At 73.3% G+C, this 55,603-nt stretch carries 52 protein-coding genes, 1 other RNA gene and 1 pseudogene (1 of these 54 running past the window's edge); 29 read left to right on the forward strand and 25 right to left on the reverse strand.

Annotated elements, in window-relative coordinates; all coding sequences use genetic code 11:
- Positions 1-194: 194 nt before the first annotated feature.
- The 7 genes from ACZ7DL_RS11545 to ACZ7DL_RS11575 form a co-directional block, all read right to left on the reverse strand.
- Positions 195-608, reverse strand: a complete 414-nt coding sequence (locus tag ACZ7DL_RS11545; RefSeq protein WP_470773434.1) for an aggregation-promoting factor C-terminal-like domain-containing protein — start codon at positions 606-608, stop codon at positions 195-197.
- A gap of 333 nt (positions 609-941) precedes the next feature.
- Positions 942-1,766, reverse strand: coding sequence for an ECF transporter S component (locus ACZ7DL_RS11550; RefSeq protein ID WP_470773436.1), 825 nt, complete (start codon positions 1,764-1,766; stop codon positions 942-944).
- Positions 1,763-3,487, reverse strand: a complete 1,725-nt coding sequence (locus ACZ7DL_RS11555) for an ABC transporter ATP-binding protein (protein WP_470773437.1) — start codon at positions 3,485-3,487, stop codon at positions 1,763-1,765. The genes ACZ7DL_RS11550 and ACZ7DL_RS11555 overlap by 4 nt, the downstream gene beginning before the upstream one ends.
- Entirely contained in the window at positions 3,484-4,674 is a 1,191-nt protein-coding gene (locus ACZ7DL_RS11560) for an energy-coupling factor transporter transmembrane component T (RefSeq protein ID WP_470773439.1), read from the reverse strand. Before ACZ7DL_RS11560 ends, ACZ7DL_RS11555 begins: the two co-directional genes overlap by 4 nt.
- On the reverse strand, positions 4,661-5,302 hold the full coding sequence (locus ACZ7DL_RS11565; RefSeq protein WP_470773441.1) for an SCO2322 family protein: 642 nt from the start codon (positions 5,300-5,302) through the stop codon (positions 4,661-4,663). The genes ACZ7DL_RS11560 and ACZ7DL_RS11565 overlap by 14 nt, the downstream gene beginning before the upstream one ends.
- Complete coding sequence (locus ACZ7DL_RS11570; RefSeq protein ID WP_470773442.1) at positions 5,299-6,525, reverse strand: prenyltransferase/squalene oxidase repeat-containing protein; 1,227 nt, start codon at positions 6,523-6,525, stop codon at positions 5,299-5,301. The genes ACZ7DL_RS11565 and ACZ7DL_RS11570 overlap by 4 nt, the downstream gene beginning before the upstream one ends.
- Positions 6,526-6,873: 348 nt before the next feature.
- Entirely contained in the window at positions 6,874-7,920 is a 1,047-nt protein-coding gene (locus tag ACZ7DL_RS11575) for a hypothetical protein (RefSeq protein ID WP_470773444.1), read from the reverse strand.
- 252 nt (positions 7,921-8,172) lie between these two features.
- Here ACZ7DL_RS11575 and ACZ7DL_RS11580 point away from each other — a divergent pair, with 252 nt between their 5' ends.
- The 4 genes from ACZ7DL_RS11580 to ACZ7DL_RS11595 are packed head-to-tail and all read left to right on the forward strand — an operon-like array spanning position 8,173 to position 11,947.
- Positions 8,173-8,766 (forward strand): helix-turn-helix domain-containing protein, encoded by a 594-nt coding sequence (locus ACZ7DL_RS11580; protein ID WP_470773446.1) that lies wholly within the window; start codon positions 8,173-8,175, stop codon positions 8,764-8,766.
- A complete protein-coding gene (locus tag ACZ7DL_RS11585) occupies positions 8,759-9,337 on the forward strand; it encodes a hypothetical protein (protein ID WP_470773448.1) in 579 nt (192 codons plus the stop codon). The genes ACZ7DL_RS11580 and ACZ7DL_RS11585 overlap by 8 nt, the downstream gene beginning before the upstream one ends.
- On the forward strand, positions 9,337-10,542 hold the full coding sequence (locus tag ACZ7DL_RS11590; protein ID WP_470773449.1) for an MAB_1171c family putative transporter: 1,206 nt from the start codon (positions 9,337-9,339) through the stop codon (positions 10,540-10,542). The genes ACZ7DL_RS11585 and ACZ7DL_RS11590 overlap by 1 nt, the downstream gene beginning before the upstream one ends.
- A complete protein-coding gene (locus ACZ7DL_RS11595; protein WP_470773451.1) occupies positions 10,535-11,947 on the forward strand; it encodes an FAD-dependent monooxygenase in 1,413 nt (470 codons plus the stop codon). Before ACZ7DL_RS11590 ends, ACZ7DL_RS11595 begins: the two co-directional genes overlap by 8 nt.
- Before the next feature lie 86 nt (positions 11,948-12,033).
- Here ACZ7DL_RS11595 and ACZ7DL_RS11600 read toward each other — a convergent pair whose 3' ends face one another.
- Positions 12,034-13,095, reverse strand: a complete 1,062-nt coding sequence (locus tag ACZ7DL_RS11600; RefSeq protein ID WP_470773453.1) for an MBL fold metallo-hydrolase — start codon at positions 13,093-13,095, stop codon at positions 12,034-12,036.
- Positions 13,096-13,207: 112 nt separating this feature from the next.
- On the opposite strand from ACZ7DL_RS11600, the gene ACZ7DL_RS11605 reads away from it, so the two are divergent.
- The gene (locus tag ACZ7DL_RS11605) at positions 13,208-14,659 is read left to right on the forward strand and encodes an aldehyde dehydrogenase (RefSeq protein WP_470773454.1); all 1,452 of its coding nucleotides are present in this window, start codon (positions 13,208-13,210) and stop codon (positions 14,657-14,659) included.
- Positions 14,660-14,663: 4 nt separating this feature from the next.
- A complete protein-coding gene (locus ACZ7DL_RS11610; protein ID WP_470773457.1) occupies positions 14,664-14,897 on the forward strand; it encodes a ferredoxin in 234 nt (77 codons plus the stop codon).
- 455 nt (positions 14,898-15,352) lie between these two features.
- Here ACZ7DL_RS11610 and ACZ7DL_RS11615 read toward each other — a convergent pair whose 3' ends face one another.
- On the reverse strand, positions 15,353-16,006 hold the full coding sequence (locus tag ACZ7DL_RS11615) for a TetR family transcriptional regulator (RefSeq protein ID WP_470773458.1): 654 nt from the start codon (positions 16,004-16,006) through the stop codon (positions 15,353-15,355).
- A 220-nt stretch (positions 16,007-16,226) separates the two neighbouring features.
- On the opposite strand from ACZ7DL_RS11615, the gene ACZ7DL_RS11620 reads away from it, so the two are divergent.
- From ACZ7DL_RS11620 to ACZ7DL_RS11630, 3 genes are read left to right on the forward strand one after another with little or no spacing between them, the layout of a single operon-like run.
- A complete protein-coding gene (locus ACZ7DL_RS11620) occupies positions 16,227-17,642 on the forward strand; it encodes a glycosyltransferase family 4 protein (RefSeq protein WP_470773460.1) in 1,416 nt (471 codons plus the stop codon).
- Complete coding sequence (locus tag ACZ7DL_RS11625; protein ID WP_470773462.1) at positions 17,636-18,388, forward strand: class I SAM-dependent methyltransferase; 753 nt, start codon at positions 17,636-17,638, stop codon at positions 18,386-18,388. Before ACZ7DL_RS11620 ends, ACZ7DL_RS11625 begins: the two co-directional genes overlap by 7 nt.
- A complete protein-coding gene (locus ACZ7DL_RS11630; protein WP_470773464.1) occupies positions 18,385-19,455 on the forward strand; it encodes a prenyltransferase/squalene oxidase repeat-containing protein in 1,071 nt (356 codons plus the stop codon). Before ACZ7DL_RS11625 ends, ACZ7DL_RS11630 begins: the two co-directional genes overlap by 4 nt.
- Positions 19,456-19,459: 4 nt before the next feature.
- Here the strand turns inward: ACZ7DL_RS11630 and ACZ7DL_RS11635 are convergent, their stop codons facing one another.
- The gene (locus ACZ7DL_RS11635; protein ID WP_470773466.1) at positions 19,460-19,753 is read right to left on the reverse strand and encodes a hypothetical protein; all 294 of its coding nucleotides are present in this window, start codon (positions 19,751-19,753) and stop codon (positions 19,460-19,462) included.
- A 127-nt stretch (positions 19,754-19,880) separates the two neighbouring features.
- Here ACZ7DL_RS11635 and ACZ7DL_RS11640 point away from each other — a divergent pair, with 127 nt between their 5' ends.
- A complete protein-coding gene (locus tag ACZ7DL_RS11640) occupies positions 19,881-20,450 on the forward strand; it encodes a hypothetical protein (RefSeq protein ID WP_470773468.1) in 570 nt (189 codons plus the stop codon).
- A gap of 52 nt (positions 20,451-20,502) precedes the next feature.
- Here the strand turns inward: ACZ7DL_RS11640 and ACZ7DL_RS11645 are convergent, their stop codons facing one another.
- The 5 genes from ACZ7DL_RS11645 to ACZ7DL_RS11665 form a co-directional block, all read right to left on the reverse strand.
- Positions 20,503-21,513 (reverse strand): LLM class F420-dependent oxidoreductase, encoded by a 1,011-nt coding sequence (locus ACZ7DL_RS11645; RefSeq protein WP_470773470.1) that lies wholly within the window; start codon positions 21,511-21,513, stop codon positions 20,503-20,505.
- A 106-nt stretch (positions 21,514-21,619) separates the two neighbouring features.
- Positions 21,620-22,465 (reverse strand): hypothetical protein, encoded by an 846-nt coding sequence (locus tag ACZ7DL_RS11650; protein WP_470773472.1) that lies wholly within the window; start codon positions 22,463-22,465, stop codon positions 21,620-21,622.
- Between the two features lie 83 nt (positions 22,466-22,548).
- On the reverse strand, positions 22,549-23,517 hold the full coding sequence (locus ACZ7DL_RS11655; RefSeq protein WP_470773474.1) for an N-acetylmuramoyl-L-alanine amidase: 969 nt from the start codon (positions 23,515-23,517) through the stop codon (positions 22,549-22,551).
- A 22-nt stretch (positions 23,518-23,539) separates the two neighbouring features.
- Entirely contained in the window at positions 23,540-24,193 is a 654-nt protein-coding gene (locus ACZ7DL_RS11660) for a class I SAM-dependent methyltransferase (protein WP_470773476.1), read from the reverse strand.
- Between the two features lie 155 nt (positions 24,194-24,348).
- Positions 24,349-26,094, reverse strand: a complete 1,746-nt coding sequence (locus tag ACZ7DL_RS11665; protein WP_470773478.1) for an MFS transporter — start codon at positions 26,092-26,094, stop codon at positions 24,349-24,351.
- A 524-nt stretch (positions 26,095-26,618) separates the two neighbouring features.
- On the opposite strand from ACZ7DL_RS11665, the gene ACZ7DL_RS11670 reads away from it, so the two are divergent.
- Entirely contained in the window at positions 26,619-27,158 is a 540-nt protein-coding gene (locus ACZ7DL_RS11670; protein ID WP_470773480.1) for a SigE family RNA polymerase sigma factor, read from the forward strand.
- Positions 27,158-27,934 carry a hypothetical protein gene (locus ACZ7DL_RS11675; protein WP_470773482.1) on the forward strand — a complete coding sequence of 259 codons (777 nt, stop codon included), beginning with the start codon at positions 27,158-27,160 and terminating at the stop codon, positions 27,932-27,934. Before ACZ7DL_RS11670 ends, ACZ7DL_RS11675 begins: the two co-directional genes overlap by 1 nt.
- Before the next feature lie 22 nt (positions 27,935-27,956).
- On the opposite strand, the gene ACZ7DL_RS11680 is transcribed toward ACZ7DL_RS11675, so the two are convergent.
- Complete coding sequence (locus tag ACZ7DL_RS11680; protein WP_470773483.1) at positions 27,957-28,598, reverse strand: response regulator; 642 nt, start codon at positions 28,596-28,598, stop codon at positions 27,957-27,959.
- 236 nt (positions 28,599-28,834) lie between these two features.
- On the opposite strand from ACZ7DL_RS11680, the gene ACZ7DL_RS11685 reads away from it, so the two are divergent.
- Entirely contained in the window at positions 28,835-30,403 is a 1,569-nt protein-coding gene (locus ACZ7DL_RS11685; RefSeq protein ID WP_470773485.1) for an alpha-L-arabinofuranosidase B, read from the forward strand.
- On the opposite strand, the gene ACZ7DL_RS11690 is transcribed toward ACZ7DL_RS11685, so the two are convergent.
- A complete protein-coding gene (locus ACZ7DL_RS11690; protein WP_470773487.1) occupies positions 30,369-31,655 on the reverse strand; it encodes a sensor histidine kinase in 1,287 nt (428 codons plus the stop codon). The genes ACZ7DL_RS11685 and ACZ7DL_RS11690 overlap by 35 nt on opposite strands.
- Positions 31,656-31,959: 304 nt before the next feature.
- On the opposite strand from ACZ7DL_RS11690, the gene ACZ7DL_RS11695 reads away from it, so the two are divergent.
- Genes ACZ7DL_RS11695 through ACZ7DL_RS11705 form a run of 3 tightly spaced genes read left to right on the forward strand, consistent with a single transcriptional unit; the run spans position 31,960 to position 34,873 of the window.
- Complete coding sequence (locus tag ACZ7DL_RS11695) at positions 31,960-32,817, forward strand: MaoC/PaaZ C-terminal domain-containing protein (protein WP_470773489.1); 858 nt, start codon at positions 31,960-31,962, stop codon at positions 32,815-32,817.
- A 26-nt stretch (positions 32,818-32,843) separates the two neighbouring features.
- Complete coding sequence (locus ACZ7DL_RS11700) at positions 32,844-33,920, forward strand: Zn-dependent alcohol dehydrogenase (protein WP_470773491.1); 1,077 nt, start codon at positions 32,844-32,846, stop codon at positions 33,918-33,920.
- 14 nt (positions 33,921-33,934) lie between these two features.
- On the forward strand, positions 33,935-34,873 hold the full coding sequence (locus ACZ7DL_RS11705; RefSeq protein ID WP_470773493.1) for a 3-oxoacyl-ACP reductase: 939 nt from the start codon (positions 33,935-33,937) through the stop codon (positions 34,871-34,873).
- Between the two features lie 52 nt (positions 34,874-34,925).
- Here the strand turns inward: ACZ7DL_RS11705 and ACZ7DL_RS11710 are convergent, their stop codons facing one another.
- Positions 34,926-35,090, reverse strand: coding sequence for a hypothetical protein (locus ACZ7DL_RS11710; protein WP_470773494.1), 165 nt, complete (start codon positions 35,088-35,090; stop codon positions 34,926-34,928).
- Positions 35,091-35,186: 96 nt separating this feature from the next.
- The gene (locus ACZ7DL_RS11715) at positions 35,187-36,569 is read right to left on the reverse strand and encodes a hypothetical protein (protein ID WP_470773496.1); all 1,383 of its coding nucleotides are present in this window, start codon (positions 36,567-36,569) and stop codon (positions 35,187-35,189) included.
- A gap of 187 nt (positions 36,570-36,756) precedes the next feature.
- Here ACZ7DL_RS11715 and ACZ7DL_RS11720 point away from each other — a divergent pair, with 187 nt between their 5' ends.
- Genes ACZ7DL_RS11720 through ACZ7DL_RS11730 form a run of 3 tightly spaced genes read left to right on the forward strand, consistent with a single transcriptional unit; the run spans position 36,757 to position 39,944 of the window.
- On the forward strand, positions 36,757-37,659 hold the full coding sequence (locus ACZ7DL_RS11720) for a Nif3-like dinuclear metal center hexameric protein (RefSeq protein ID WP_470773497.1): 903 nt from the start codon (positions 36,757-36,759) through the stop codon (positions 37,657-37,659).
- A complete protein-coding gene (locus ACZ7DL_RS11725; protein WP_470773593.1) occupies positions 37,656-38,399 on the forward strand; it encodes a zinc ribbon domain-containing protein in 744 nt (247 codons plus the stop codon). Before ACZ7DL_RS11720 ends, ACZ7DL_RS11725 begins: the two co-directional genes overlap by 4 nt.
- Positions 38,400-38,411: 12 nt before the next feature.
- Positions 38,412-39,944 carry a bifunctional RNase H/acid phosphatase gene (locus tag ACZ7DL_RS11730; RefSeq protein WP_470773499.1) on the forward strand — a complete coding sequence of 511 codons (1,533 nt, stop codon included), beginning with the start codon at positions 38,412-38,414 and terminating at the stop codon, positions 39,942-39,944.
- Here the strand turns inward: ACZ7DL_RS11730 and eda are convergent.
- On the reverse strand, positions 39,916-40,578 hold the full coding sequence (eda, locus tag ACZ7DL_RS11735) for a bifunctional 4-hydroxy-2-oxoglutarate aldolase/2-dehydro-3-deoxy-phosphogluconate aldolase (protein WP_470773501.1): 663 nt from the start codon (positions 40,576-40,578) through the stop codon (positions 39,916-39,918). The genes ACZ7DL_RS11730 and eda overlap by 29 nt on opposite strands.
- 76 nt (positions 40,579-40,654) lie before the next feature.
- Positions 40,655-41,437: a peroxide stress protein YaaA gene (gene yaaA / locus ACZ7DL_RS11740; RefSeq protein WP_470773503.1), complete on the reverse strand. Its 783-nt coding sequence runs from the start codon at positions 41,435-41,437 to the stop codon at positions 40,655-40,657.
- Between the two features lie 296 nt (positions 41,438-41,733).
- Here yaaA and rnpB point away from each other — a divergent pair.
- Positions 41,734-42,136, forward strand: an RNA gene (rnpB, locus tag ACZ7DL_RS11745) — RNase P RNA component class A.
- A 321-nt stretch (positions 42,137-42,457) separates the two neighbouring features.
- Here the strand turns inward: rnpB and ACZ7DL_RS11750 are convergent.
- The gene (locus ACZ7DL_RS11750; protein WP_470773505.1) at positions 42,458-43,141 is read right to left on the reverse strand and encodes a carbonic anhydrase; all 684 of its coding nucleotides are present in this window, start codon (positions 43,139-43,141) and stop codon (positions 42,458-42,460) included.
- A gap of 414 nt (positions 43,142-43,555) precedes the next feature.
- Here ACZ7DL_RS11750 and ACZ7DL_RS11755 point away from each other — a divergent pair, with 414 nt between their 5' ends.
- From ACZ7DL_RS11755 to ACZ7DL_RS11765, 3 genes are read left to right on the forward strand one after another with little or no spacing between them, the layout of a single operon-like run.
- Positions 43,556-46,054: a DUF4132 domain-containing protein gene (locus ACZ7DL_RS11755; protein WP_470773507.1), complete on the forward strand. Its 2,499-nt coding sequence runs from the start codon at positions 43,556-43,558 to the stop codon at positions 46,052-46,054.
- Positions 46,054-46,446, forward strand: a complete 393-nt coding sequence (locus ACZ7DL_RS11760) for a hypothetical protein (RefSeq protein WP_470773509.1) — start codon at positions 46,054-46,056, stop codon at positions 46,444-46,446. Before ACZ7DL_RS11755 ends, ACZ7DL_RS11760 begins: the two co-directional genes overlap by 1 nt.
- A 43-nt stretch (positions 46,447-46,489) precedes the next feature.
- Positions 46,490-47,068 carry an NADPH-dependent FMN reductase gene (locus tag ACZ7DL_RS11765; protein ID WP_470773511.1) on the forward strand — a complete coding sequence of 193 codons (579 nt, stop codon included), beginning with the start codon at positions 46,490-46,492 and terminating at the stop codon, positions 47,066-47,068.
- Between the two features lie 102 nt (positions 47,069-47,170).
- On the opposite strand, the gene ACZ7DL_RS11770 is transcribed toward ACZ7DL_RS11765, so the two are convergent.
- Entirely contained in the window at positions 47,171-47,716 is a 546-nt protein-coding gene (locus ACZ7DL_RS11770; protein WP_470773512.1) for a DoxX family membrane protein, read from the reverse strand.
- 140 nt (positions 47,717-47,856) lie between these two features.
- Here ACZ7DL_RS11770 and ACZ7DL_RS11775 point away from each other — a divergent pair, with 140 nt between their 5' ends.
- From ACZ7DL_RS11775 to ACZ7DL_RS11785, 3 genes and pseudogenes are all read left to right on the forward strand, one after another.
- A complete protein-coding gene (locus ACZ7DL_RS11775; protein ID WP_470773513.1) occupies positions 47,857-48,183 on the forward strand; it encodes a nuclear transport factor 2-like protein in 327 nt (108 codons plus the stop codon).
- Positions 48,184-48,288: 105 nt separating this feature from the next.
- Positions 48,289-48,480, forward strand: a pseudogene (locus tag ACZ7DL_RS11780) (hypothetical protein); the annotation flags it as partial.
- Positions 48,481-48,749: 269 nt separating this feature from the next.
- A complete protein-coding gene (locus ACZ7DL_RS11785) occupies positions 48,750-49,970 on the forward strand; it encodes a D-alanyl-D-alanine carboxypeptidase family protein (protein ID WP_470773515.1) in 1,221 nt (406 codons plus the stop codon).
- Positions 49,971-50,321: 351 nt separating this feature from the next.
- On the opposite strand, the gene ACZ7DL_RS11790 is transcribed toward ACZ7DL_RS11785, so the two are convergent.
- Entirely contained in the window at positions 50,322-51,080 is a 759-nt protein-coding gene (locus tag ACZ7DL_RS11790; protein WP_470773516.1) for an SDR family oxidoreductase, read from the reverse strand.
- A 56-nt stretch (positions 51,081-51,136) separates the two neighbouring features.
- A complete protein-coding gene (locus tag ACZ7DL_RS11795; RefSeq protein ID WP_470773517.1) occupies positions 51,137-52,153 on the reverse strand; it encodes a Gfo/Idh/MocA family protein in 1,017 nt (338 codons plus the stop codon).
- An 89-nt stretch (positions 52,154-52,242) separates the two neighbouring features.
- Between ACZ7DL_RS11795 and ACZ7DL_RS11800 the strand changes: the two genes are divergently transcribed.
- The 3 genes in view from ACZ7DL_RS11800 to ACZ7DL_RS11810 are tightly spaced (at most 23 nt apart) and all read left to right on the forward strand, a layout consistent with a single transcriptional unit that may run on beyond the window.
- A complete protein-coding gene (locus ACZ7DL_RS11800; RefSeq protein WP_470773519.1) occupies positions 52,243-53,547 on the forward strand; it encodes a multidrug effflux MFS transporter in 1,305 nt (434 codons plus the stop codon).
- Positions 53,487-54,668 carry a serine hydrolase domain-containing protein gene (locus ACZ7DL_RS11805; RefSeq protein WP_470773520.1) on the forward strand — a complete coding sequence of 394 codons (1,182 nt, stop codon included), beginning with the start codon at positions 53,487-53,489 and terminating at the stop codon, positions 54,666-54,668. Before ACZ7DL_RS11800 ends, ACZ7DL_RS11805 begins: the two co-directional genes overlap by 61 nt.
- 23 nt (positions 54,669-54,691) lie before the next feature.
- On the forward strand, positions 54,692-55,603 hold the 5' portion of the coding sequence (locus ACZ7DL_RS11810; RefSeq protein ID WP_470773521.1) for a small ribosomal subunit Rsm22 family protein. 84 nt of this gene lie beyond the right edge of the window; the window shows 912 of its 996 coding nt (coding positions 1-912); the start codon lies at positions 54,692-54,694; its stop codon lies beyond the right edge, outside the window.

Below are 55,603 nucleotides of genomic sequence, written 5' to 3' on the forward strand. Positions count from 1 at the left end.
GCCTGCGTCCGTCGGGTTCGGTACGTGGCGCAGGACACGCGGGCGGCGGGGAAAGCAGCCCGGTCGGTCCATCGGCAGGCCGGCACCGCACGCCCGGACATACGCGCGCACCCTCGCCGAGGGGAGGCGAGGGTGCGGGTATGGGGGCGGTGCCGCCGCTGGGTCAGCGGTGGCGCCGCTCAGTCACGGGTGGCTCAGTACCAGCCGTTGGCCTGCCAGAAGCTCCAGGCCTTCACCGGGCTGCCGTAGCGGGAGTTCATGTAGTCCAGGCCCCACTTGATCTGGGTGGCCGGGTTGGTCTTCCAGTCGGCGCCGGCGGAGGACATCTTCGAACCCGGCAGGGCCTGGACCAGGCCGTAGGCGCCGGAGGAGCTGTTGGTGGCGGCGGGGTTCCAGCCGCTCTCGTGCTCGACGATCTTGCTGAAGGCGTTGAACTGCGCGGCGTCCGGGATCATCTTGTGCGCGATCGCCTGGGCGGAGGAGGCCGAGGTGGTGGCGGCCTGGGCGGGCGCCGCGGTCAGAGCCATACCGGCGGTGGTGGCGGCCACGGCGGCGGCGGTGAGGGCCTTCTTCGGGGAAGCGATGCGGCGGATGAAGGAGACGGACACGGAGAACCTCTTGCGTCGGGGACAGTGGATCGCCCGCATGGGGAGGACCACGTGCTGTGGCCGCATGCGTCGGCGCCGCGGCCCGGGTGGGCTCGTGGCGCCTGGCGACGTCGTCCAGACAACCAGGCCCGGAAGCCGTCCGCAATGACCCCTTTTACTAGTTGTGGCCGGATGGGCGGAGAACGTCTGCTCTGTGACGTGGGTCGCAAACCGCAGGTCAGAAGGGGTGCAGCAGAGGGCGTATCGGACAAATTGGACTACGGCCCCGCGTCGTAGGTGACGTGCGTCATGTGGGGTGCTTCACCGCCTCGCTCACAGCGCGGATGCGGATCGTCACCCAGGGGGACCGTCGAATGTGACCGCGGTCTCGAAAGCGGCCCGCCGGGTGGCCCGGCGCAGCGCCCGCAGCACCGCCGGCCCGAGAACGAGCGTCAGCGCGACCGTGGACAGGGCCCGGCCCAGGTCCCAGCCGAGCGAGGTGGCCAGGCAGTACGCGCCGAAGCGGGCCAGGTTCGCGGCGACCGGGGCGTCGGCGTCGAAGGAGATGTTCGAGGCCGCCGTACCCAGGAAGGGCCAGCCGGCCAGGTTCATGAGCGTGCCGTAGGCGAAGGCCGCCAGGAAGCCGTACACGGCGAGCATCAGCAGTTCCGCACGGCCGCGCCACCGGACGGGGCCCGGCAGCAGGCCCGCGCCCATCGTGAACCAGCTCATCGCCAGCATCTGGAACGGCAGCCACGGCCCCACCCCGCCCGTGAGCAGCGCGGACGCGAACATGGTGACGGAGCCCAACGCGAAGCCGAAGCCGGGCCCGAGCACCCGCCCGCTGAGCACCATCAGGAAGAACATCGGCTCGATCCCGGCCGTGCCCGCGCCGATCGGCCGCAGCGCCGCCCCGGTCGCGGCCAGCACGCCCAGCATGGCCACCGCCTTCGGCCCGAGATCCGACTCCGAGATCGTCGCCGCCACCACCGCCACCACCAGCACCAGCAGCCCCGCGAACAGCCAGGGCGCGTCCTGGGCGTGGGCGCTCAGCCGGGAGGTGGGCGGAGCGAGGAAGGGCCAGCAGAAGGCGACCACCCCGACCGCGCCGGCCAGTGCCAGCGCGGCGAGGGAGCGGGGGCCGAGGCGGACGGCGTCAACCCGTGGGGCGCGGCTCATGCCAGCGCCTCCCGTACCTCGGCCACCGTCAGCCAGCGCTGCGGGGCCAGGATCTTCGTCACCTGCGGCGCGAAGGAGGGGGACGACACCACGATCTCGGCCGTCGGGCCGTCGGCGATCACCTCGCCCTCGGCGAGCAGCACCACCCGGTGGGCGATCTCGGCGGCCAGCTCCACATCGTGCGTGGCCATCACGATCGCGTGCCCCTCCGCCGCCAGGCCGCGCAGGACGGCGACCAGGCGGGCCTTGGCCGCGTAGTCCAGGCCGCGCGTCGGCTCGTCGAGGAGGAGCAGGGGCGGCCGGGCGGTCAGCACGACGGCCAGCGCGAGCGCGAGGCACTGGCCCTCGGAGAGGTCACGCGGGTGCGTGTCGTCCGGGATGCCGGGCAGCAGCTCCGACACCAGCGACCGGCAGGTGCCGGGTGTGGCGCCCGCGTCCTGGTCGGCCGCGCTGCATTCGGCGGCGACCGTGTCCGCGTACAGGAGGTCGCGGGGGTCCTGGGGGACCAGGCCGACGCGGCGGACGAGGTCCTTCGGTGCGGTGTGGTGGGGTACGGCACCGTCGACGTGGACCGTGCCGGTGGTGGGCGCGACCAGGCCGACGAGGGAGTTCAGGAGGGTGGACTTGCCGGCGCCGTTGCGGCCCATGAGTGCGATGGTCTCGCCTGCGGTGACGGTGAGGTCCACGTGGCGCAGGGCCTGGATGCGGTCGCGGCGGATGGAGAGGGAGCGGAGTTCGGCGATGTGGGTATGCGGGGGGTTCGGGATGGAGGCTGGGCGGCGCCGGAAAAGCCGCCGCCCATCCGGCAGCGGGCGGGACTGCGGCTCCCCGAGGGGCGCGGGGAACTGCGCGACCGGCCCCCGCGCACCCGCAGTCGACGTCGCACGGGTGTCCGCGGTTGCGCGTGCGGTCAGACGGTCTCGCAGTCCGGGGGCGCGGCGGCGGGCGTCTCGTACGGTCAGGGGGAGGGGGGACCAGCCGGCCAGCCGGCCGAGGGCGACCACCGGGGGGTACACCGGGGAGACGGCCATCACCTCGGCCGGGGTGCCGACGACCGGGGGTGTGCCGGGGGCGGGCAGGAGGACGACCCGGTCGGCGTACTGGATCACCCGCTCCAGACGGTGCTCGGCCAGCAGAACCGTCGTACCCAGGTCGTGCACCAGCCGCTGCAGCACGGCCAGCACCTCCTCCGCCGCGGCCGGATCCAGCGCCGAGGTCGGCTCGTCCAGGACCAGCACCTCGGGGTGCGGAGTGAGAACCGAGCCGATCGCGACCCGCTGCCGCTGCCCGCCGGAGAGGGTGGCGATCGGGCGGTCCCGCAGTCCGGCCAGGCCCAGCAGGTCGAGGGTCTCCTCCACCCGGCGCCGCATCACCTCCGGAGCGAGCCCCAACGACTCCATGCCGTAGGCGAGTTCGTCCTCCACGGTGTCCGTCACGAAGTGCGCGAGCGGATCCTGGCCCACCGTGCCCACGACGTCGGCGAGTTCCCGCGGCCGGTGGGTACGGGTGTCCCGGCCGGCCACCGTCACGCGTCCGCGCAGGGTGCCGCCGGTGAAGTGCGGGACCAGCCCGCTGACCGCGCCCAGCACGGTCGACTTGCCGACCCCGGACGGACCGGCGAGCAGCACCAGTTCACCCTCGGGCACCTCGAAGTCCACACCGGCGACGGTGGGTTCGGCCGCACCGTCGTACGTCACTCTGACATCCTCGAAGCGGATCACGGCTGCTCCCGGGGGACGGCGAAGGCGGGCAGGAGGGCGAGCAGGACGGCCGCGGCGGGCCAGAGCGGGAGGGTGGGGGCGACGAGGGGGACGACCCCGGGGTGCAGTGCCTGCGGGTCGCGGACGGAGGCGAGCGTGAGCAGCGCGGCCACCGCGGCACCCGAGCCCGCGACCAGCCAGGCGCGCAGGCTCCACGGGTCCGGCCGGTACCGGGTGCGCGGGGAACGCCGGCCGCCCAGCCGCAGCCCCGCGAGCGCGGCACCGACACCGGCGAGCAGCACGGGCACTCCGTACGTACCCCCTTCGGCCGTCAGCAGCCCGTACGTGCCCGCGCACACGCCGAGCAGGCCGCCGACGGTGAGGGCGGCCGTCGTACGGCGGACGGGGGCGGGGACCTCGGCGGTACGGCCGTAACCGCGGGACTCCATCGCGGCGGCGAGCGCGACCGAGCGCTCCAACGCGCCCTCCAGGACCGGCAGTCCGACCTGGAGCAGTCCGCGCAGGCCGCGGTCCGGCCGGCCGCGCAGTCGGCGCGCGGCGCGCAGCCGCTGCACGTCGGCGACGAGATGCGGGGCGAAGGTGAGCGCGACCACGACGGCCACGCCGGTCTCGTACAGCGCGCCGGGCAGGGACTTGAGCAGGCGGGTGGGGCTGGCGAGCGCGTTCGCCGCGCCGACGCAGATGAGGAGGGTGGCGAGCTTCAGGCCGTCGTAGGCGGCGAAGAGAACCGCCTCGGCGGTGACCCTGCCGCCCAGCCGGATGCCCTGCGCCCAGTGCGGGAGAGGGACTTCCGGGAGGGTGAGGAGTGTGTGCGTGCCGGGGATGGGGGAGCCGAGCGCCACCGCGAACAGGACGCGGATCAGGAGGACGGCGAGGGCGAGCCTGGCGAAGGCGGTGTAGGAGCGGGACCAGGGGGCGGGGGAGCGGTGGGTGGCCACGACGTAGGCGGAGGCGGCGATGAGGAGGGCGAGGAGGAGGGGGTTGGTGGTACGGGTGGCCGCCGTACCGAGACCGAGCGCCCACAGCCACCAGGCGCCGGGGTGCACGGTGGCCCGGTACCGGGCGGGGACAGGTGCGCTCACCCACGCCGGCGGGGTGCCCGAGCGACCCGAAGGGGCGCGGGGAACTGCGCGATCAGCCACGACGCACCCGCACGCGCACGACTGCCCGCCCTCACCCGGACGCATCGCGCCGTCGCCTGGCCTGCCACACCGCCGCGCCCGCCAGGAGGGCGACCACACCCGCGCCGATCGGCAGGCCCAGCGAAGGGCCACCGGAGTGCGACCCGCTCTTCTCCTTCGCGGCACCCCCGGCCGACACCTGCTCACCGCAGCCCTGCCCCGGATAGCCGGCGATCGCGCACAGCAGGGCGTTGGTGTCGTAGCGGAGCGGCTTGGCGACGGCGGCCAGCGCGTCCGCGCCGGTCGCCTCGGGGGACACCCGCGCGCACGCCGTACGGCGGGCCGGCGGCACCTCGCCGGACGGCGCGTCCGCGCGCGTACCGAAGTCGAGGACCAGAGCCACCCGCTTCGTCCCGGACTTGGCGGGCGTACCCGCACAGATGGTGTCGAAGTCCGCCGTACCGCGCGGCCGGTTCGCGTCCGCGGAGTCCGCGCTCACCGCGAACCGGAAGCCCTGGACCGCGCCGTCGTCGGGGCGGACGGACGACGGGCCCTGGGTGGCGTACGTCCAGTGGCCGCCGTCGCGCTCCCAGAAGGACCAGTAGCGGTAGCCGGTGGCGCCGGCCCGCCCGGCGGAGCCGAGGAGCAGCAGCGCGGCGACGAGCGCCGGTACGGCACGGCGGACGGCGGTCACGGCCGGCGCTTCTTCCGGCCGCTGAGCAGGAAGCCGATGCCGATGCCGGCGACGAGACCGACGCCGACGATCCACCAGACGCCGGTGCCGGAGTCCTCGGAGTCCTCCTCGTCCGACGCCGGCTTGTGCGCGGCGGAGTCCATCTGCGGTGCCGGGCCCAGGGCGTTGAGGGAGCGGACCAGGCTGGTGCCGTTGAAGTCGCCCGGCTGCTCACCGAGCGCGTGCGCGGCGAGGATCAGCTGGGCGTAGGCGGCCGGGCCGCTCTGTGTCGCCCACGGCCCGGCGTTCTTCTCCAGCCAGGCGTACGCCTTCTTCGCCGGCTCGGTCCGGCCGTTCGCGGCGAGTGCGACGACGGCGTCGGCGGTGTTGCCGAAGTCGGGCTGGTCCTTGGCGCCGGGCAGGGCGGACCGGAGGTGGCCGGTCTTCGCGACGGCCGCCGCCAGGTACGCGCCGGCGTTGTCGGCGACCTGCTCCCGGGTGAGGTGGTCGGCCTGGGCGCAGGCGTCCTGTGCCGGTGCCTTGCCGGTCTCCGCCACGAAGCCCTTGCCGAGCGTGCCGAGCAGGCCGGCCGCCGTCGCGTCGGCGTTGGCGAGCAGCTTGCCCTTCTTGTCGGGCTGGTAGGCGAGGGCGCCGCCGCCGTCCTGGTCGCAGGGGATGGACCGCGAGGCGAGCAGGTCGTAGGGGGTCTTGCTGCCGGTGTGCACCTGCGCGGGGTCCTGGCCGACCGCGGCGAACGCGCCGATGACGACGCCGGTGGAGTTGGTGTCGCTCGGTCCGCCCGGCGCGTACGCCCAGCCGCCGTCCTTGTTCTGTGCGTTCGTCAGCCAGACCAGGGCCTTGCGGACCTCCTTGCCGTGCCCGCCGACCGCCTGCAGCGCCTGGACGGCGGCGGCCGTGCTGTTGGTGTCCGGCATGACCTTGCTGTCGCAGTCCTTGGCCGGGGTGGCGCGGAACGCGGCGAATCCGCCGTTGTCACACTGCTGTCCGACCAGCCAGTCGACCGCCGAGGCGGCCGGCCGGTAGCCGAGCGTCCGCTGGGCGAGCAGGGTCAGCGACTGCCGCCACACACCGTCGTACTTCGGGTCCCCCTTGCCGTAGAGCCCGGACGGGGCCGTCACCTTCGGAGCCGGTGCGGACGGGGACGGGTCGGCGGCCGTGGCGGGCGCGGCGGCGGCCAGCACGCCTATGGCGGCGAGAGCCGCGGCACTGCGGCGGACGTTCATGGTCGGCGACTGCCTCTCCTGCGGGGAACCGGCAGCGCACGGGACCACCCCGGGCGGCTCGGCTCCGTAAACCTCGACGGTGCCGTGCGCGGCGAGCCGCCGACGCACGCGAGCCGGTCAACCTCCCGCCCGGGGCGGTCCGGCTCACCGCGTCTGGGCGGCTCACGGATCGGGGTATCCCCTGTTCGAACGAAGTCGAGAACTCAGGAAAGCACCAGCGCCCACATTGCACCGGCTTCCCCCCGTACGGGTGTGATGACGACCCCGCCACTTTACCGGCCGCCCTCCACGAGCCGAGGGGTGGCTGTGGGCACAGGGGTGCGGTGACCGGGGTCACGGCCTTGTGGCTCAGGCCGCGTACGTCCCCGCCGTCGGTGTCACCCTCGCGCTCAGGTGGTCGGCCATGCGGCGCAGGGTCTCGCGGCAGTCCGTGGAGTTCTCGCCCGTCACCACCCAGTGGGCGAGGCGGTCGGAGGTGTCCGCGTGGGGGGCCGCCGTCACCGGGTCGCCGGTGCGGCGGGTGAGGACCATGCGTTCGGCGGCCGGTTCGTGTTCGGCGGCGGGGTCCAGGTACAGGTGGGTCAGGCGGCCGGTCATGGCCGGGTAGGCGAACTGGACGGCGGCGGCCTGCTGTCGGGTGGGGGTCAGCTCCGGTTGCCGGCCGGTGGCCAGGGCGGCGGCGGCCCGGGCGAGGTCGACGCCGGTGGCCCGCTCCACCAGCATCGGGATCAGATCGCCGGGCAGATGCGGGGCGACGCCCAGGACGCGGGGGCCGCGGGGGGTCAGCCGGAGGGTGAGATGCACGACCGTGTGGGTCAGACCGAGGGCGCGTACGGCCCGCTCGACGCACTGGCGCAGGAAGCGGTTGTGCAGGAGCCCGTCGTGGGCGTGGACGCAGTGCCGCAGCGGGCGGCGGGCGGGCGCCGGCCCCGGGGCCGTCCGGGTGAGCGCCACGATGCGGACCTCGTCGTCCAGGACGACGGTCTCGGCGGACACCAGCGTCCCCTCGGTGTCCTCGGGCCCGGCCGTCGGCACCCGGTGCCGCAGCAGCAGCGCCCGTGACTCGGCGGGCTCGGCGCACACCGCGGCCGTCTCGTACGGCAGGCCCGGTAACCCCAGCCGGCCGGTGATCCGCGCGGCGGTGACCAGATGTTCCCGGCACCAGGTCAGCACGCCCCCGACCGGGCACCCGGCCGCGAACCGGACCACCGCCTCCGCCGTCTGCGCCTCCCGGGCCGGGTCGACGGCGAGGTGCCCGGACAGATGCGGGCGCGCCCAGGCGGGCGGTTCCGGGGCGACCAGGACCACCGGGCGGACCGCGGCGATCCGCGCCAGCGGGAACTCCCCGCAGGTCTCCAGGCGGCCGGCCCCCAGGACGACGACGGGCTGTGCCATGGGTGCCTGCACCTCCCTCGGGGGGCACGGCGGACGAGATACACCCCGGGTGCCGCTCCCCCATCGGCGGCACCCGGGGCGGGTCGGATCTTGCTCTCCGTGCCGTGATCCTCACCCACCGCGCCCCCAACTGTCAACGATTGCTGCGTAATTCGGCAGGGAGCGTTGTCACGTCTGGTCGCCGAACGGGCGAACGGGTAGCCTCGCGTCAGCCCAGCCACCGAACGGACGACAGGCCCAGGGGGGACCTCGGTGAGTGACGCCTACGTCTCGCTGGCCGATGTCCTGGACCGGCTCGGCGAGTTGACCGGCCGGCCCGGCCGGCTGCCGGAGACCCTCGACGTGGCCGGTCTCTCCTACCGCACCGGCGTCCCCGTCGGCATCGTCGTCGAACTCCTCTCCGGTGGCCGGGCACCCGAGACCTGCCTGGCCCAACGCGTGCGCCAGCGCCTGGACTTCATCCGGGAGACCCGGCGCCGGCCGGACGGCAAGCGGTACTCGCTGGACGAGCTGGCCAGGATCGCCGGCACCAGCCGGCAGTGGCTGAGCGAGTGGCGCAAGAGCGGCATGCCGAGCCTGGAACACACCGACCGGCTGCGCCGGTTCTTCGGCCTGCCCGCGGGCTTCTTCACCGCGGACGAGCCGGAGGCCCTGCACGAGGCGCTCCAGCCGGTGCTCCAGAGCCTGGAGGCAGAGGCGGACCCGCTGCTGCGGCTGCGCGAGAGCGGGCTGGTACGGCTGGCCGCCCGCGCCCCGCAGATGAACGCCCGGCAGCTGGCCACCCTGGCCGACCTGGCCGAGATGATCATCGCCTCGGAGCGGGCGGGGGACACCGGGCGTGCCTGAACGGAAGCACGCGAGGTCGCCCAAGCGCTTCCTCGACCGGCTGGTGCGCGACACCGCCCGGACCCTCACCCCGCCGACCACGCCGACCGCGTTCCTGCACGCGCTGTGCGCCACGCTCAGCCCGCAGCTGGACCGCCCGGTCCGGCTGAAGTTCGTCGCCTTCCCGGCGGGCCTGGACGTCTCCGGGATCACCCTCGCCCGGGACGAGGACTACATCGTCGTGGTCGAGGAACGGGCCCCGGACGCGCACAAGTTCGTCATCGCCGGACACGAGATCGGCCACATCCACTACGGCACGCTGGACGTGCACTACCCGGACGGCCTGCCCGCCGCCGCCCGCCGGTTGCTGACCCGCACCGACGACGACATCCCCTGGGACCGGGTGGTCGCCATGGCCACCCGCTCGCCCGCCGCGACGGCGGCCGAGGCCGAGTGGGAGGCCGAGGAGTGCGGGCTGCGCCTCGCGGCGAAGTTCCCCAAGGTCGTCGGGCCGGGCGCGGCCGGCCGGATGACCCAGGACACCCTCACCGACCGGCTCTCGTCCTCGCTCGGCAACATCGGCGGGCCCTGATGCGCTGGGACATCGCCGGCTCCTTCGCCGCCTACACCGTTCCGGCCGCTCTGCTGGCCGTGGCCTTCGTGATCAAAGTGCCGCTGCTGCGGCGCGCCTGGCAGGACCCGATCCTGCGGGCCACCGCCCTGCTGCTCGGCATCGGCGCGGTCACCTTCGCCTCGCTGCCGCCGGCCAACCTGCACCGCATCAACGTGCTCTCCGGCATCCCCAACTTCGCCGGGCTCTGGGTGTACTCGCTGCTGACCGCCTACTGCGGCGCGTGCCTGTGGCTCATCATCACCTGGCGGGAGCCGCCGTCCGCGGCCCGCCGCAGGCGCACCCGCCTGGTCTGGATGGCGTACGCCGTCATCATCGTCGGCCTGTGGACGACGTTCCTGCTCGGCGACCACCGCGAGGAGCGGCTGCGCGACCTCGACACCTACTACGCCGGCACGCCCTGGATGCGCGAGTTCGTGCTGCTCTACCTCGTCGCCCACCTGGTGTCCGCGCTGGTCGCGGCCGGCATGCTGTGGGCCTGGTACCGGGATGTCGAGGACACCTGGCTGCGCCGCGCGGTGATCTTCCTTCAGGAGGCGTACGCCCTCGGGCTCCTCTTCGACGTCGCCAAACTCGCGGCGATCGGCGCCCGCTGGAGCGGCCGGAACTGGGACTGGCTGTCCACGTACGTCGCCCCGCCGTTCGCCATCGCCGAGGCGGGCCTGGTGGCCGTGGCCTTTATCGCCGGACAGGCCGGCCCGCTGGTCGCGGAGCGCCGGCGGCTGGTGCGCACCCACCGGCGCCTGAAGCCGCTGTGGCAGATCATGCTGACCGTCACCCCGCCGGCGGCGCCCGCGACCGGCCGGGTCAGCGGCGCCGCCCTCCGCCTCGAACTGCGCCGGGCCGCCATCAACGACGGCCTGCTCAAGCTGGGCCCGCACCTGTGCGCGGCCCGGCGCGAGCGGATGCGGCAGGCGGCGACGGCGGCCGGCCACCCGGAGGCCGTCGCGCGGGCCATCGCGGCCGCGGTGGACATCGTCGTCGCGACCGAGGCGCTGCGCGCACCCGAGGACCGCGCCGGCGCGCCGGACCGGCGTCCCGGGCCGCCCTGCGTCCCCGAGAGTGAACTCGAGTGTGTCGCCAACGCCTTCCGGTTCCACGCGGCGGACATCGACAGGTTCCGCCGGGAGGCGGCCGCCACGGAAGGTCTCACCGCACATGCCTGACATACCCACCGCCCGCCGTACCGCCCTGGTCATCGGCGGCAGCACGGCGGGCATGCTCGCCGCGTCCGTGCTCGCCACCCGCTTCCACGAGGTGACGATCGTGGAGGCCGACCGGCTGCCGGCGGGCCCCGAGCCGCGCAAGGGCCTGCCCCAGGCCCGGCACGCCCATCTGCTGTGGTCCGGCGGGGTGGCCGCCCTGGAGGAACTGCTGCCGGGCATCACCGGGGAGCTGACCGCCCGGGGCGCCGGGCTCATCGGCGTGATGCGCGACCTGGTCAGCAAGGCGCCCTCCGGGCAGTGGTTCAGGCGGTTCGCCGACTCCCGGCACCACATGATCGTGTGCAGCCGGGACCTGCTGGACGCGGTGATCCGCGCCGACGTCCTCGCCCGGCGCCGGATCACGCTGCTCGACGGGGTCCGGGTGGCGGGCCTGGCCGGCGACCGGCACCGGGTGACCGGCGTCCGCGTGCCCTCCGGCCCGGACGGCCGACTCGCCACCCTGCGCGCCGACCTGGTGATCGACGCGAGCGGCCGCGGCTCCCAGGCGGACAACTGGCTCCAGGCGCTGGGTCACGCCCCGGTCGAGGAGCGGGTGGTCGACGCGGGCGTCGCCTACGCCAGCCGGATCTACGCGGCGCCCGGCGACACGGCGCTGCTGCGCTACCCGGTGGTGAACGTCCAGGCCGACCCCCGGGACGCGCCCGGCCGTGGCGGGGTCGTCGTACCGATCGAGGGCGACCGCTGGCTGGTCACGCTCTCCGGCACCCGGGGCGGCCGGCCCACCGCCGACCCCGACGCGTTCGAGCACTTCGCGCTCACCGGGCTGAAGGACCCGGTCATCGGCCGGCTCCTCGCCCAGGCGAAGCCGCTGACCGACCCGGTGACCACCCGCAGCACGGCCAACCGCCGCCGCTACTACGAGAAGAGCGAGACCTGGCCGGAGGGGTTCACCGTCCTCGGCGACGCCGTCGCCGGCTACAACCCGGTCTACGGCCACGGCCTGTCCGTCGCCGCGCAGAGCGCGCTCGCCCTCGGCCGGGCCCTCGACCGCCACGGCCCCACCGCCCCCGGCACCGCCCGCCGCATCCAGCGCGCGGTGGCCAGGCCCGTCGGCAATGCCTGGAACCTCGCGGTCGGCCAGGACGCCTACTACCCCGGGGCCGCGCCCCAGCCGCCGACCTTCGTCGAACGCCTCCTCACCGCCTACGTCGACAAGGCCGTGGCCGCCGGCTCCGGGAACCCGCACGCGCTGCGCGGTCTGCTCGACGTGATGAGCCTGCGCACCCCGCCGGGCCGCCTGTTCGCCCCCGACATGCTGTGGCACGTCGTCGCCGGCCCGCGCAAGGGCCCCCTGCCGGGCCCGCCCCTGACCGAGGCGGAACGCGAGGCGGCGGGCCTCGACTGACCGCTCGCACTCGGGGCAGGCGCCGGTGAAGGTGGCGCTGGACATTCGCGGCCCGTCGGTCCGCGGCCGGCGCCCCGGGGTGCCCCTCACGCCGCCACGTACGCCACCGGCTCGCTCCCGGCCACCGGCTCCGCCCGCCCCAGCCTCACCAGGCGGCGCAGGTGGGACTCGGCCTCCGAGACCGCGATGTTCCGGGAGCCGTAGGGGATGTCGGCCCAGGGGCGGTTCCACTCCATGCGGGCGGCGAGCTGCCAGGGGGTGAGCGGCTGGGCGAGGAGGGCGAGCAGGTTCGACAGCCGGCTCTCGTGGTGGCCGAGCAGCTCCCGCACCCGGCCCGGGGCGTCCGTGAAGGCGTGCTGATGGGCCGGGAGGATCTCGGCGGGGGCCAGCCGGCCGACCCGGTCCAGGGAGTCGAGATAGTCCCCAAGGGGGTCCCCCCGGTCGAGCGGAGCCGAGACCGGGGGAGGACCGATGGTGTTCGCGTCGTCCGGATCCTCGTACAGGCCGATGTGCGGGGTGATCCCGGGAAGCAGGTGGTCACCGCTGAACAGGCGGCCGTTTCCCGGGAGTTGCGCCGGATGCTCCTCCTCCAGGTGGAGGCAGACATGGCCGGGGGTGTGCCCCGGGGTCCAGATCGCGCGCAGCCGGCGGCCCGGCAGGTCGAGGAGTTCGCCGGGGACGATGTCCCGGTCCGGCAGGGCGGGGGAGAGGCCGGGCAGCGTCCGGTCGCGGGCCCGTCGCAGCGGCGCCACGTGCTCCTCGGGCGCGCCGGCCGCCGCCAGTTTGTCCGCCATGTACGAGAACCACCGCTCCGGCCGGCTCTCCCGCGCCCGGCGTACGATCGCCGTGTCGGCCGCGTGCAGCGCCACCCAGGCGCCGGACGCCTCGCGTACCCGCGCCGACAGCCCGTGGTGGTCCGGGTGGTGGTGGGTGACGACCACGCCGTACACCTCCGCGACCGCCGTACCGCAGGCCGCGAGCCCGGCCGCCAGGGTCTCCCAGGACGCCGGGTCGTCCCAGCCGGTGTCGATCAGCACCGGACCGCGGTCGGTGTCCACCACGTACACCAGCGTGTGCCCCAGGGGGTTGTCCGGAATGGGCACCTGAACGGCCCGCACACCCCCACCGTGATCGAACGTCCTCGCCATGCGCCCTCCACCCCGCCGCCGGCACCCCATGGCCATTGCCCACTATAACTAGAACTGATATCAGTTCTGAAACAGCGTCAGAAACAGGCGGTGCGGCGGGAGGCAGTCGGTCATGACCGAGCTCGTGGAACACGGACAGCTGTTCATCGGCGGGGAGTTGACCGACCCGCTGGGCCGGGACGTCATCGAGGTGATCTCCCCGCACACCGAGGAGGTCATCGGCCGCGTGCCGCACGCCTCCCGGGCGGACGTCGACCGGGCCGTGGCCGCAGCACGTCGCGCCTTCGACGAGGGGCCCTGGCCGCGCACCACGCTGGAGGAGCGGATCGAGGTCGTCACCCGGATCAAGGACGCCGTCGCCGCCCGGCACGAGGAGCTCGCCCGGGTGATCTCCGCCGAGAACGGCTCCCCGTACTCCTGGAGCGTCCTCGGCCAGGCGCTCGGCGCGATGATGGTGTGGGACGGGGCGATCAGGGTCGCCCGGGACTTCCGCTACGAGGAGCGCCGGGACGGTGTGCTCGGCCCGATCCTGGTCCGCCGCGAGCCCGTCGGCGTGGTGGCCGCCGTGGTCCCGTGGAACGCCCCGCAGTTCGTCGCCGCGGCCAAGCTGGGGCCCGCGCTGCTCACCGGCTGCACGGCCGTCCTCAAGCCGTCCCCGGAGTCCCCGCTGGACGCCTATCTCCTCGGCGAGATCGCCCGCGAGGCGGGTCTGCCCGAGGGCGTGCTGTCCATCCTCCCGGCCGACCGGGAGGTCAGCGAGTACCTGGTCGCCCACCCCGGCGTCGACAAGGTCGCCTTCACCGGCTCGGTCGCGGCCGGCAAGCGGGTGATGGAGGTCGCCGCCCGCAATCTCACCCGGGTCACCCTGGAACTGGGCGGCAAGTCGGCGGCGCTGGTGCTGCCGGACGCGGACCTGGAGGCGGCCGTCGCCGGGATCGTCCCGGCGGCCTGGATGAACAACGGCCAGGCGTGCGTGGCCCAGACCCGCATCCTCGTGCCGCGCGCCCGCTACGCCGAGTTCGCCGACGCCTTCGCGCAGGCCGCGAGTGCCCTGAAGGTCGGCGACCCGCTGGACCCGGCCACCCAGGTCGGCCCGCTGGTCGCCCGGCGCCAGCAGCAGCGCAGCCTCGACTACATCCGCATCGGCCAGGACGAGGGCGCCAAGGTACTCACCGGCGGCGGACGCCCGGCGGGCCTGGACCGCGGCTGGTACGTCGAACCCACCCTCTTCGGGGAGGTCGACAACTCCATGCGCATCGCCCGCGAGGAGATCTTCGGCCCGGTCATCTGCCTGCTGCCCTACGGCGACGAGCGGGAGGCCGTGCACATCGCCAACGACTCCGACTACGGCCTGTCCGGCAGCGTGTGGACGGCCGACGTCGAGCGCGGCGTCGAGATCGCCCGCCAGGTCCGCACCGGCACCTACTCCGTCAACACCTTCAGCCTGGACATGCTCGGCCCGTTCGGCGGCTACAAGAACTCCGGGCTGGGGCGGGAGTTCGGCCCGGAGGGCTACGGCGAATACCTCGAGCACAAGATGATCCACCTCCCGGCGGGGGCCTAGGAGCATGGGCGACCGCTGGCACGTCGAGGTCGACCGGTCGGTCTGCATCGGCTCCGCCCAGTGCCTCCATCACGCCCCGGCCGGCTTCCGCCTCGACTCCGCCCGCCAGTCGCACCCGGTCGGACCGGACGCGGACGCGAGCGAACACGTCCTGGCGGCGGCCGAGAACTGCCCGGTTGAGGCGATCGTGATCACGATGCTGGGCAGCGGTGAACCGGTGTTCCCGCCGGAGGACTAGGGCGGTCGGAGCGGCCTGGCGCCGGCCGGCCGGGGCCATGGCATCCCGGAGTGGGGAATTGGTGGCAAATGGCGGGTTCTGATAGGGGGTGCCCGGTATATGCTGGTATCAGCCTACGAGGCGAGTGAGGGAGTCCGACCGGAGTAGCCGACTCAGGCGGGATGCGAAGGCATCCGCCCGGGCCGACAGCGACGGTAGGGCTGAGAGGTCGAAAGGCAGCAGTCAGGCCGGACGACGACCCCCATTACCTGATCCGGACCATACCGGCGAAGGGAACCCGTCTCGTAGGTTTTCCATGTGCGCATCCGCGGGGGCCTTCTTCGGTGCCGTTTCGGCGGGGTTCTCCGAAGCGCACGGGCCGACCTGCCCCGTCCGGGATGCGGTGCCCGCCCGGCGCGGCGCGGGACGTGCTCGGGCAGCTGCTCGGGGTGCTGCGGGGCCGGAGGCGGCGGTGATCAGGGGTGGGCGGCCGGTTCCGTCAGGTCGATCAGGCGGCACACCGTCTCGATGTCTATCTTCACCTGGGCGATGGAGGCGCGGCCCGAGAGCCAGGTGATGAGGGCCGAGTGCCAGGTGTGCTCGATGACCCGGACCGCGGACAGCTGCTCGGGGGTGGGGTGCTCCAGGCCCATCGCGTCCAGGATGATCATCGTCGTCTGGCGGGACACCTGGTCGACCTCGGGCGAGACGCTGCGGTCGGCGAAGGTGAGGGCGCGGACCATCGCGTCGGCCAGATGCGGCTCGCGCTGAAGGGCCCGGAAGGCGCGCATCAGGGTGTCCGCGACCCGCTGGGCCGCCGTGTCGCCCGCCGGGGGCTTCTTGCGCAGGGTGCCGTGCATGTGCTCCAGCTGGTCCTGCATGGTGGCGACCAGCAGGTGCACCTTGGACGGGAAGTAGCGGTACAGCGTGCCGAGGGCGACCTGGGAGGACTCGGCGACCTCCCGCATCTGCACGGCGTCGAAACCGCCCCGGCTGGCCAGCTGTGCGCTCGCGTGCAGGATCCGGCGGCGGCGGGCCTCCTGCCGTTCGGTGAGGGGCGGCGCCGGGGGTCCCCCCGCGCGAGCGGAGCCGAGAGCGGGGGAAGGACGCGAACTGGCTTCCGCAGGCATGGGTCCCGTTCCGTGACAGTCGGTGAGAGCGTTTGCAGGGCTCGTGATCACACAGCATGGCAGGGCCGCGCGCCGTGGCGTGAATCACCTGATCCACTGCTCACAGCGCCCTTACCTGCCGGTAGATTCGGAGCCTCTTGGACGATCAAGTCTGAAACTTGTTCTAGATTAGCGTCCCGTCGTAGTCTCGCGGGACAGTGCTGGCAGAAGGGGGCACGGAGTGACCGCTGAGGCCCGGGAGGCGGGCGCCCAGGAGGACCCCGCATCCGACGGCGAGCGACCGCTCGACATCGCGCTCCTCACCTATAAGGGCAACCCGTTCTGCGGGGGCCAGGGTGTCTACGTACGGCACCTCTCCCGCGAGCTGGCCCGCCTCGGCCACCGGGTCGAGGTCATCGGTTCCCAGCCGTATCCGGTGCTCGACGAGGGCTACCCCCGGCTCACCCTCACCGAGCTTCCCAGCCTGGACCTCTACCGCCAGCCCGACCCCTTCCGCACCCCGAAGCGGGACGAGTACCGGGACTGGATCGACGCCCTCGAGGTGGCGACCATGTGGACCGGCGGCTTCCCCGAGCCGCTGACCTTCTCGCTCCGCGCCCGCCGCCATCTGCTGGCCCGCCGCGGCGAGTTCGACGTCGTCCACGACAACCAGACCCTGGGCTACGGGCTCCTGGGAGACATCGGCGCCCCCCTGGTCACCACCATCCACCACCCCATCACCGTCGACCGGCAACTGGAGCTGGACGCGGCCGGGAGCTGGCAGCGCCGCTACTCGGTGCGCCGCTGGTACGCCTTCACCCGCATGCAGAAGCGCGTCGCCCGCCGCCTGCCCTCGGTCCTCACCGTCTCCGGCACCTCCCGCCAGGAGATCGTGGACCACCTCGGCGTCCGCGACGACCGTATCCACGTCGTCCACATCGGCGCCGACACCGACCTGTTCGCGCCGAATCCGGCCGTCCCCGAGGTGCCGGGCCGGATCGTCACCACCTCCAGCGCCGACGTGCCGCTGAAGGGCCTGGTGTACCTCGTGGAGGCGCTCGCCAAGGTGCGCACCGAGCACCCGGCCGCCCACCTGGTCGTCGTCGGCAAGCGCCCGCAGGAGGGCCCGGTCGCGCAGGCGATCGAGCGGTACGGCCTGCACGGCGCCGTCGACTTCGTCAAGGGCATCTCCGACGCCGAACTGGTCGACCTGATCCGCTCCGCCCAGGTGGCCTGTGTGCCCTCCCTGTACGAGGGCTTCTCCCTGCCCGCCGCCGAGGCCATGGCCACCGGCACCCCGCTGCTCGCCACCACCGGCGGCGCGATCCCCGAGGTCGCCGGCCGCGACGGCGAGACCTGCCTGGCCGTACCGCCCGGTGACGCGGGGGCGCTGGCCGCCGGGCTCGGCCGGCTCCTCGGCGACCCGGAGCTCAGGGCGCGGCTCGGTCGCGCCGGCCGCGAGCGGGTGCTCCGGCACTTCACGTGGGCGCGGGCCGCCGAGGGCACGGTGGCCCGGTACCGCGAGGCCATCGCCCGCTCCACGGGCTCCCGCCGCTCCGCGGCAGGCGACAGCCCCGTCGCGCCCATGAGTCCCGGCCGCTCCGCGGCCCCGGCAAGTGTTGCAGGCGTCTCTTCCGAAAGCAGGGCCACGTGCTGACCGTCGACTTCTCCCGGTTCCCGCTCGCCCCGGGCGACCGTGTCCTGGACCTCGGCTGCGGGGCCGGCCGGCACGCCTTCGAGTGCTACCGGCGCGGTGCCCAGGTCGTGGCTCTGGACCAGAACGCCGAGGAAATCCGCGAGGTCGCCAAGTGGTTCGCGGCGATGAAGGAGGCCGGGGAGGCCCCCGAGGGCGCCACGGCCACCGCGATGGAGGGCGACGCGCTCGCGCTGCCGTTCCCGGACGAGTCCTTCGACGTCGTCATCATCTCCGAGGTGATGGAGCACATCCCCGACGACAAGGGCGTCCTCGCCGAGATGGTGCGCGTGCTCAGGCCGGGCGGGCGCATCGCCGTCACCGTGCCGCGCTACGGCCCGGAGAAGGTCTGCTGGGCGCTGTCCGACGCCTACCACGAGGTCGAGGGCGGCCACATCCGCATCTACAAGGCCGACGAGCTGATCGCGAAGATCCGTGAGGCGGGCCTGCGGCCGTACGGCACCCACCACGCGCACGCCCTGCACTCGCCGTACTGGTGGCTGAAGTGCGCGTTCGGCGTCGACAACGACAAGGCGCTGCCGGTGCGGGCCTATCACAAGCTGCTGGTCTGGGACATCATGAAGAAGCCGCTCGCCACCCGGGTCGCCGAGCAGGCGCTCAACCCGCTGATCGGCAAGAGCTTCGTGGTCTACGCGACCAAGCCGCACCTGCCCCGGCTCGCCGAGACCGACGAGGTGGCCGCCCAGTGACCACCCCCCGGACAGAGCACCTCGTCCTGCCCGGGGTCCTCACCGCCGAGCAGGCTGCCGCGACCGTCGCCGGCATCCTCGCCGTGCAGCGGGAGGACGGCGCGATCCCGTGGTTCCGAGGACACCACCTGGACCCCTGGGACCACACCGAGGCCGCCATGGCCCTGGACGCGGCCGGTGAGCACGAGGCCGCCGAGCGGGCGTACACCTGGCTCGCCCGGCACCAGAACGAGGACGGCTCCTGGTACGCCGCCTACGCCGACGGTGCCCACGACGACGTCACCGACCGCGCCCGCGAGTCGAACTTCGTCGCCTACATAGCCGTCGGCGTCTGGCACCACTACCTGTCCACGGGCGACGACACGTTCCTGGACCACATGTGGCCGACCGTCTACGCGGCCATGGAGTGGGTGCTGCGGCTTCAGCAGTCCGGCGGACAGATCGGCTGGCGGCGCGACGACGACGGTACGCCGACGGCGGACGCCCTGCTCACCGGCAGCTCCTCCATCCACCACGCCCTGCGCTGCGCCCTCGCCATCGCCGAGCAGCGCGAAGAGCCGCAGCCCGACTGGGAGTTGGCGGCCGGAGCGCTGCGCCATGCGATCCGCCGGCACCCCGAGCGCTTCCTGGACAAGGACCGCTACTCGATGGACTGGTACTACCCCGTCCTCGGCGGCGCCCTCACCGGAGCGGAGGCCAAGGCCCGCATCGAGGAGTCCTGGGACCGCTTCGTCGTCCCCGGCCTCGGCGTGCGTTGCGTGGTCCCCAACTCCTGGGTGACCGGCGGCGAGTCCAGCGAACTCGCCCTGGCCCTGTGGGCGGTGGGCGAGTCCGACCGGGCCCTGGAGATCCTCCAGTCCATCCAGCATCTGCGGGACCCGGCAAGCGGCCTGTACTGGACGGGCTACGTCTTCGACGACGACGCGATCTGGCCCCGTCAGCTGACCACCTGGACGGCCGGCTCGCTGCTGCTGGCCGTGGCCGCACTCGGCGGCCACGACGCCACCTGCGCGGTGTTCGGCGGCGAACACCTCCCGGCCGGCCTCGACCCGGACTGCTGCCGCTGAGAACTCAGTGCCGGTGCATCCGGTTGGCGATGGCGTGGCCCACGAACAGGTAGACCACGGCGGCGAGGCCGTATCCGGCGACCACACGGGCCCACGCCGCGTCGAAGGTGAACAGGTCGTGGGACCAGCCGGCCAGCCAGGCGGCCGCGTCGTGGACGAACTGCACCAGGCTGTTGGCCCGGTTCGCGTCCAGCAGGTACATCAGGATCCACAGGCCGAGGATGAAGGCCATGATGTCGGCGACGACCGCGATGACCGTGCCGGCCTGATTCGCGCCGTTGCGATATCGAGGAGACATACCTTCCGGATTGCCGGACGCCGGACCGTGAAACCCGAACGGCGTTTCCCGGGTGGCGCACGGCACCGCGCCGGGTGAGCCTGCCGGAGGAAACCGACCGCTCGGGGAGACACATCCGGAGGACCCCGTGCCCGTACCGATGCGGCGCCTCTTCGTGGTGCTCACCCTGTGCTGCGCCCTGTTGGCCGGTGCCACCGCCTGCGGGAGCGGTGCGAAGAGCAGCAGGAACGACACCGCGGCGGCCCAGGCCGTGCCGGCCGCCGACAGCCCCACCCCGACCACGTCCGCGGAGCGGCGCAAGTTCGCCAAGACGCGGTTCGTGGTGGACGCGGGCCTCGCCGCCGGTGCCGTCTACCAGTGGATCGTGAAGCCCTGGAAGGCCGGCAAGTTCAAGAAGGGCGCCAAGGGCCGCAGGCTGGCGCTGGTCAAGGCCGCGGTCGCCGGCGCCTTCGCCTACAACCGGCTCAAGGCGGCCCAGAAGAACGCCCAGGCCGATCCCACCCTCGCCAAGGCCCTCGCACCCCTCACCGGGGGCATCGAGGCCCTCAAGAACCTGCCGTCCAAGCTCCGCAAGGGCGACGAGAACGCGGCCGGCCCCTTCGACGACATCATCAACCAGGTCAAGGGGGCGGGCGAGAGCGCCGGCGCCCCCATCAAGGACCAGGTCCCCTCCGCCTCCCAGCTGGCCAAGGGTTAGGTCCTGTCGTCGCACTCCCGCCTGCCCCGCGACGCCGTGCACGCCCTCTCGCCTAGCCGTTCAGCTCCGCCAGCACCCGGAGCGTGTGCGGGTCCGGGGCCACGGCCAGCAGGTCCGTCACCGGGCCCGCGCGCCACGACTCCAGTCGCTCGGCGATGCGTTCGCGGGGCCCCACGAGCGAGATCTCGTCGGCGAAGGCGTCCGGCACGGCCAGGACGGCCTCCTCCCGGCGCCCGGCCAGGAACAGCTCCTGGATCCGCCGCGCCTCCTCCTCGTAGCCCATGCGGGCCATCAGCTCGGCGTGGAAGTTGCGGGCCACGTGCCCCATCCCGCCGATGTAGAAGCCGAGCATGGCCTTCACGGGCAGCAGCCCCTCGGCCACGTCGTCGCACACCTTCACCCGGGCCATCGGAGCGACCAGGAACCCCTCCGGCAACTTCCGCACCACGTCCCCGTACACCTCGGGCCGGCTGGGCGCCCAGTACAGCGGCAGCCAGCCGTCGGCGATCCGGGCCGTCTGGGCGACGTTCCGCGGCCCCTCGGCGCCGAGCAGTACGGGCAGGCCGGGACGCAGCGGATGGGTGATGGACTTCAGCGGCTTCCCCAGCCCCGTGCCGTCCGGCCCCCGGTACGGCAGCGGATGGAACCGCCCGTCCACCGCCACCGGCGCCTGGCGGCGCAGCACCTGCCGTACGACGTCCACGTACTCCCGGGTCGCGGTCAGCGGCGACGCCGGGAACGGGCGGCCGTACCAACCCTCCACCACCTGCGGTCCGGAGAGCCCGAGGCCGAGCAGTACGCGGCCGCCGGAGAGGTGGTCCAGGGTGAGCGCGTGCATCGCGGTGGTGGCCGGCGAACGGGCGGCCATCTGGGCAACCGCCGTACCCAGCTTGATCGTCGACGTCTGCGCGGCGATCCAGGTCAGCGTGGTGAAGGCGTCCGAGCCCCAGGACTCCGCCGTCCACACGGAGTCGTAACCGAGCCGTTCCGCCTCCCGGGCGAGCGGCACATGACCGGCGTCCGGGCCGCGTCCCCAGTAGCCGAGTGCGAGACCGAGCCGCATGCGCCTGCCTCCTGACGGTTCGTCAGATCCCAGCCGGGAGGCGACTGTACGACAACGGCCCCCCGCCCGGAAGGGGCGGGGGGCCGTTGCGGTACGGGTGTACGGCTCAGCCGCGCTGGATGCCGGACGTGTCCTGGAGCACGCCCCGGCGGCCGTCCTGGGTCTGCGCCACGAGCGTGGCACCGCGCTGCTCGACGGCCAGGTACCAGGTGCCCGGCGCCAGTTCGGCGATCGGGTTCGGCGAGCCGTCCTCCGAGAACAGCGGACGGGTCACCGGCACGGCGAACCAGAACGGGGAGAAGTCCCCGGCCGGAGGCTGAGCCCCCGGGGCGCCCGGCGCCGCCGGAGCGGGCTGGGCGGCCGGCGGCTGCTGGGCGAACGGCTGGCCCGGCTGCGGCTGGGCACCGTACGGCTGCTGCGGCTGGGCGCCCGGGTAGCCGTAACCACCGGGCGGCTGGGCGCCGTAGGGCTGCGGGGCGACCGGCTTGGGCGCCGGGACCAGGGCGGCCTGGAGGGCCGGGACCAAGGGGGTCGCGATGGCGGCCGCGGCCAGCAGCAGAGCGGCGATGAGGCCGAGGATCAGGCCGGCGCCGGCGTCGACGTTGAACCTTTCGTAGACGTTGAACCTTTCGTAGGCGTCTTCGAAGGCGCCCAGCGGGTCGATGATCGACCAGAAGGAGGTCCACGCGGCGAAGAGCGTGAAGGCGACGCCCACTTGGCCGAGGTCGAGGCCCGCGACCTTGCGCGGCTGCGGCAGGGTGCGAGCGACGACGATCAGGACCGCGCCGAGGATGCCGCCGACGTACATGCTCATCGCCAGGCCCAGGTTCTCCCAGGCGTTGGGGATGCCACTGCCGTCGGTGTCGAACGTGTCGAGGAACGACGCGATGAACAGCACCACCGCTGCTCCGATCACCACGCCGTCGCCTCTAGTGAGGGAGCGGATATTCACTTCAGGTCCTTCGTAGGTCGTCTCGTCGTCGGTAGACACTATCGTCCGCAAGATCCGGCTGTCCGGCCGGTTCCGCCCGACGGTCACGACTCGCGCAGGAAACTCACGATTCCCTCAGAGATCCCTTGCGCTGCCCGCTGCCGCCAGGCGCCGCTGGTCAGCAGTGCCGCGTCCTTGGTATCGCGCATGTTGCCGCACTCGATGAACACCTTGGGAACCGTTGACAGATTGAGACCGCCCAGGTCCGTGCGCGTGACGAGACCGGTACCTTCGCCGAGGTAGTTGGAGGGCGGCTCGCCGGTCTCGCGGAGGAAGTTGCCCGCGATCCGCACCCCGAGGTCGTGGGAGGGCCCGACGATGGCACGGGTGTCGGCGGCACCGGCGTGCACCGGTCCCGGCAGGATGACGTGGAAGCCGCGGTTGCCGGGGGCGGAGCCGTCGGCGTGCAGCGAGATGGCCGCGTCCGCGTGCGCGGTGTTCCCGATCCGGGCCCGCTCGTCCACACACGGTCCCCAGGCCGGGCTGTCGCCGTCATGGGTCAGCTTCACCGTGGCGCCCTGCTGCTCCAGGAGCGTCCGCAGCCGGTGCGCGAGGTCGAGGCTGAACCGCGCCTCGGTGTAACCGTCGTTGGTGGACGTCCCGGTGGTGTCGCACTCCTTGCGGTTCGTTCCGATGTCCACTTGGCGGTTGATCTCGGCCGTGTGCCGGAAGTTGCCCGGATTGTGCCCCGGGTCGATGACGACGACCTTCCCCTTGAGCGGGCCGGAGGCGTTCGGCCGGACGGAGGGCGAGACGGACGCCTTGTCGTCGCCCGGGGAGCCCTCCGGGGAGCCGGTGGGGTCCGCCGGCGCGGAGGACGGCGCGGAGCCGCGCGGGGTCGGCGCGCTGGGGGCCGTACGGTCCTCGCCGCCCGGCCCGCCGCCGCCCACCGTCTGGTACACCACCCACCCGAGCAGCGCACCGGGCACCAGCGCGGCGAGCGTCACGGTCAGCGGCCCCCGGCGGGGCCGTCGGGGCTGCGGGGGATCGAAGTCCGGGCCTGTGTACGACACGTCTGCGACTCTAACCGGGGGCTCAGATCCCCGCTCCCGTTCGCCGCAGCACGCGCAGCGAGCCGGTCACCGAGACCTCTGTGAACGCCCCGGACTCCAGCGCCCGCAGGTACACCCGGTACGGCGCCTGGCCGGTGAACTCGTCCTCCGGGTGCGGGAAGACGTCGTGGACGACCAGCAGGCCGCCCTCGGCCACATGGGGGGCCCAGCCCTCGTAGTCGGCGGTCGCGTGCTCGTCGGTGTGACCGCCGTCGACGAACACGAACCCGAGCGGGGAGTTCCAGATCTTCGCGATCTGCGGGGAGCGGCCGACGAGGGCGACCACATGCTCCTCCAGGCCCGCCCTGAACAGCGTGCGGCGGAAGGCGGGCAGCGTGTCCATCAGGCCGATCTCGGGGTCGACCGTCTCCGGGTCGTGGTAGTCCCAGCCGGGCTGCTGCTCCTCGCTGCCCCGGTGGTGGTCGACGGTCAGTGCCGTGACCCCGGCCGCGCGGGCCGCGTCGGCGAGCAGCACGGTGGACCGGCCGCAGTACGTGCCGACCTCCAGCAGCGGCAGCCCGAGCCGGCCCGCCTCCACCGCCGCCCCGTACAGGGCCAGACCCTCGTCCAGGGGCATGAACCCCTTGGCCGCCTCGAACGCGGCCAGAATCTCGGGCTTGGGGGCGGGGGCGGGCATGGGGGTGCCTTTCGGTCGTGCGACTGTCCGACCGCCCATGCTGCCGCACCCCCGGCCACGGAGGTGACAGGGGGTGCGGGAAAAAGGGGCGCGGGGAACTGCGCGATCGACCACGATGGCGCCGCAGCCCCCGGACGGCACGCCGCGGCACTCCGCTAGACGTCCACCGTCTCCCCCGGTAGTGAAAGATCCAGATCGACAGCCCGCTCCTCACCGGGATGCGTCGCCGAAGAAGCCAGCGGCCCATGGCCGGCGGCCGTCGCGGCCAGCACGTACGCCCCCTCGCCCGGCACCGCGAGGACATAGCTGCCGTCCGCCCCGGAGAGCGTCGCGCCCGCCTGCCGCCCCCGCCGGTCGATCAACGTGACCTTGGCCCGGGCCACCGGAGCGCCGTCGGCGCCCAGCACCCGCCCCCGGAAGCCGCGCAGGACCTCCTCGGCCCGCTCCAGCGAGGCGTCCTCCTCGCTGGAGGCCCGCAGCTGCGTGTGCTGCCGGGCCGGACGGGGAGCCTTGGGCAGGAAGATCGCCAGCAGCAGGCCCACCGCCACCGCGGCGGTCGCGATCAGGAACGAGACCCGGAAGCCGTGCATGGTCGGGATCTCGACGCCGCCCACGTTGTTCGCGGTGTTGGCCAGCACCATGCCGATGACGGCGCTGGAGACGGACGTACCGATGGAGCGCATCAGGGTGTTCAGGCCGTTGGCCGCGCCCGTCTCCGAGGCCGGGACCGCGCCGACGATCAGCGCGGGCAGCGAGGAGTAGGCGAGGCCGATGCCGGCGCCGAGGACCACGGAGGTGACGATCGTCTGCCAGGCCGCGTCCATCAGGCCGAGGCCGCCGCCGTAGCCGAGCGCGATGATGAGCATGCCGATGATCAGGGTGGTCTTGGGGCCGTAGCGCGCGGACAGGCGGGCGTAGACCGGCGCGGTGAACATCATCGTCAGGCCGAGGGGGGCCACGCACAGGCCCGCGACGACCATGGACTGGCCGAGGCCGTAGCCGGTGGCCTTCGGCAGCTGGAGCAGCTGCGGCAGGACCAGCGAGACGACGTAGAAGCTGACGCCGACCATGATCGAGGCGAGGTTGGTGAGCAGCACCTCGCGGCGGGCGGTGGTGCGCAGATCGACCAGCGGTGCCTGGATGCGCAGCTCGTACAGGCCCCACAGGGCGAGCACGACCACGGACGCGGCGAACAGGCCGAGGGTGGTGCCGGAGGACCAGCCCCAGTCGCTGCCCTTGGTGATGGGCAGCAGGAGGAGGACCAGGCCGGTGGAGAGGCCGAGCGCGCCGAGCACGTCGAAGGAGCCCTCGGCGCGCATCGGGGACTCGGGCACGACGAGGAGGGTGAGGACGATGGCGAGCACGCCGAGGCCGGCGGCGCCGTAGAACAGGGCGTGCCAGTCCATGTGCTGCGCGACCAGGGCCGCGGCGGGCAGCGCGAGGCCGCCGCCGACGCCGATCGAGGAGCTCATCAGGGCCATGGCCGAGCCGAGCTTCTCGCGCGGCAGCATGTCCCGCATCAGGCCGATGCCGAGCGGGATGGCGCCCATGGCGAAGCCCTGGAGGGTACGGCCCACGATCATGGTGAGCAGCTCGCTGGTGAGCGCGCTGACCAGGGCGCCGACCACCATCACGGCGAGGCTCAGGACGAGCATGCGGCGCTTGCCGTAGAGGTCGCCGAGCCGGCCCATGATCGGGGTGGCGACGGCGCCGGACAGCAGGGTCGAGGTGAGCACCCAGGTGGCGTCGGTCGGGGCGGTGTCCAGCAGCTGCGGCAGGTCCTTGATGACCGGCACGAGCAGGGTCTGCATCACCGCGACGACGATGCCCGCGAAGGCGAGCACCGGGACCACGGCTCCGCCCGCTCTCCGGGTGGGCTGGTCGGTCGTCGTGTCTGTCATGGGGTGAGGCCTTCCGCGTGTCATAAGTGCGGGGTAAACCTCGTATGCACAGGCAACTATTCCGTTGCTTCGGGCCTCTAATGAATTCTTGACCCTTCCATGGGTTTCTGAGGGGCCGTCAGGATCGGTCTGTTTGTGGAACGTGTTCTAGTCTGCGCACGATGAAGGCGTATGTCGTCGGTTTCGGGATGGCCGGGTTCTGGAAGCCCGAGGCCCGTGAATGGCGGCACCGGGACATGATGCGGGAGGCGGGCGGTGCGGCACTCACGGACGCCGGGGTCGCCTACGACGGTATGGAACAGGTTCTCACCGGCTACTGTTTCCAGCCCGCGAGGCGGGCGGCCGGCAGGGGCCGGGGGCGCGGGTCGGGCTCGCGCACGACATCGGGCTGGGCGGCGCGGCGGTGGGGACGGTGCTGCGGGCGGTGCAGAAGAGTCCGGCCGGAGAAAAAATCTCCGAGTTCTGCTGATCGAGGCAACGGTCCGGGCGGCCCAGGGACTCCTTTTGACATCTAGGAGGTGCCCATGGGGGACGGGAAGCAGACTCGGAACGAGGAGTTCCAGAGTTTCGTGGTCGGCCGCTGGCCGCGGTTGATGCGTACGGCATTTCTCCTCACGGGGGAGCAGCACGCCGCCGAGGACCTGGTCCAGTCGACGCTCGAACAGGTCTATGCGGCCTGGCGCCGGGTCGGCGCCGCCGACGACCCGGAGGCGTACGTACGGCGCGTGATGATCAACGCGCACGCGCGCAAACACCGCAGAAAACTGCGGGAGTTCCTCGCGCCGAAGGACGACTCCGGCCTGGTGCGCGAGGTGGCCGACACGGGGGACCGGATCGCCCAGGCCGACGACCGCAGCGCCCTGCTCAAGGCGCTCGCCCAGCTGCCTGTGCGGCAGCGGGAGGCGGTCGTGCTGCGCTACTGGGAGGACCTGACGGAGACGCAGACGGCGGAGGCGATGGGCTGCTCGGTCGGCGCGGTGAAGAGCAACGCGGCCAAGGGGATCGCGAAACTCCGTGCCATACCGGGACTGGCCGAGACGGTGACGTACGGAGGGCGGAAGTGATGAGCGCGGACCGGGAGAAGCACGACATGACGCAGACGGACATCGCCCTCCTGCTCGCGGACGCGGCGGACGAGGTGGAGATCGGTATAGCCCCGGTCCAGGCGGTCATCCGCGGCGGCCGGCGCCGCAAGGCGCGGCGCTGGGCGGTGGCCACGGCCACGGCCCTGGTGCTGGCGGGCTCGACGGGGGCGACCCTGGCCTTCGCCGGGCTGCCCGGGGGGCACACGGACCGGGGAGTGCCGATGGCGCCGCCCCGGCCGGCGTCTCCCGAGCAGCGGCACGTGTACGCGCCGCAGACGACGGAACTGGCCCGCGGGATGTACCGGGGCAAGGAGTGGCGGGTGCGCCTCCAGGTGTGGGGTGCGCCCACGGACAAGGCGGAGGCCGGCCGGCAGTACGAGGCGATGGCCGGACTGGGCATCGAACCGGCGGTCGACAAGCCGGCCGGCCTGATCGGCAAGGCCTCCTTCTTCACCACCCGCGCCTGGGGCGACCACCGGCCGCAGCAGGTCATGTTCAACACGATGAAGGAGTGGGACCGCATGGCGGGCACGGACCTGGAAGCCGCCGCCACCCGGCTGGGATGGACCGCCGAGAGCTCGGACCGGCTGGTGATCGGGAAGGTCGCCAAGACCGCGACCCAGGTCAAGTGCACCTGGAACGACGGCGACACCATCGCGGACGTGACCCGTGGGGTCGCCGGGACCCCGTGGAACTGGTTCGTCTGCGTGGCGCCGGAGGGGAAGCGCTACAAGAACGCGGAGGTGATCCAGTAGCCGGGGGCGGCCGGACGCCCGCTCACAGCCACCCCTGCTGCCGGGCCTCCCGCACCGCCTCGGTCCGGTTCCGGGTGCCGGTCTTGCCGATCGCGGAGGAGAGGTAGTTGCGGACGGTGGACTCGGACAGCCGCAGCCTCGCGGCGATGTCGGCGACGGTCGCCCCGTCCACGGACGCCTTCAGCGCGTCGCACTCACGCGCCGTCAGCGGATTCGGCCCGGCGCTGAGCGCGGCGGCGGCCAGCGCCGGATCGACCACGGTCTCGCCGGTGAGCACGCGCCGGATCGCCGCGGCCAGCTCCTCCACCGGCCCGTCCTTGACGAGGAAGCCGGCGGCACCGGCCTCCATGGCCCGGCGCAGATAGCCGGGCCGGCCGAAGGTGGTGAGGATCAGCACTCGGCAGTCGGGCGCCCGGTCCCGCAGCTCGGCCGCCGCGTCCAGCCCGCTCATGCCCGGCAGTTCGATGTCCAGCAGGGCCACGTCCGGCCGCTGAGCGAGCACGGCGTCCACAATGCCGTCCCCCGACCCCAGCTGCGCCACGACCTCGATGTCCGCCTCCATGCCGAGCAACAGAGCCAGAGCGCCACGCATCATGCCCTGATCCTCGGCGAGCAACACCCGGATGCACGCGACGGGCCGGCTGTCCCGGGGCATCTCGTTCATGGGGTCAGGGTACGGCGGGGGAGCGGGGGCGGTGCGGCCTATCAAAGACTCGGCATGGTCCGCTGCGGCGGGGGTTGACGGCTTCCGGTGGTGCCCAAACAATCGCCTCTGCGTTTCCCGCGATCCCCGGTAATTCCACAGGGGGAATGGGTTCGGTATGTCGATCGAACGTCGTTCGGCATATCGGACGTACGTGACCCCACCCGCACCGCCCTACGACGAAGCCGAGGTGCACCGTGCTCCTGAGATCCCCCCACGTCCGGTCCCGGCGGCCGAGAGACGTCCTGCTCTCCGTCCTCGCCGTCTGCGCCACGATCGCCGCGCTCCTGCTCGGCAGCGCCGCCCCGCAGGCCGCCGCCGCCGGTTCGCTGCCCTGTGACCTCTACGGCGCCGCCGGCACCCCCTGCGTCGCCGCGCACAGCCTGGTCCGGGCGCTGTACTCCTCGTACAACGGCCCGCTGTACCAGGTGCAGCGGGCCTCGGACGGGGCGACGGCGAACATCGGTCTGCTGTCCGCCGGCGGGTACGCCGACGCCGCCGCCCAGGACTCCTTCTGTTCCGGCACGACCTGCCTCATCACCGAGATCTACGACCAGTCCCCGCGCCACAACGACCTCACGATCGAGGGCGCGGGAGGCGCCGGGGCGGCCGACGTGGGTGCGCCCGCGGACGCGCTGCCGGTGACCGCCGGCGGCCACCAGGTCTACGGCCTGGAGATCTCCGCCGGCATGGGCTACCGGGACAACTCCACCTCGGGCGTGGCCGTGAACGGTCAGGCCGAGGGGATGTACATGGTGACCTCGGGCACGCACGTCAACAACCGCTGCTGCTTCGACTACGGCAACGCCGAGACCAACAACATGGACACCGGCAACGGCCACATGGACGCCATCAACTTCGGCACCGAGTGCTGGTTCGCGCCCTGCTACGGACAGGGCCCCTGGGTCCAGGCCGACCTGGAGAACGGGCTGTTCCAGTCCGACGCCGGCGGGAGCAAGAACACCTCCGACACCGGCACCGGACCGATGCCGTTCGTGACCGCGCTGCTGAAGAACAACGGCCGGAACCATTTCGCGCTGAAATACGGAAACGCCCGATCGGGCGGGCTGACGACCACCTATTCCGGAGGCGAGCCGACCGCCGGCGGCTACTCGCCGATGCACCAGGAGGGCGCGATCGTCCTCGGCACCGGCGGCGACAACAGCAACGGCTCGATCGGATCCTTCTTCGAGGGCGTGATGACCTCCGGCATCCCGACCGACGCCGCCGACGCCGCCGTCCAGGCCGACATCGTCTCCGTCGGCTACGGCGGCCCGACCGGCAGCACCGGCACGCTGAGCCCCGGCTCGGAGATCTCGCTGCGCGCCACGACCTCCTGCTGCACCGCCGACTACGTCCGCCACCGGAACGACGCGGGCGTCATCTCCACGGTGACCTCCAGCAGTTCGTCCCTCGACAAGAACGACGCCACCTGGATCGTCCGCCGCGGCCTCGCGAGCGGCTCCTGCGTCTCCTTCGAGTCGCGGAACTATCCCGGCGACTTCCTGCGCCACTCCGACTACCGGCTCTACCGGCAGCCCATGGACGGCAGCGCCCGGTTCCGGGCCGACGCCACCTTCTGCCCGCAGACCGGCAAGAGCGGCACCGGCACCTCGTTCGCCTCGTACAACTACCCGACGCGATACCTGCGCCACTACAGCCACAACCTGTACATAGCGAGCAACGGCGGATCCAACGACTTCGACAGCGCCACCTCCTGGGCCGCCGACGTCAGCTGGGCAGTCGGCTCGCCCTGGGCGCCGTAGCCGCCGTATCCGCCGGTTCGTCACCGCCGGCCGGGAGGTCGGCGGTGACCGTGAAGCCGCCGCGCGGCGCCGGGCCGGCCGTGAGGGAGCCGCCCGCCGCCGCGAGGCGCTCGGCCAGCCCCTTCAGCCCCGTGCCGCCGGTGCCCCCGCCCGGCCGGCCGACGGACGCGCCCGTCCCGTCGTCCGCGACCGTCAGCCGGACCCGCTCGGCGGCCCCCTCCACGGTGATCTCGCAGCGGCTCGCGCCGCTGTGCCGGACGACGTTGGTGACCGCCTCGCGCACCACCCAGCCGAGCAGCGCCTCGGTCTGCGGGGCGAGCGGCGTCCCGGACTGACGGACCAGCGGCTGCACGCTCGCCGCGGACAGCGCCGAGCGGGCCCGGGTCAGCTCGGTGGCCAGGCTGCCCTCGCGGTAGCCGGTCACCGCCTCACGGATCTCGGTGAGCGCCTGCCGGCCCACCGACTCGATGTCCGAGATCTGTGCCAGCGCCGCGTCCATGTCGCGCGGGGCCAGCCGGCGGGCCGCCTCCGACTTCACCACGACCACCGACAGGGTGTGCCCGAGCAGATCGTGCAGATCGCGGGAGAAGCGCAGCCGCTCCTTCTCCACCGCGCGCCGGGCCAGCTCCTCACGGGCGGCCCGCAGCTCCCGTACGGCCTCGGACAGGCTGAGGATCGCGGCGGTCACCATGCTGGACAGGAAGGTGGCGTAGGCGATGTTCGTCGCCTCGTCCCAGCCGGACCGGAACCAGGAGACGGCCCCCGCGTACGCCGTGAGCAGCAGGCCGACGCGGCCCAGCCACGGTCCGCGCACGACGGCTCCGGTGGCGAGGCCCAGCAGCGGGAAGAACATCAGCCAGTTGCCGCCGTAGCCCAGGGCGAGCCCCGTCGTCACCAGGCCGAGCAGGCCCAGCGCCACCCGGGTGGACACCGACTCGCGCCGGGCCCGGTCGAAGCAGCGGAAGGTGACGTGGACGTAGAGGGAGTTGAAGGCCAGCAGGCCAAGGCCACCGATCCACGGATTCGGGGTCTCGCCCTGGAGCAGGTTGGAGAAGGCGCCCATGCCCAGCAGCAGCCAGGGCAGCAGGGTGAAGCCGGTGGGCGGCGGGCCCGGGTGTTCGACGGCGGAGTCGCTGCCGTTCTTCCGGGCCGCCCGCCGCGTGGCGTTGAACCGCTCGAACTCCGCCCGCCACGCCGGCCGTTCCTCATGCCAGGCCGCCCATGGGTACTGCAGTCTCCGCCACCACGTCATCTCGGATGTCCCCCGTTTCGAACGCCTCGCGCCGGTCGTGCGCGAGGCAGCACAGCGTACGAATCGAACGGTACGAAACCGGACCCGCCCCCGGCAGACACGGATGTACGGATTCCGGCAGGACGAATGTCACGGCCCACATCGGCTGACACGGCGTCAGGAGCCTTCACAACTGCGGGGGGCTGGGTTATACAGGGGGCGCCGGACTGGAACGCGTTCTAGATCGGCCCGCAGCGACCCCGGTGCGGCCGACGGTGCGGACGTCCGCGCCGGGGTCTTTCGCCGTCACTGTCCCAGGAGCCTCATGCCCATCGACGCAGCGAAGGCCCTCGCGGCCGAACCCCGGACCGGCGAGATCAGCTGGGACCACAAGGACGTACAGCTCTACCACCTCGGCATCGGGGCCGGCCTGCCCGCCACCGATCCCGACGAGCTGCGCTACACCCTGGAGTCCCGGCTGCACGTACTGCCGAGCTTCGCCACCGTCGCGGGCAACGGCTCCCCCGGAGTGATCAGCGGGCTGTCCATGCCGGGGATCGACGTCGACCTGGCGCGCGTCCTGCACGGCGGGCAGACCCTCGTGATCCACCGCCCGATCCCGGTGCGGGGCACCGCCACCGCCACCGGCCGGATCGCCGCCGTGTACGACAAGGGCAAGGCGGCCGTCCTGGTCATGCGCACCGAGGTCGCCGACGCCGACGGCCCGCTGTGGACCAGCGACGCCCAGATCTTCGTACGCGGCGAGGGCGGCTGGGGCGGCGACCGCGGTCCCTCGACCCCCACCGGCCCGCCCGCCGGCGACCCCGACCGGACCGTCGAGCGCCCGGTCCGCGAGGACCAGGCCCTGCTCTACCGCCTCTCCGGCGACTGGAACCCGCTCCACGCCGACCCCGACTTCGCCAAGCGCGCCGGCTTCGACCGGCCCATCCTGCACGGCCTGTGCACCTACGGCATGACGCTCAAGACGGTCGTGGACACCCTGCTCGGCGGCGACGTGACCCGGGTGCGCGGCTACCGCGCCCGGTTCGCCGGGGTCGTGTTCCCGGGGGAGACCCTGCGCGTGTCCATGTGGCGCGAGGAAGGGCGGGTGCGGGTCACGGTGGGTGCGGTGGAGCGGGGGGACGCGCCGGTTCTCGTGGACACCGTCGTAGAGCACTCCTGAAACCAGCATCCGAGGGGAGCCGCACCATGCGCGCAGCCGTACTGCACGAGATCGGCCAGGAAAAGCTGGAGGTCCTCGACGACGTCGAGGCGGTGGGCTTCGGCCCCGGCAAGGTCAGGGTCCGGGTGCGCGCCACCGGGCTGTGCCACTCGGACCTGTCCGCGATGAACGGGGTGCTGCCCCAGCCGGCCCCCTTCGTCCCCGGGCACGAGGGCGCCGGCGAGATACTCGACGTCGGGGACGGTGTACGGCACCTGAAGCCGGGCGACCGGGTCGTCCTGTGCTGGCTGCCCGCCTGCGGGACCTGCCCGGCGTGCAGACGCGGCCAGACGCAGCTGTGCCTGGCCGGGTTCATGAACGCGGGCACTCCCAACTTCCGGCGCTCCGGCGGCGACCTCTTCGGCTTCGCCGGCACCGGCACCTTCGCCGAGGAGGTCGTGGTCGACGCCGGCTGCGCCGTCCCTCTCCCGGACGACGTGCCCTTCGACATCGCCGCGCTCATCGGCTGCGGAGTCACCACCGGACTGGGCGCCGCCCTCAACACCGCCGATGTGACGGCCGGTTCGTCGGTCGCCGTCATCGGGTGCGGGGGCGTCGGCATCTCGGCGGTGCAGGGGGCGCGGCTGAAGGGCGCCGCCGAGATCGTCGCCGTCGACCCGGTCGCCTCCCGCCGCGAGTCCGCCCTGAAGTTCGGGGCCACCCGGGCCGTATCGCCCGAGGAACTGGCCGACGCCAAGCAGCAGGTCACCGGCGGCGAGGGCTTCGACTACGTCTTCGAGGTCGTCGGCAGGTCCGCCACCGCCCGCACCGCCTACGAGAACACCCGGCGCGGCGGCACCCTCGTCGTGGTCGGCGCCGGCGCCATGGACGACGTCCTCCGGCTCACCATGTTCGAGCTGTTCTTCGACGAGAAGCGCATCCTGCCGTCCCTGTACGGCGGCGGCGACGTGCTGCGCTCCTACGAGCGCACGATCGCCCTGTGGCGGGCCGGCCGCGTCGACCTCGCGGGCCTGATCACCCACCGGGTCCCGCTCGCGGAGATCAACGAGGCGCTGGACCAGATGCGCACGGGGACCGCCCTGCGCACCTGCATCGAGATCTGAGGACGGGGAGCGAGATGGCACTGCCACTGGAGGGGCTGTCCGCCGTCGTCACCGGCGCCGGACGCGGCCTCGGCCGGGCCGAGGCCCTGGAACTCGCCCGGCTCGGCGCGGCCGTCGTCGTCAACGACTACGGGCAGCCCGGCCGGGACGGAACCGGCGCGGCCTGCGCGGGGCCCGCCGAACAGGTCGCCGAGGAGATCCGCGCGGCCGGCGGCACGGCCGTACCGCACACCGGAGACATCGCCGACTTCCACCACGCAGGCCGACTCGTCCGGTTGGCGATCGCCGAGTTCGGGAAGCTGGACATCCTCGTCAACAACGCCGGCATCCTGCGCGACCGCATGGTCTTCTCCATGACCGAGGACGAGTGGGACTCGGTGATCCGCGTCCACCTCAAGGGACACTTCAACACCACCCACTTCGCCGCCGCGCACTGGCGGGAGCGGTCCAAGGCGGCCGGGTCGGCGGTGTACGGGCGGATCGTGAACACCTCCTCGGAGGCGTTCCTGGCCGGATCCGCCGGCCAGCCCAACTACGCGGCGGCGAAAGGCGGAATCGTCGGGCTGACCACCTCCACCGCCCTCGCCCTCGGCAAGTACGGCGTCACGGCCAACGCCATCTGCCCGCGCGCCCGGACCCGGATGACCGAGGACGTCTTCGCCGGCCTGCGGAAACCGGACGAGGGCCTGGACCCGCTCGCTCCCGAGCATGTCGCCCCGCTCGTCGGCTATCTGGCCTCGCCCGCCGCCGCCAAGGTCAACGGCCAGCTGCTCGTCGTACACGGCGGCATGGTGGCCGTCGTCGAACGGCCGCGTGTGCAGGCGAAGTTCGACAGCAGGCAGGAGACCTTCACCTACGACGAACTCGACGCGCTGCTCACCCCGCACTACGCCGGCCGGCCGGCGGAGGAGACGTTCGCCGCGGCGGAGGTGCTGGGGCTCCGGCGCGGGTGAGGTCCGGGTACGGAAAAGGGGCGCTCGCCCAGCGAGCGCCCCCCTTTCTTCCTTACCGCCAGGCAGCTGCCTCGGCCGGCTCCTGGGCCGGCTTGCGGTGCCGGCCGTGCGGAGTCGTCTCGCTCTCCTGGACCGCGACCGGGCCCCGGTGTCGGCCGTGGCCGGCGGTCTCGGAAGAGCCGGCAGACAGCTGCTGCATCGTGCTGGTGTCGCTCATCGGACGTATTCACCCCGTCAACATGATCTTTCGTACAGCCGAGCGAGTCTAACCGGTGCGCCACGGGCCGAATCCAGGCGCACACGCCGACCGGCACTACTTCGTTACAAGACGTCCCAGAGGCGCCTGCTGCAGCGGCACGGGACGCGCCACCGATCGTGCGGGAGGGGCCAGTTCGGCCGTCGGCCGGTGTGCTTCGGGCGCGCCGCGGGGTGGAGCGTCCGGGCCCACCGCCGACTGGAGTGCTTCGGGTGACGGTGCGTCCGGCTGCGCCGCCGGCCGGTGCGCTTGGGGTGACGGTGCGTCCGGTCGCGCTGTGGGCCGGAGTGCTTCGGGTGGCGGAGCGTCCGATTCCGCCGCGGACTGGAGCGCTTCGGGTGGCGGAGCGTCCGATTCCGCCGCCGGTGCAGTCGGTGACCCGTCCCCCGCCGGACCCGCGGTGCCGCTCGCGGCCCCCCGCGGCGCAGGCACCTCCGCCACGCCGCACGGAGTCGTATCGGTGGCGTACGGCAGGCGCAGGACGCCGTCCCGCGTCCACAGCCCGGCGCCCGCCAGCCAGCCCTCGGGCGCCGGAAGATGCCGCAGCTGCCGCTCGGCCGGCCGCCAGGTGCCCACCCAGGTGCCGAACGCCCCGTCGACGCGCAGCGCCACCGCGCAGTTCTCCGGCATCAGCACCTGCCCCGGCTGGATCGCGAACGGAGTCACCGTGCACTCGGGCACCCGCACGCACTCCGGGAACCGCACCGGCAGGGTGCTGCCGAGCACGCCCCAGCCCAATCGTTCCTGCCCGGGCGACGGCGCGTCGGAGGAGATCAGCAGCAGTCCGCTGTCGGGGTCGGCGAGCAGCAACCGGTCGTCGCTGCCGTCCGCGATCTGGAGCAGCGGCGAGACCTCCCCGGCCCGCCCCAGATCCACCACGACCGTCTTGGTGCGCCCGCCCAGCTCCCGGTCGAGCGCCAGCAGCCGCCCGTCCCGGTCCAGCCAGACCCCGCCCGAGCAGCGCCCCGGCACCTCCGCGAGCCGCTCCGGGCCGAACACCCCGCCCGCCACCAGCCACACCACGCTGGAACGCGGCCCCACGGCGAGGGCGTACGCCCTCGCGCCCCCCGGTGCCGGCGGCAGCAGCCCGAGCCGGGTGCCGGGCTCCGGGCACTCCACCGCGCCCAGCGGCAGCTCGCCGGTGCCGGGCCCGGTCGGGTACAGCAGCGAGAAGGCGTGCCGCCCGTCCACCAGGCGGTGGATCAGCACCCGCCCGTCGCCCATCGGCTGCACCCCGGTGCCGGGCTCCTCCGGCTGGTTGCCGGGCAGCGGCACCGCGTAGGGCTCCGGGCCGTCCAGGGTCCAGCGCTCCGGGAACCAGGACTCACCGTCCCGCGCGAGCCGGGCCGCGTACGCGCCGTCCGCCGTGATCACACACCCCGCCCCCGGCGCACTGTCGGCCCCGTCCGTGGAGGGGGGTTCGATCGCACAGACCGTCATCGTTCGGTCACCTCCGGCGACGAAGCTAGTTTTCGCACGCACAGGCGGGGGAGCGGCCGTCCGCCGCTTCACACATACGGGTGGCGCAGAAGCGATTCACCTGAGGAAATCAGTGCTTGTGTGCTGAGCGGGGCCAGACCGGGCCGATGCGGTACAGCCCCGCCGAACAGCCAGGTAGCCTTGGGCCGTGCCCCGTCTGTCTGAAGTCATCGCCGCGCTGGAAAGCCTGTGGCCCGCCGAGCGGGCCGAGTCCTGGGACGCGGTCGGCACGGTCGTGGGCGACCCCGACCAGGAGGTCACCCGGGTCCTGTTCGCCGTCGACCCCGTGCAGGAGATCGTCGACGAGGCGGTGAAGCTCGGCGCCGACCTGCTCGTCACCCACCATCCGCTCTATTTGCGCGGTACGACGACGGTCGCGGCCACGCACTTCAAGGGCCGGGTCGTGCACACGCTGATCAAGAACGACATCGCGCTGCACGTCGCCCACACCAACGCCGACACCGCCGACCCGGGTGTCTCCGACGCCCTCGCCGGCGCCCTCGACCTCCGGGTCGTCCGACCCCTCGTACCGGACCCCACCGACCCGCACGGATGCCGGGGCCTCGGTCGCGTCTGCGAACTCGACCACCCCCTCACCGTCCGCGAACTGGCCGCCCGCGCCGCCGAGCGGCTGCCCGCCACCGCGCAGGGCATCCGGGTGGCCGGCGACCCCGAGGCCGTCGTCCGCACGGTCGCCGTCAGCGGCGGCTCCGGCGACAGCCTCTTCGACCAGGTCCGCGCGGCCGGCGTCGACGCCTTTCTCACCGCCGACCTGCGCCACCACCCGGCGTCCGAGGCGGTCGCCCAGAGTCCGCTCGCGCTGCTCGACGCGGCGCACTGGGCCACCGAGTGGCCCTGGTGCGAGCTGGCCGCGAGCCAGCTGGACGAGATCTCCGACCGCCACGGCTGGGACCTGCGCGTCCACGTCTCCAAGACGGTCACCGACCCCTGGACCGCCCACGCCGCGTCCACCGCCCACCCGTCGCCCACCACCACCCTTCCAACGAGCGCTTCGCGCGCCCCTTCCGATACCACGGGAGCCCCCAACTGAACGCCGCGCCCGCCGACCAGATCCGACTCCTCGACGTCCAGGCCCTCGACGTCCGCCTCCAGCAGCTCGCGCACAAGCGCAGGTCGCTCCCCGAGCACGCCGAGATCGAGTCGCTGACGAAGGACCTCACGCAGCTGCGCGACCTCCTCGTCGCCGCGCAGACCGAGGAGAGCGACTGCGCCCGCGAGCAGACCAAGGCCGAGCAGGACGTGGACCAGGTGCGCCAGCGCGCCGCCCGCGACCAGCAGCGCCTGGACTCCGGGGCGGTCGCCTCGCCGAAGGACCTGTCCAACCTCCAGCACGAGATCGCCTCCCTCGCCAAGCGGCAGGGCGATCTGGAGGACGTGGTCCTGGAGGTCATGGAGCGCCGCGAGGCCGCGCAGGAGCGGGTGAACGAGCTGACCGAGCGGGTCGCCTCGGTGCAGTCGAAGATCGACGACGCCACCGGCCGCCGGGACGCGGCCGTCGAGGAGATCGACACCGAGGCCGCTTCGGTCACGAAGGAGCGCGAGGTCGTCGCCGCCTCCGTCCCCGCCGATCTCCTCAAGCTCTACGACAAGCTGCGCCAGCAGCAGGGCGGCATCGGCGCGGCCAAGCTGTACGCCCGCACCTGCCAGGGCTGCCGGCAGGAGCTGGCCATCACCGAGCTGAACGAGATGCGCGCGGCCGCGCCGGACACCGTGACGCGCTGCGAGAACTGCCGCCGGATCCTGGTGCGCACGGCCGAGTCGGGTCTGTAAGGGGCTTCAGGGGTGAGGGAGTTCATCGTCGAGGCCGACGGCGGGTCACGGGGCAACCCGGGGCCCGCGGGCTACGGCAGCGTGGTCCTCGACGCGGCGACGGGCGAGCCCCTGGCCGAGGTGGCGGAGTACATCGGCGTCGCCACGAACAACGTCGCCGAGTACCGCGGCCTCCTGGCCGGCCTCCGCGCCGCCCACGCCCTCGACCCCTCCGCGGCGGTCCACGTCCGCATGGACTCCAAGCTCGTCATCGAGCAGATGTCGGGCCGCTGGAAGATCAAGCACCCCGCCATGAAACCGCTGGCGACCGAGGCCCGCTCCGTCTTCCCGCCGGACCAGGTCACCTACGAGTGGATCCCCCGCGACCAGAACAAACACGCGGACCGCTTGGCCAACGAGGCGATGGACGCCGGCGCCCGGGGCGAACAGTGGTCCGCGTCGACGTCACGGGCGGCCCTGGACACGCCGGTCGCCGTCCCGGAGCGGCCGGGCCCGCCCGGAGACGCGACGGCAGGCGCGGCCAAGGCGCGGGCGGCCCTGGCGGAAGGCCGGTCAGCCGCTTCGAGACGTCCGGTGGCCGCTCCGGCCGAGGACGACATCGAGGCGGAAGCGGCCCGCGATGCCGCGGCAACGCGTGCCGCCGCCACCGCTGCGGACGCCGACACCGCGACAGCTGTGGGCACTGATGCCGCCGTGACTGAGGGCACTGATGCCGTCGCCGCAGCCGCGGACATCGATGCAGCCGCACCCGCAGCCGCATCTGCATCCGCGGGCGTCGATTCCGCCGTAGCCGCGGGCAGCCGTGCCGCCGGGGTGGCGCCCGTCCCGCAGAAGGCGGCACCGCCCAGCGAGCGGCGTCCGACCACCCCCGGCCACGAGCACGGCACCACGCCGGGCTGGAGCGCCGCCCCCGACCTCGGCGCCCCCGCCACCCTCGTCCTCCTCCGCCACGGCGAAACCCCGCTGACCCCCCAGAAGCGCTTCTCCGGCAGCGGCGGCACCGACCCCTCCCTCTCCGCGGCCGGCCGAGAGCAGGCGCAGCGCGTCGCCGCGGCCCTGGCCCGGCGTGGCACCATCCAGGCCGTCATCGCCTCCCCCCTCACCCGCACCCGCGAAACCGCCGCCATCGTCGCCGGCCGCCTCGGCCTGGACGTCACGATCGAGGACGGCCTGCGCGAGACGGACTTCGGCGCCTGGGAGGGCCTGACCTTCGGCGAGGTGCGCGAGCGCTACCCGGACGACCTCAACGCCTGGCTCGCCGACCCGGAGGCCCACCCCACCGGCGGCGGCGAGAGCTTCGCCGAGACGGCCACCCGGATCGCCGCCACCCGGGACAAGCTGGTCGCGGCCCACGCCGGCCGCACGGTCCTGCTGGTCACCCACGTCACCCCGATCAAGACCCTCGTCCGCCTCGCCCTCGGCGCCCCGCCCACGGCGCTGTTCCGGATGGAGCTGTCGGCGGCCTCCCTGTCGGCGGTGGCGTACTACGCCGACGGCAACGCGAGCGTACGGCTGTTCAACGACACGTCCCACCTGCGGAGCTGAGCTCGGCCGCCGCCCGCGCCAGCTCCTCGATCCGACCCCAGTCCCCGGCGGCCACCGCGTCCGCCGGCACCATCCAACTACCGCCCACACAGCCGACGTTGGGCAGGGACAGATACTCCGGCGCGGTCTTGGGGCCGATCCCGCCGGTCGGGCAGAAGCGGGCCTGCGGCAGCGGACCGGCGAGCGACTTCAGATAGGCCGTACCGCCCGCCGCCTGCGCCGGGAAGAACTTCATCTCCCGCACCCCGCGCTCCAGCAGCGCGACCACCTCCGAGGTGGTCGACACACCCGGCAGGAACGGCACCCCGGCCCCGCGCATCGCCATCAGCAGCGCCTCCGTCCACCCGGGACCGACCAGGAACCGCGCCCCGGCCGCCACGCACGCGCCCACCTGCTCCGGCCTGATCACCGTGCCCGCCCCGACCACGGCCCGGGGGGCCTCGGCGGCGATCGCCCGGATCGCGTCCAGCGCGGCCGGGGTCCGCAGGGTCACCTCGATCGCCGGCAGCCCGCCCGCCACCAGCGCCCGCGCCAGCGGAACGGCGTCGGCGGCGTCGGCGAGCACCACCACGGGCACGACGGGTGCGAGGTCCAGCACGGAGGCGGCCGGGGACGAGGGCGGCGGCGAGGTCATGGCCTCATCGTGCCGAGGAACTGCATCACTCGCAATGAGCGTTGCGCATGTTGCAATGGCTTACGGGGCCCGGTGCTCAGTGGATCTCCTCCACCAGCACGTCCAGTGCCCACGCCTTGCCCGCCTTCCCCGGCGCCTCCGCCTCCACGACGTACCCCAGCTCCCGCAGCACCTCCACCAGCTCGGCGGGATCCTGCGGCGCGGTCCCGGACGTCAGCAGGCTGCGGACGATCCGGCCCTTGGTCGCCTTGTTGAAGTGGCTCACGACCTTCCGCGTCGGCGCGTGCAGCACCCGTACGGTCGCCGTCCGCCCCGCCACCTCGCCCTTCGGCCGCCAGGCCGCCGCGTAGGCGGAGGACCGCAGGTCCAGGACCAGGCCGTCCCCGGCCACCTCGGGCAGCACCTCGGCCATCGGCGCCCGCCAGTGCCCGGCCAGCGCGCCGAGCCCCGGCAGCTTCACCCCCATCGAGCAGCGGTAGGAGGGGATCCGGTCCGCGACCCGCACGGCGCCCCACAGCCCCGAGAAGACCAGTAGCGACTCCGTCGCGCGCCGCCGGGCCGCGGCGTCCAGCGTGGCCAGACCGAGGGCGTCGTACAGGACGCCGGTGTAGATCTCCCCGGCGGGGCGGGCGCCGGCCGTGCGCAATCCGGCGTTCTTCGCCACCTCGCCGCGCAGCCCCTCGCTCAGCCCGAGCACCTCGCGGGCCTTCTCCTCGTCGCCGGAGCACAGCTCGACCAGCTCCCCGAGCACGGCCTCCCGCGCGGCGGTCAGCCCCGGCAGGGACAGCGACCGGAGCTCCAGCGGGGCACCCTCGCCCGAGTTCGCCTTGCCTTCGGAGGGCGGCAGCAGGACCAGCAACACGTACTCCTTACGTAGACCTCCGCGCCAGGGTACGGCGTGCCGCCCGCCCGCCCCACGGCGCGCGTCGTCACGCCGACGGCGGCCGCGCGTCCTCCGATCCGCGAGGGGTCGGTGCAGAAGTCGACGTCGCGGCACGGTCAAGCGGCGGCCTGCGGCGTGCCGAGCCAGGTGAACCGGTCGCCGTGATCACCTTGCCGACGCCGGCCTAGGGGACGCCCGACAACCGGCGGTCCTGGCGACGGCCGGCGGTCCACGGGGCCGCGGTCGCCCGGTAGCATGGTCCTCACGGCAGACGAGCCGGGCGGACGGCCGCGTGGAGCCCCCTGGGGGCTTCCCGAGGAACGTCCGGGCTCCACAGGGCAGGGTGGTGGCTAACGGCCACCCGGGGTGACCCGCGGGACAGTGCCACAGAAAGCAAACCGCCGAGAGCTCCGGCCCTCGGTAAGGGTGAAACGGTGGTGTAAGAGACCACCAGTGCCCAGGGTGACCTGGGCAGCTAGGTAAACCCCACCCGGAGCAAGGTCAAGAGGGGCGCCGTGAAAAGCGCCCTGCGCGGACGTTCGAGGGCTGCCCGCCCGAGTCCGCGGGTAGACCGCACGAGGCCGGCGGCAACGTCGGCCCTAGATGGATGGCCGTCACCCCGGCGTCCGCGAGGACACCGGGGGACAGAACCCGGCGTACAGCCCGACTCGTCTGCCGCCCAGGGCTTCCGGCCAGCGAAATCGCAGGTCGGAAACGGCTACGTACGCAGCCTTGAAAGCAGCCGCACAGCGGCCGTCCCGCGTGCAGAGCCTTCAGAGTGTGCTCGAACCGGCGCCGGATACGGCGCCGGATACGGCCCCGAAGGCGACCGGCGGCTTCGGCGGCCGTGACGAAGGCGGCTTCGGACAGCTCGTCGTTTCGTGGCCGTAGCCGGTCGGCCTGGTTGCCGGCTGTCAGCTGATTCGGGGCGCCTCGGGGAGCGGCCCGGTCGCCCGTCACCGACCTGACAACCTCCCGTCCGTCTCGTCCGGCCGGTCAGGAGGGCGCGCCGGCCAGGACTTCCACCTTGCCGGTGTCGAGCGAGTAGAAGGCGCCGACCACGGCAAGGGCGCCCTTTCCCACAAGTGGGGCCAGGTCCCGGTTGGAGCGCAGATCGGCCGCGGTCAACTCGACCTGGGCGCGGGCCATGGTCTCGACCGGGTCGGCGCCACCCTCCCGGACTGCCTGCTCGTACGCCGGCTGCAGAGCTTTGACGATCGCCTGCAGGTTGCCGGACAGCGGTACGCCGTCACGAAGGGAGCGGTACGCCGCTTTGACGGCGCCGCAGCGCTGATGCCCGAGGACCACGATGAGGGGGGTGTCACTCGTCATAGGCCCGTACTCGACAGAACCAGTGACCACCGGGCCGACCGCCTCACCGCCCGTGCGCATCACGTAGAGGTCACCCAGGCCGGTATCGAAGAGGAGTTCAGGCGGCACTCTGGAGTCGATACACGAGAGGATCGCCCCGAACGGCTCCTGCTCCTGGGACGTGAGCTGACGCCGGTTCGGATCCCGGTCGGGGTGTTGGAGGTTTCCGCTCACCCAGCGCTCGTTGCCTTCCATCAGCCTCGCGAATGCCGTAGCGGGCGTGGTGGGCCGCGCTTCCGGCGAAGCGCTGGTCGCCGACGAGGCGGCCCTCGTCGATGAGCACCCCGAAAGCGCGACCGTGGCGCCCATGAGTCCGCCGGCAAGCAGTGCTCTACGATCCGGACGTCCGGCTCTGTCCATCGGTCGTTCCCCTCGGTGCCGGATACATTCCTGCGGTTGACCAGGCCAATTGTTCAGCGTGGTGTGGGTGCGCCGGCAGCAGGCGCAAGCGGGCGCGGGCTACATTGCACGCAGACAGCCCACAGAACCGGCTCGGGCGGTGGCGTGGACCCTGATGCCGAGACCGGCCCTGCCCGACTGGAGCACCGACGGCCGGGTGCCGTCCGTTCTCGTGCCCACCGGCCTCGGCCCGATCCGCGCGCCGCCGTCCTGACCGACCTTGCCGTCCTCGGGGTGCACCGGCGACTCGTGCGTGCAGCGCGGATACCGCCGATGTCACTGGCGGTCGACCCCGTTGTCAGTCCCCCCTGCCATCATCTCGCCATGCTGTACGACGCCTTGGTGGCCGAATCCCGCAGGCACGACTCGCTCGATGACGTGAGGTCGGCCGCGGTCGACCGCGTGCGGTGGCTCGTCGATCTCCTGGAGCGCCAGCGGAGCGAGTTCCGGCGCTCCATGGGGCATGAGCACCGGCGGTCCCGGGGAGCGGAGGGCGGGGCGGTCCAGGACGAGATCGACCGGCGGCTCGCGGCCTGTGACGACGAGGAGGGCCGGGCCGCCGTCCTCTGCCTGATGCTGGCCGCCCGCTTCGACGCCATCAGCTCCTGGCAGTACGACGCCGAGACCCGGGCGCTGATCGCGCGGGTGCGCGGCTGGACGCCCGCCGAGGTCGCGGTGATGCTGCTCCGCGTCACCGAGTGCACCAGGGGCTACTGGTTCGCCGGTGCGCTGGGGACGGTGCTGGATGTCGTCGACCGGCTCGACGCCGACGACTGCCGCGCGCTGCTGCCCTGGCTGCGGCACGCCCACGCGGCGCTGAGGAACGCGACGATCGAGGCCCGGCAGCGCGCGTCGCTCGCCCAGCGCCTGCGCGCGCTGCTCGCGAGCGCGGACGAGGCGCACATTCCCGAGGGACTGATCCCGGCCCACGCCCCGTGGGCCGCCCCGCTGAGCGCCCGTGCGGAAGACTCGCCGACACCGGAACTGGCGGTCCTCGTACGGCACTTGGCGAGCCCCTCGGGCCCGCGTCCCACACAGCGGTGGCGGCGCACGTGCCTCGAACTCGTGGACGCGGCCGCGGCGCGCGACCTCATGGCCGACGTCCTGCGGGCACTGGCCGAGGACGATCCCCTGTGCAGCGCGGGAAGCGGGGCGCACACCGGCTGGATCGGCGACAGCTACCACTACCACTACGTCGTCCACCAGAACGACGGGGACCTGGCACGCGGCGTCGTCTGGGCGGCCGCGCTGACCGGTGGCCCGGGCACGGTGCGGCACCTCAGCGCGCTCGCCCTGCGCAGCGGCGCCCCCGGCAGCGACGTGATCGAGGACCTCAAGCTCGCGGGCGCGGCGATCAACGCGCTGGCCGAGACCGGCGATCCGGCCTCGCTGGAGGCCCTGTGGCAGCTCCGGGCCCGGATCAGGCACCGGGCGCTGCGCAAGCAACTCGACACCGCGCTGACGACGGCGGCCGGGAAGCAGGGGATCACGGCGGAGCAGCTCATCGAGCGCAGCGTGCCGGACCACGGGCTGGCCCCGGACGGTTCGCTGGAACGGGAGATCGGCGGACACCGGGTACGGGTGGCGATCGAGGACGCGGCGACCGTGCGGCTCACCTTCACCCGCCCCGACGGGAAGACGTCCCGTACGGCTCCCGCCGCGGTGAAGGACGGCTTCCCGGACGAGCTCCGGCAGGTGAAGGCCCTGGCCAAGGAGGTGCGGGCGACCCTGTCGGGCGAGCGGGCCCGCGTCGAGGCGCTGATGTCGGCCGGGCGCGAGTGGCCGTACGACGAGTGGTGCCGCCACTACCGCGACCACCCGGTCACCGGGACTCTCGCCCGCGGTCTGATCTGGGAGTTCCTGGGCGCGGACGGCGAGTGGCGGGCGGTGGCACCGGCGGCCGGGCCGGCCGGCCGGCCCGAGCGGGTCCGGCTGTGGCATCCGATCCGGGCGTCGGCGGGCGAGATCAGGGAGTGGCGGGAGCGGCTCGTCGCCGAGCGGCTGCGGCAGCCGTTCAAACAGGCGTTCCGCGAGATCTATCTGCTCACCCCGGCCGAGGAGGAGACCGGCGTCTACTCCAACCGGTTCGCCGCCCACATCGTCCACTACCCGCAGCTCTACGCACTGTTCAAGGGACGCGGCTGGCAGGCCAACTTCCTCGGCCGGTACGACGGTGGCTACGACGGGCAGGCGCGGGCCGAGTTCGGCGACGGCGCGTGGCGGGCCTGCTTCCACCACGAGCCCGCCGCGGACGACGGCGGCGGTTACGCGCCCGAGTACGCGGCGACCGACCAGGTCCGCTTCGAGCGGCGGGACGGCCGGCGCTGGCGGCAGGTTCCCCTCGCGGAGGTGCCCCCGCTGGTGTTCAGCGAGGCGATGCGGGACGTCGACCTGTTCGTCGGCGTGACCTCGATCGCCGCCGATCCCGACTGGACCGACCGGGGCGAGGACCGCTACGCCGGGTACTGGCGGACGGCCTCCTTCGGTGCACTGACGGCGAGCGCCGAGGTCCGCCGCGCGGTGCTGGAGCGGATCCTGCCGCGCCTGAAGATCGCCGGCCGGTGCTCGCTCGACGGCCGCTTCCTGGTGGTCCGTGGGGACCTGCGCACCTACAGGATCCATCTGGGCTCGGCCAACATCCTCATGGAACCGGACGACGCCTACCTGTGCATCGTCCCGTCACGCGGGAGGAGCGAGGGCAAGGTCTTCCTGCCCTTCGAGGACGAGCGGCTCTCCCTGATCCTCAGCAAGGCGTTCCTGCTCGCCGCCGACACCCGGATCACCGACGAGTCCATCCTCATGCAGATCAAGCGAGGTGCCTGATGGCGACCGTGACGTTCCGGGACGAGACCGCGACAGGCAGGCCGGTCGGCGAGTGGGAGGTCGCCGGGCTGCCGGAACGGATGACCGTACGGGAGCTGATCAGGCTCCGGGTCCGCGAGGAGGTCGCCCGGCACAACGCCCACCCGGGCGACCGCTTCAACGGCCTCGTCCGCCCCGACGACGCGGAGACGGAGCTGAACGGCTACCGGCTCCGCGGGCCCCGCCGCATCGACTGGGAGCGCCAGGCCGAGATCGCCGAGCGCGCCTTCCTGGCCAACGGGTTCTTCGTGCTGGCCGGCGATCGCCAGGTCGAGGAGCTGGACGACGTCGTGGACCTCACCGTCGATCCCGACCTGGTCTTCATCAAGCTCGTCGCCCTGGTCGGCGGCTGAGAGAGCGGGACCGCCCGCCCCGTCGGAACGTAGGCTGGGCGCCGTGAAGGTCCTCGGTCTGTGCGGAAGTCTGCGATCCGGGTCGCTCAACGCGGCCGTGCTGCGTTCGGCGGCGGACCTGACCCTGCCCCCGCGACAACTCGTCATCGACCAGGGCCTGGACCGCCTGCCCTTCTTCGACGCCGACATCGAAACCACCGCTCTGCCCCGGGTCGTGGCGGACTTGCGGGCCGCGGTCGGCGCGGCGGACGGGCTGCTGGTCGTGACCCCGGAGTACGCCCACGGCACCTCGGGCGTGCTGAAGAACGCCCTCGAGTGGCTGGTCGGCGGCGGTGAGGCCGCCGGCAAGCCGGTGGCCCTGGCGAGCGCGTCCCCCGCGCTGTCCGGCGGCGACCGGGCCCGGGCCTGGCTGGCCGAGACGCTCACCGTGATGGGCGCCCGGGTGCTCACCCCTCAACTGGGCATCCCCCAGGCCACCTTGAAGGTCGCCGACGGCCGGGTCACGGACGAGACGACCCTGGCCGCCCTGGGTGACCTGCTCGACACCCTCGCCACCGCCGCGGTCCCGACCCCGGCGCCAGAGCCCTCCTCGGACGCCACCGCGCCTTCCACGGCGACCTGACCGGCCGAGGGGCGGTGCTCGAAGAGGTGCGGCGAAGACGGCGCTGCTCCTCCCTGCGCGAGGCCCTGTGCGCTGCTCCTCCCTGCGGCAAGCCCCTGCGCGTCACTCCTCGAACAGCACCTCCTGTTCGCCCTCCTTGCCGGCCCGGACCCGCTGGTTCCGGGCGCCGATGACCACGGCCGTCGCCGCCGCCGTCACGCCGAGGGCGACCGGGACCATCCAGCCGCGGTCGAGGACATGCCCGAGGGCGTGGTCGAGGGAGAGCCGGCCCGGGCCCGCGACGGCGAGGCCGGCCGCGGCCAGCCCCAGGCTCGCCGCGTGCTCGTAGCCGCCCTCCTGGGCGAAGAAGCCGTTGGGCAGGTGGACCGTCGCCGCCCCCGCCATCGCACCGGCCGCCGCCGCGCCCGCCGCCGGGGTCGCGAGGCCCAGCGCCAGCAGCGTGCCGCCGCCCGCCTCGGCCAGCCCCGCCGCCGTCGCGCTCGCCTTGCCGGGCGCGTAGCCGACGGACTCCATGAACTGGCCGGTGCCCGTGAGGCCGTGCCCGCCGAACCAGCCGAACAGCTTCTGCGCGCCATGAGCCGCCAGCACCCCGCCGGTGCCCAGCCGGAGCAGCAGCAGGCCCAGATCACGTCGGTCGTAACAGCTCACGGTGACTCCCATGCAGACAGGCGGCCAGGTCCCTCCCGTGTTCCCTCCCGTGTCCCCACCCTGGCACCCGTGACCCCGCCCGGCCCCTCCTGGCTGCCGTTCGGGTGGCGGGCGCGCAGGAGCGGTGTGAGCCTGGCGCCATGACGATTCAGCCAGCCAAGCTCAGCAATCCGGCCGTCCGGGCCTTCGTCCACGCCGTCAACTCGCACGACCGCGAGGGCTTCATGGCCCTGCTCGCGCCCGGCGCCACCATGTCCGACGACGGCTCCGACCGTGACCTCGCCGACTGGATCGACCGCGAGATCTTCTCGTCCCACGGTCACATGGAGGTCGACAACGAGTCCGACGGCGGCCGGACCCTCCTCGCCCGCTACTCCAACGACACCTGGGGCGAGATGCGCACCAAGTGGAGCTTCACCGTCGACGACGACGGCCGGATCTCACGGTTCGAGACCGGGCAGGCGTAACCGCGGTTCCGCCCGCGGCCCTTGTGTCCGCGTGCGCTCCGACTTCTGGCCTCCGCGGGCATGGAGACCACCAGGACATGGGGACGCAGCGGTATCGGCGTGAGCGCCCTCGGCCGGCTGCGGGCCCGCAGCCCGCGCACCGTGCCGATCCCCGGTTTCCGGACCGTCGCCCAGGCCGAGCAGAACGCGGGTGCGCTCGCGCAAGGGCCGCTCGACACCGGACAGCCGGCCGAGATCGACCACTGCTCCGGCGCTGAGCGGCCCCGACGGGGCGTACGACCAGGTCAGCGGCGGTAACCGCCGTACTGCTCCTGCGCGTACCGCTTCTGAGAGTGCCGGCCGGACCCCTGGGACGCGCCCTGTTCGGTCAGGGTGAGCTGTCCGGCTCCGATGGTGGCCAGGCGTGGGGCGCGGCGGGCGATGGAGGATTGAGGAGCCCTGGGGAAACGGTGTGCAAGGACTGAGAAACCGGGGTAACTCATCGGATTCTCATAACGCGGCAAATTCCGCGCCGTACGGGCCCGCGGAGCGGGAAACCGCTGTTCGACGCGGTGTACGGTCCCCGGGTGCGTGAATGTTCCCGGCTCAGCCGGCGTGCCGTCCTCGGGCTGACGGCCGCCGCCCTGCCCCTGTCCACGGCCACCGAGGCCGCCGCCACGTCCCCGGAGCTGTCTGCTTCGCTCAAGCGGGGAGGGACCCACATCGGCGGCGAGCGCCTGGCCCGCACCGGCGTCCAGGTGCGCGGCGCCACCGGACTGCCCAAGAAGCTCACCGCCCGCGCCTGGCTGGTCGCGGACTGCACGAGCGGCGAGGTGCTCGCCTCCTTCGACGCGCATCGGCGCCTCGCGCCCGCGTCCACACTGAAGATGCTGTTCGCGGACACCCTGCTGCGGAAGTTCGACCGTACCCAGCGCTACCGGATCACCGACGCCGACCTCGCCGACGTCCCGGCCGGCTCCAGCCTCGTCGGCATCAAGCCCGGCATCACCTACACCGTCGAGCAGTTGTGGCAGGGCGTGTTCCTGCGCTCCGGCAACGACGCCGTGCACGTGCTGTCCCGCATGAACGGCGGCATCGCCAGGACGGTCGCCGAGATGCAGGCCAGGGCGGCGGACCTCCAGGCCCTGGACACCCATGTGGTCAGCCCCGACGGCTTCGACCACAAGGGGCAGCTCTCCTCGGCGTACGACCTCACGCTCTTCGCCCGGCACGGCCTGAAGGACGCCGATTTCCGCGGCTACTGCGGCACGAGAACCGCCGACTTCCCGGCGGGCGGCGAGAAGACCTTCCAGATCCAGAACACCGACCGCCTGCTGACCGGGGCGTGGGGCCTGAAGCCGTACGACGGCCTCATCGGCGTCAAGAACGGCTACACCAGCCATGCCGGCAACACCTTCACCGGTGCCGCCACCCGGGACGGGCGCACCCTGCTGGTCACCGTGATGCATCCCGACTCCGGCGGCAACGCCGTCTACGAGGAGACCGCCGCGCTGTTCGACTGGGGCTTCGGGCACGGGCGTGCGGCGCAGGCGGTGGGCACCCTGGTCGAGCCGCTCAGCGAGGGCGGGGCGAGCGGGAGTTCGGCGCCCGCGCGGAAGACCGTGCAGGCCGCGGCCGGCCCGCCCGGCTCGGCGTCCGGCAGCGGCTCGGGGTGGCATGCGGTCGAGGGCGCCGCCGGTGCGCTGGCGCTGCTGGGCGCGGGTGCCTGGGCCCTGCGCCGCCGGGCGCGGCCGGCGGCTGCGCACGAGGGGGAGGAGCGGGCCGCCGGGGGCCGGCGCCGACGCTGAGCGGGCCGCGTCACGGGCCTCGGCCTGGGCGGGCGGTACCGCGGGCGGCGGTGCTGAACGGCCGAACCACGGACGTCGACACGTGGGCGCACCGCGGACAGCCGGCGCCGAGCGCGCCGCACGAGGTCATGCGGCGGCCGTTCCACCGGCCGGCGTGCACCCCGCGGTCCGCCGCGAGGTCCACCCCCAACTCCGGCCCGGTGGAACGGCCGCCGTCCCCCCTCGGAATGGTCGCGGAACCTATGTGCTCCAACTGTGAAGCTCTGGTGGAGGAAAGTTGAGCACACGTCCGTGACGGGCCGCAATAGCACGGATGTTCAAGTTCCGCTTGCGCGGGCCGGGAGGTGCGGCTCAGCCCCGCCCGATGTACGGCATCGTCGTCGCCAGCACCGTCGCGAACTGCACGTTCGCCTCCAGCGGCAGCTCGGCCATGTGCCGTACGGTGCGCGCCACGTCGGCCACGTCCATCACCGGTTCCGGGGCTACTTCCCCGTTTGCCTGGAGGGCGCCGGTCTGCATCCGGACCGTCATGTCGGTCGCCGCGTTGCCGATGTCGATCTGCCCGACCGCGATGCGGTACGGCCGCCCGTCCAGGGACAGCGACTTGGTCAGCCCGGTCAGTGCGTGCTTGGTCGCGGTGTAGGCGACCGAGTGCGGGCGGGGCGTGTGGGCCGAGATGGATCCGTTGTTGATGATCCGGCCGCCCTGCGGGTCCTGCTCCTTCATCCGCCGGTAGGCCGCCTGCGCACACAGGAACGCCCCGTTGAGGTTGGTGTCCACCACGTGCCGCCAGGCGTCGTAGGGCAGCTCCTCGACCGGCACCCCGCCGGGCCCGAAGGTGCCCGCGTTGTTGAACAGCAGATCCACCCGGCCGAACCGCTCCACGGTCGCCGCGAACAGGGCGTCCACCTCGTCGGGCACGGACACGTCGGTGCGCACGCCGAGCGCGGCGCCCTTCGGTGCCAGGGCCGCCGTCTCCTCCAGCGTCTCGGCGCGCCGGCCGGCCAGCGCCACCGACCAGCCGTGGAGCAGCAGCTCCACGGCGACGGCCCGCCCGATGCCGGAACCGGCTCCGGTCACCACCGCGATCTTCGATTGCCTCTCAGTCATGGCTCCGCAGCCTAGGCGCGGGGTCCGTCATGCGGAATCGGATGTCCGCCATACGGTTACCTGGCGAGGGCGACCGCGTCCTCCCCCGGATACCGCACCCCGATCCGCTCGCGCACCGCGTCCAGCGTGCGCATCACCGCGAGCGTGCCCTCCAGCGGCACCAGCGGCGACTCCTTCTCGCCCGCCCGCAGCGCCCGCATGACCTCCCGCGCCTCGTGCCGCAGGCTGGTGCGCGGCCCGTCGGCCGGATCAGCGGTGAACTCCTCGGGATCGCGTCCGTCCCGGTGCAGCACGAACCGGTCCGGGTGGAAGAATCCGGCCGGGATGTCGATCCGGCCCCGCGAACCGGTGACCGAGGCGGTGACCGCCGTACCGCCGACGATCGAGCAGTGCACCGAGGCCAGCGCGCCGCTCTCCCACGACAGCACGGCACCGGTCTGGAGGTCGACGCCCTCCGGCGACAGCACCGCGCTCGCCGCGACCCCGTCCGGCTCGCCCAGCAGCAACTGCGCGAACGACACCGGATACACCCCCAGATCCAGCAGCGCCCCGCCGCCCAGCCCCGGGTCCCGCAGCCGGTGCGCCGCCGGGAAGGGGCCCGCCAGCCCGAAGTCCGCGTCCACGGTCCGCACCTCGCCGATCGCCCCGTCCGCCACGAGCGCCTTCAGCCGCCGGACCAGCGGATTGCAGTACATCCACATCGCTTCCATCAGGAAGCGGCCGTGCTCCCGGGCCAGCGCGACGAGGTCCTCCGCCTCCCGCAGGTTCAGCGTGAACGGCTTCTCGCACAGCACGTTCCGCCCCGCCGTCAGACACAGCCCGGCCGCCGCCCGGTGCGCCACGTGCGGAGTGGCCACGTAGACGACGTCGACGTCCTCGTCCGCCGCCAGCGACTCCCAGTCACCGTACGCCCGCCGTACCCCGAACCGCTCCGCGAACGCCTCCGCCGGCTCCCGGCTGCGCGAGGCCACCGCCACGATCTCCGCGTCCGGCAGATCGACCAGATCCGCCGCGAACGCCGCCGCGATCCCGCCCGTGGCCAGGATCCCCCACCGCACGCTCCGCTCCGCCATCCCGCCCCGCCATCGCTCGTGTGTGCCTCGGCAGTGTGTACGAGCTGAGAGCATAGGGGCCGGTCACGTACGAGAGGGAGGGACGACATATGCCCGAGCACCGGGCGGCATCGACACCGGAGACGGAGCGGGAGTCCGGCACCGCGCGGCCCTCGGCCGCCACCCGCCGTACCGGCCTGCTCGTCACCCTCGTCCTCGGCGGCCTCACCGCCACACCGCCGCTCGCGATGGACATGTACCTCCCGTCCCTGCCGGAGGTCACCCGCTCGCTGCACGCGCCCGCCGCCACCGTCCAGCTCACCCTCACCGCGTGCCTGCTGGGCATGGCCCTGGGGCAGTTGGTGGTCGGCCCGATGAGCGACCGCTGGGGCCGCCGCCGGCCGCTGCTGACCGGCCTCGCCGTCTACCTCCTCGCCACCGCCCTGTGCGCGGTGGCGCCGAACGTCGAGACCCTGGTCGCCTTCCGCCTGGCCCAGGGCCTCGCCGGCGCGGCCGGCATCGTCATCGCGCGGGCCGTCGTACGCGACCTCTACGACGGCGTGGCCATGGCCCGCTTCTTCTCCACCCTGATGCTCGTCTCCGGGGTCGCCCCGATCGTGGCGCCGCTGATCGGCGGACAGATCCTCCGGGTGACCGACTGGCGGGGCGTGTTCGTCGTCCTCACGGCCGTCGGAGTCCTGCTCGGCGCCCTCGTCTGGCTGCGGCTGCCCGAGACGCTGCCGCCCGGCGACCGGCACGGCGGGGGAGTGGGGGCGGCCCTGCGGTCGATGCGCGCCCTCCTCGCCGACCTGCCGTTCACCGGCTACATGCTCGCCGGCGGCTTCGCCTTCGCCGCGCTGTTCGCCTACATATCCGCCTCCCCCTTCGTCATCCAGGAGATCTACGGCGCCTCCCCGCAGACCTTCAGCCTGCTGTTCGGGCTCAACTCCGTCGGCCTGGTGATCGCCGGGCAGGTCAACGGCAAGCTGCTGGTCGGCCGGGTCAGCCTGGACAAGGTGCTCGCCACCGGCCTGACCGTGATCGTGCTCGCCGCGACCGCCCTGCTGCTGATGGCCTCCGGCGTCCTCGGCGAGCCCGGGCTCGCCCCCATCGCCGCGGCCCTGTTCGTCCTGATGTCCGCCATGGGCATCACGCTGCCCAACGCCCAGTCCCTCGCCCTGCTGCGCACCCGGCACGCCGCCGGCTCCGCCTCCGCGCTGCTCGGCACCTCCTCCTTCCTCGTCGGCGCGGTGGCCTCCCCGCTCGTCGGCGTCGCCGGGGAGCACACCGCCGTACCCATGGCCCTTGTCCAGCTGCTGGGAGCACTGGTCGCGGCGGTCTGCTTCGTGGGAATGTGCCGTCCCTGGACAGCACGGGGGACCGCCCCCGCCGGGTCGGAGGGAGACGAGAGCTGAGCGCATCGCGACTGCGCGCCGGCACACCGGAACGGGCCGGGCTCGACCCCGGCGAACTCGGGCACCTGGTCGGCGAGGTGCACGCCCTGACCGCCGGCGAGCGCCCCTGGGCGGCCGGCGCCGTCGTGCTGGCCGGGCGCGGCCCCGTGATCGCCGTGGCCGAGGCCGCGGGCTGGGCCGTGCGCTACGCCTCCTACGACCCGGAGACCGACAACGGTGTCGAACTCCCGCCCGCCGCCCGCGTCCCGGCCACCCTCGACACCCCCTTCGACCTGGCCTCGCTCACCAAGCTGTTCACCTCCGTCGCCGCCGTGCAGCAGATCGAGCGCGGCACCCTCGGCATGGACGCCCGGGTCGGCTACTACCTGCCCGAGTTCGTCGGCGCCGCCGCCTACGGCGTCACCGTGCGGCAACTGCTCACGCACACCTCCGGCCTGCGCCCCGAACTCCCGCTGTACGGCTGCCCGGACGACAGGGCCCGGCTCGCCCTGCTGCGGGCCGAGGCACCGACGGCGGAGCCGGGCACCTACCGGTACTCCGACCTGAACATGCTGCTGCTCCAGTTCATCCTGGAACGCATCACCGGCCGCACCCTCGACGTCCTCGTCCGGGACGGCATCACCCGGCCGCTCGGCATGACCGCCACCGGGTTCGGGCCCTGCTCCGGCGCCGCGGCCACCGAGGACCAGCGGCGGCCGTGGGCCAAGGCCGACCGGGGCATGCTGCGAGGCGTGGTCCACGACGAGAACGCCTGGGCGCTCGGCGGGGTCGCGGGGCACGCGGGCCTCTTCTCCACCGCGCCCGACCTGGCCGTCTTCTGCCGCGCCCTGCTCGCGGGCGGCTCCTACGGCCCCGCGCGCATCCTCGGCCCCGACTTCGTGGAACTGCTCTTCACCCCGCCCGGGCTGGGCTTCGTCCTGGACCAGCCGTGGTTCATGGGCGAGCTGGCGGGCCGCGGCGCGGCCGGCCACACGGGCTTCACCGGCACCTCCCTGGTGCTGGACCCGGCCACGGACACCTTCCTGATCCTGCTGGCCAACACGGTCCACCCGCGCCGACGCCCGGCGGACAGCCGACCGCGGGCGGCGCTGGCGACGAGGCTCGCGCGGGCGGTGATCTGAGCATGGCCTCGTACAATCGGCAGGTGAACCACCCCGCACCCCCGGCCGAAACCCTGCGCGCCGCCCTCGCCGACCTTCTCGCCGGGCTGCCGCCCACGCAGGTCGCAGGAGCCGTGGACCGGCTGATCGCCACCTATCGGGGCGACACCCCCACCCACGCGCCGATCCTGCGCGACCGCGCCGACGTCGCCGCCTACGCCGCCTACCGGATGCCCGCCACCTTCGAGGCGGTCCGCTCGGCGCTGGCCGCCTTCGCCGACGCCGTGCCCGGCTGGACGCCGGGCAGCCATGTCGACGTCGGCGGCGGAACCGGCGCCGCCACCTGGGCCGTCACGGCGACCTGGCCCGGCGCGCGCGGTGTCACCGTGCTGGACTGGGCCGAGCCCGCCCTCGCCCTGGGCCGGGAGATAGCCGCCGCCAACCCGGCTCTCCAGGACGCCCGCTGGCAGCGCGCCCGGATCGGGGCGGACCTCACCCTGGACGCCACGGACCTCGTCACGGTGTCGTACGTCCTCAACGAGCTGGCCGAGGCCGACCGGGCCGCCCTGGTCGACGCCGCCGCCGGCGCCGCGCGGGCCGTCGTCATCGTCGAGGCCGGTACCCCGGCCGGCTACGACCGGGTGATCGAGGCCCGCGACCGGCTGATCCGGGCCGGCTTCCGGATCGCCGCGCCCTGCCCGCACAGCGCCGCCTGCCCCATCGCGCCCGGCGAGGACTGGTGCCACTTCTCCGCCCGGGTCGGCCGCTCCTCCCTGCACCGCCAGGTCAAGGGCGGCTCGCTGGCGTACGAGGACGAGAAGTTCGCCTACGTCGCCGCCACCCGGCTGCCCGCCGAACCGGCCCCCGCCCGGGTGGTCCGGCGCCCGCAGATCCGCAAGGGGCAGGTGCTGCTCGATCTGTGCGAGGCCGAGGAGCAGCTGCGCCGCACGACGGTC

The organism is Streptomyces sp. NPDC036984, assembly GCF_055607665.1.

Coding starts and splice junctions, on each gene's coding strand:
- ACZ7DL_RS11550 (WP_470773436.1), bottom strand. CDS start 1,766: ATGAGCCGCGCCCCACGGGTTGACGCCGTCCGCCTCGGCCCCCGCTCC.
- ACZ7DL_RS11560 (WP_470773439.1), bottom strand. CDS start 4,674: ATGCGTCCGGGTGAGGGCGGGCAGTCGTGCGCGTGCGGGTGCGTCGTG.
- ACZ7DL_RS11570 (WP_470773442.1), bottom strand. CDS start 6,525: ATGAACGTCCGCCGCAGTGCCGCGGCTCTCGCCGCCATAGGCGTGCTG.
- ACZ7DL_RS11575 (WP_470773444.1), bottom strand. CDS start 7,920: ATGGCACAGCCCGTCGTCGTCCTGGGGGCCGGCCGCCTGGAGACCTGC.
- ACZ7DL_RS11590 (WP_470773449.1), top strand. CDS start 9,337: ATGCGCTGGGACATCGCCGGCTCCTTCGCCGCCTACACCGTTCCGGCC.
- ACZ7DL_RS11595 (WP_470773451.1), top strand. CDS start 10,535: ATGCCTGACATACCCACCGCCCGCCGTACCGCCCTGGTCATCGGCGGC.
- ACZ7DL_RS11600 (WP_470773453.1), bottom strand. CDS start 13,095: ATGGCGAGGACGTTCGATCACGGTGGGGGTGTGCGGGCCGTTCAGGTG.
- ACZ7DL_RS11605 (WP_470773454.1), top strand. CDS start 13,208: ATGACCGAGCTCGTGGAACACGGACAGCTGTTCATCGGCGGGGAGTTG.
- ACZ7DL_RS11610 (WP_470773457.1), top strand. CDS start 14,664: ATGGGCGACCGCTGGCACGTCGAGGTCGACCGGTCGGTCTGCATCGGC.
- ACZ7DL_RS11615 (WP_470773458.1), bottom strand. CDS start 16,006: ATGCCTGCGGAAGCCAGTTCGCGTCCTTCCCCCGCTCTCGGCTCCGCT.
- ACZ7DL_RS11635 (WP_470773466.1), bottom strand. CDS start 19,753: ATGTCTCCTCGATATCGCAACGGCGCGAATCAGGCCGGCACGGTCATC.
- ACZ7DL_RS11645 (WP_470773470.1), bottom strand. CDS start 21,513: ATGCGGCTCGGTCTCGCACTCGGCTACTGGGGACGCGGCCCGGACGCC.
- ACZ7DL_RS11660 (WP_470773476.1), bottom strand. CDS start 24,193: ATGCCCGCCCCCGCCCCCAAGCCCGAGATTCTGGCCGCGTTCGAGGCG.
- ACZ7DL_RS11665 (WP_470773478.1), bottom strand. CDS start 26,094: ATGACAGACACGACGACCGACCAGCCCACCCGGAGAGCGGGCGGAGCC.
- ACZ7DL_RS11670 (WP_470773480.1), top strand. CDS start 26,619: ATGGGGGACGGGAAGCAGACTCGGAACGAGGAGTTCCAGAGTTTCGTG.
- ACZ7DL_RS11675 (WP_470773482.1), top strand. CDS start 27,158: ATGAGCGCGGACCGGGAGAAGCACGACATGACGCAGACGGACATCGCC.
- ACZ7DL_RS11680 (WP_470773483.1), bottom strand. CDS start 28,598: ATGAACGAGATGCCCCGGGACAGCCGGCCCGTCGCGTGCATCCGGGTG.
- ACZ7DL_RS11690 (WP_470773487.1), bottom strand. CDS start 31,655: ATGACGTGGTGGCGGAGACTGCAGTACCCATGGGCGGCCTGGCATGAG.
- ACZ7DL_RS11695 (WP_470773489.1), top strand. CDS start 31,960: ATGCCCATCGACGCAGCGAAGGCCCTCGCGGCCGAACCCCGGACCGGC.
- ACZ7DL_RS11700 (WP_470773491.1), top strand. CDS start 32,844: ATGCGCGCAGCCGTACTGCACGAGATCGGCCAGGAAAAGCTGGAGGTC.
- ACZ7DL_RS11705 (WP_470773493.1), top strand. CDS start 33,935: ATGGCACTGCCACTGGAGGGGCTGTCCGCCGTCGTCACCGGCGCCGGA.
- ACZ7DL_RS11710 (WP_470773494.1), bottom strand. CDS start 35,090: ATGAGCGACACCAGCACGATGCAGCAGCTGTCTGCCGGCTCTTCCGAG.
- ACZ7DL_RS11715 (WP_470773496.1), bottom strand. CDS start 36,569: ATGACGGTCTGTGCGATCGAACCCCCCTCCACGGACGGGGCCGACAGT.
- eda (WP_470773501.1), bottom strand. CDS start 40,578: ATGACCTCGCCGCCGCCCTCGTCCCCGGCCGCCTCCGTGCTGGACCTC.
- ACZ7DL_RS11750 (WP_470773505.1), bottom strand. CDS start 43,141: ATGGGCGCCACGGTCGCGCTTTCGGGGTGCTCATCGACGAGGGCCGCC.
- ACZ7DL_RS11755 (WP_470773507.1), top strand. CDS start 43,556: ATGCTGTACGACGCCTTGGTGGCCGAATCCCGCAGGCACGACTCGCTC.
- ACZ7DL_RS11760 (WP_470773509.1), top strand. CDS start 46,054: ATGGCGACCGTGACGTTCCGGGACGAGACCGCGACAGGCAGGCCGGTC.
- ACZ7DL_RS11775 (WP_470773513.1), top strand. CDS start 47,857: ATGACGATTCAGCCAGCCAAGCTCAGCAATCCGGCCGTCCGGGCCTTC.
- ACZ7DL_RS11790 (WP_470773516.1), bottom strand. CDS start 51,080: ATGACTGAGAGGCAATCGAAGATCGCGGTGGTGACCGGAGCCGGTTCC.
- ACZ7DL_RS11795 (WP_470773517.1), bottom strand. CDS start 52,153: ATGGCGGAGCGGAGCGTGCGGTGGGGGATCCTGGCCACGGGCGGGATC.
- ACZ7DL_RS11800 (WP_470773519.1), top strand. CDS start 52,243: ATGCCCGAGCACCGGGCGGCATCGACACCGGAGACGGAGCGGGAGTCC.